Source organism: Pseudomonas danubii, assembly GCF_042980055.1.
Taxonomy (GTDB): domain Bacteria; phylum Pseudomonadota; class Gammaproteobacteria; order Pseudomonadales; family Pseudomonadaceae; genus Aquipseudomonas; species Aquipseudomonas danubii.
The window spans coordinates 546568-603597 of the sequence record NZ_CP116502.1 but is presented as its reverse complement, the minus strand read 5'-3'; the positions used below and the strand labels follow the sequence as shown (position 1 = coordinate 603597).

47 protein-coding genes and 1 tRNA gene (2 of these 48 cut by a window edge) are annotated in these 57030 nt (G+C 60.9%); 19 read left to right on the top strand and 29 right to left on the bottom strand.

What is annotated here, in order from left to right; translation table 11 throughout:
• The 8 genes from PFZ56_RS02890 to PFZ56_RS02855 all read left to right on the top strand — a co-directional run.
• A protein-coding gene (locus tag PFZ56_RS02890) for an alpha/beta fold hydrolase (RefSeq protein ID WP_102881061.1) crosses the window boundary here: on the top strand, positions 1–410 show its 3' portion. 322 nt of this gene lie to the left of the window's left edge; the window shows 410 of its 732 coding nt (coding positions 323–732); its start codon lies beyond the left edge, outside the window; it ends in the stop codon at positions 408–410.
• Positions 403–1215: a malonyl-ACP O-methyltransferase BioC gene (bioC, locus tag PFZ56_RS02885; protein ID WP_110594463.1), complete on the top strand. Its 813-nt coding sequence runs from the start codon at positions 403–405 to the stop codon at positions 1213–1215. The genes PFZ56_RS02890 and bioC overlap by 8 nt, the downstream gene beginning before the upstream one ends.
• Entirely contained in the window at positions 1212–1892 is a 681-nt protein-coding gene (gene bioD, locus PFZ56_RS02880) for a dethiobiotin synthase (RefSeq protein WP_102861952.1), read from the top strand. Before bioC ends, bioD begins: the two co-directional genes overlap by 4 nt.
• A gap of 107 nt (positions 1893–1999) precedes the next feature.
• The gene (locus tag PFZ56_RS02875; protein WP_102861951.1) at positions 2000–2296 is read left to right on the top strand and encodes a pyrroloquinoline quinone biosynthesis protein PqqE; all 297 of its coding nucleotides are present in this window, start codon (positions 2000–2002) and stop codon (positions 2294–2296) included.
• Between the two features lie 299 nt (positions 2297–2595).
• Positions 2596–4401: a phenylacyl-CoA dehydrogenase gene (locus tag PFZ56_RS02870; RefSeq protein WP_102861950.1), complete on the top strand. Its 1806-nt coding sequence runs from the start codon at positions 2596–2598 to the stop codon at positions 4399–4401.
• A gap of 219 nt (positions 4402–4620) precedes the next feature.
• Positions 4621–5913 carry a GGDEF domain-containing protein gene (locus tag PFZ56_RS02865; RefSeq protein ID WP_102881059.1) on the top strand — a complete coding sequence of 431 codons (1293 nt, stop codon included), beginning with the start codon at positions 4621–4623 and terminating at the stop codon, positions 5911–5913.
• Positions 5914–6004: 91 nt separating this feature from the next.
• Positions 6005–7801, top strand: a complete 1797-nt coding sequence (locus PFZ56_RS02860; RefSeq protein ID WP_110653362.1) for an acyl-CoA dehydrogenase C-terminal domain-containing protein — start codon at positions 6005–6007, stop codon at positions 7799–7801.
• A 187-nt stretch (positions 7802–7988) separates the two neighbouring features.
• On the top strand, positions 7989–9767 hold the full coding sequence (locus tag PFZ56_RS02855) for an acyl-CoA dehydrogenase C-terminal domain-containing protein (RefSeq protein WP_110594467.1): 1779 nt from the start codon (positions 7989–7991) through the stop codon (positions 9765–9767).
• A gap of 236 nt (positions 9768–10003) precedes the next feature.
• Here PFZ56_RS02855 and PFZ56_RS02850 read toward each other — a convergent pair whose 3' ends face one another.
• A complete protein-coding gene (locus PFZ56_RS02850) occupies positions 10004–10933 on the bottom strand; it encodes a LysR family transcriptional regulator (protein WP_102881056.1) in 930 nt (309 codons plus the stop codon).
• A 102-nt stretch (positions 10934–11035) separates the two neighbouring features.
• Between PFZ56_RS02850 and PFZ56_RS02845 the strand changes: the two genes are divergently transcribed.
• From PFZ56_RS02845 to PFZ56_RS02835, 3 genes are all read left to right on the top strand, one after another.
• Positions 11036–11734 (top strand): MOSC domain-containing protein, encoded by a 699-nt coding sequence (locus PFZ56_RS02845; protein WP_102881055.1) that lies wholly within the window; start codon positions 11036–11038, stop codon positions 11732–11734.
• Positions 11731–13014 (top strand): aspartate aminotransferase family protein, encoded by a 1284-nt coding sequence (locus tag PFZ56_RS02840; protein ID WP_102881054.1) that lies wholly within the window; start codon positions 11731–11733, stop codon positions 13012–13014. Before PFZ56_RS02845 ends, PFZ56_RS02840 begins: the two co-directional genes overlap by 4 nt.
• A 243-nt stretch (positions 13015–13257) precedes the next feature.
• Positions 13258–13416 (top strand): YqaE/Pmp3 family membrane protein, encoded by a 159-nt coding sequence (locus PFZ56_RS02835; RefSeq protein WP_011063854.1) that lies wholly within the window; start codon positions 13258–13260, stop codon positions 13414–13416.
• Between the two features lie 41 nt (positions 13417–13457).
• On the opposite strand, the gene PFZ56_RS02830 is transcribed toward PFZ56_RS02835, so the two are convergent.
• The 10 genes from PFZ56_RS02830 to PFZ56_RS02785 all read right to left on the bottom strand — a co-directional run bounded on the left by PFZ56_RS02830 (position 13458) and on the right by PFZ56_RS02785 (position 24501).
• Positions 13458–15290 carry a S9 family peptidase gene (locus PFZ56_RS02830; protein WP_170002869.1) on the bottom strand — a complete coding sequence of 611 codons (1833 nt, stop codon included), beginning with the start codon at positions 15288–15290 and terminating at the stop codon, positions 13458–13460.
• Positions 15256–16425 (bottom strand): pyrroloquinoline quinone biosynthesis protein PqqE, encoded by a 1170-nt coding sequence (gene pqqE / locus PFZ56_RS02825; protein WP_102881052.1) that lies wholly within the window; start codon positions 16423–16425, stop codon positions 15256–15258. The genes PFZ56_RS02830 and pqqE overlap by 35 nt, the downstream gene beginning before the upstream one ends.
• Positions 16397–16672 carry a pyrroloquinoline quinone biosynthesis peptide chaperone PqqD gene (pqqD, locus tag PFZ56_RS02820; protein WP_102861941.1) on the bottom strand — a complete coding sequence of 92 codons (276 nt, stop codon included), beginning with the start codon at positions 16670–16672 and terminating at the stop codon, positions 16397–16399. The genes pqqE and pqqD overlap by 29 nt, the downstream gene beginning before the upstream one ends.
• Complete coding sequence (pqqC, locus tag PFZ56_RS02815; RefSeq protein WP_102861940.1) at positions 16669–17421, bottom strand: pyrroloquinoline-quinone synthase PqqC; 753 nt, start codon at positions 17419–17421, stop codon at positions 16669–16671. Before pqqC ends, pqqD begins: the two co-directional genes overlap by 4 nt.
• Before the next feature lie 92 nt (positions 17422–17513).
• Positions 17514–18425 carry a pyrroloquinoline quinone biosynthesis protein PqqB gene (gene pqqB / locus PFZ56_RS02810; protein WP_102881051.1) on the bottom strand — a complete coding sequence of 304 codons (912 nt, stop codon included), beginning with the start codon at positions 18423–18425 and terminating at the stop codon, positions 17514–17516.
• 94 nt (positions 18426–18519) lie between these two features.
• Complete coding sequence (pqqA, locus tag PFZ56_RS02805) at positions 18520–18594, bottom strand: pyrroloquinoline quinone precursor peptide PqqA (RefSeq protein ID WP_003194766.1); 75 nt, start codon at positions 18592–18594, stop codon at positions 18520–18522.
• Positions 18595–18750: 156 nt separating this feature from the next.
• A complete protein-coding gene (gene pqqF / locus PFZ56_RS02800) occupies positions 18751–21213 on the bottom strand; it encodes a pyrroloquinoline quinone biosynthesis protein PqqF (RefSeq protein ID WP_170002867.1) in 2463 nt (820 codons plus the stop codon).
• A gap of 48 nt (positions 21214–21261) precedes the next feature.
• Positions 21262–22056, bottom strand: coding sequence for a carbon-nitrogen hydrolase family protein (locus tag PFZ56_RS02795; RefSeq protein WP_102881049.1), 795 nt, complete (start codon positions 22054–22056; stop codon positions 21262–21264).
• A 124-nt stretch (positions 22057–22180) separates the two neighbouring features.
• Positions 22181–23863 (bottom strand): NAD(P)/FAD-dependent oxidoreductase, encoded by a 1683-nt coding sequence (locus PFZ56_RS02790; RefSeq protein WP_102881048.1) that lies wholly within the window; start codon positions 23861–23863, stop codon positions 22181–22183.
• A gap of 176 nt (positions 23864–24039) precedes the next feature.
• Positions 24040–24501, bottom strand: a complete 462-nt coding sequence (locus tag PFZ56_RS02785; RefSeq protein ID WP_011063845.1) for an Lrp/AsnC family transcriptional regulator — start codon at positions 24499–24501, stop codon at positions 24040–24042.
• Between the two features lie 206 nt (positions 24502–24707).
• Between PFZ56_RS02785 and PFZ56_RS02780 the strand changes: the two genes are divergently transcribed.
• The gene (locus tag PFZ56_RS02780) at positions 24708–27083 is read left to right on the top strand and encodes a glucose/quinate/shikimate family membrane-bound PQQ-dependent dehydrogenase (protein WP_102881047.1); all 2376 of its coding nucleotides are present in this window, start codon (positions 24708–24710) and stop codon (positions 27081–27083) included.
• Positions 27084–27257: 174 nt separating this feature from the next.
• Here the strand turns inward: PFZ56_RS02780 and PFZ56_RS02775 are convergent.
• From PFZ56_RS02775 to rpsU, 5 genes are all read right to left on the bottom strand, one after another.
• Positions 27258–27334: transfer RNA gene (locus tag PFZ56_RS02775), tRNA-Ile, on the bottom strand.
• A gap of 15 nt (positions 27335–27349) precedes the next feature.
• Positions 27350–31093 carry a bifunctional diguanylate cyclase/phosphodiesterase gene (locus PFZ56_RS02770; RefSeq protein WP_170002865.1) on the bottom strand — a complete coding sequence of 1248 codons (3744 nt, stop codon included), beginning with the start codon at positions 31091–31093 and terminating at the stop codon, positions 27350–27352.
• Positions 31094–31203: 110 nt separating this feature from the next.
• Positions 31204–33051 (bottom strand): RNA polymerase sigma factor RpoD, encoded by a 1848-nt coding sequence (gene rpoD / locus PFZ56_RS02765; protein ID WP_102861933.1) that lies wholly within the window; start codon positions 33049–33051, stop codon positions 31204–31206.
• 67 nt (positions 33052–33118) lie between these two features.
• The gene (gene dnaG, locus PFZ56_RS02760) at positions 33119–35092 is read right to left on the bottom strand and encodes a DNA primase (RefSeq protein ID WP_110594482.1); all 1974 of its coding nucleotides are present in this window, start codon (positions 35090–35092) and stop codon (positions 33119–33121) included.
• A gap of 482 nt (positions 35093–35574) precedes the next feature.
• Positions 35575–35790 carry a 30S ribosomal protein S21 gene (gene rpsU / locus PFZ56_RS02755; protein ID WP_002551877.1) on the bottom strand — a complete coding sequence of 72 codons (216 nt, stop codon included), beginning with the start codon at positions 35788–35790 and terminating at the stop codon, positions 35575–35577.
• A gap of 200 nt (positions 35791–35990) precedes the next feature.
• On the opposite strand from rpsU, the gene tsaD reads away from it, so the two are divergent.
• On the top strand, positions 35991–37016 hold the full coding sequence (tsaD, locus tag PFZ56_RS02750; protein WP_102861931.1) for a tRNA (adenosine(37)-N6)-threonylcarbamoyltransferase complex transferase subunit TsaD: 1026 nt from the start codon (positions 35991–35993) through the stop codon (positions 37014–37016).
• Between the two features lie 38 nt (positions 37017–37054).
• Here tsaD and plsY read toward each other — a convergent pair whose 3' ends face one another.
• The gene (gene plsY, locus PFZ56_RS02745; RefSeq protein WP_102861930.1) at positions 37055–37624 is read right to left on the bottom strand and encodes a glycerol-3-phosphate 1-O-acyltransferase PlsY; all 570 of its coding nucleotides are present in this window, start codon (positions 37622–37624) and stop codon (positions 37055–37057) included.
• A gap of 74 nt (positions 37625–37698) precedes the next feature.
• Between plsY and folB the strand changes: the two genes are divergently transcribed.
• Together folB and folK are read left to right on the top strand one after the other, a co-directional pair.
• Positions 37699–38052, top strand: a complete 354-nt coding sequence (gene folB, locus PFZ56_RS02740; protein ID WP_102861929.1) for a dihydroneopterin aldolase — start codon at positions 37699–37701, stop codon at positions 38050–38052.
• On the top strand, positions 38043–38558 hold the full coding sequence (gene folK, locus PFZ56_RS02735) for a 2-amino-4-hydroxy-6-hydroxymethyldihydropteridine diphosphokinase (RefSeq protein WP_102861928.1): 516 nt from the start codon (positions 38043–38045) through the stop codon (positions 38556–38558). Before folB ends, folK begins: the two co-directional genes overlap by 10 nt.
• Before the next feature lie 51 nt (positions 38559–38609).
• Here the strand turns inward: folK and PFZ56_RS02730 are convergent, their stop codons facing one another.
• From PFZ56_RS02730 to PFZ56_RS02680, 11 genes are all read right to left on the bottom strand, one after another.
• Positions 38610–39839 (bottom strand): multifunctional CCA addition/repair protein, encoded by a 1230-nt coding sequence (locus tag PFZ56_RS02730; protein ID WP_170002863.1) that lies wholly within the window; start codon positions 39837–39839, stop codon positions 38610–38612.
• Between the two features lie 65 nt (positions 39840–39904).
• Positions 39905–41467 (bottom strand): SpoVR family protein, encoded by a 1563-nt coding sequence (locus PFZ56_RS02725; protein WP_102861926.1) that lies wholly within the window; start codon positions 41465–41467, stop codon positions 39905–39907.
• Positions 41464–42738 carry a YeaH/YhbH family protein gene (locus PFZ56_RS02720; protein ID WP_102861925.1) on the bottom strand — a complete coding sequence of 425 codons (1275 nt, stop codon included), beginning with the start codon at positions 42736–42738 and terminating at the stop codon, positions 41464–41466. The genes PFZ56_RS02725 and PFZ56_RS02720 overlap by 4 nt, the downstream gene beginning before the upstream one ends.
• Before the next feature lie 118 nt (positions 42739–42856).
• Positions 42857–44779: a PrkA family serine protein kinase gene (locus tag PFZ56_RS02715; RefSeq protein ID WP_016967942.1), complete on the bottom strand. Its 1923-nt coding sequence runs from the start codon at positions 44777–44779 to the stop codon at positions 42857–42859.
• 299 nt (positions 44780–45078) lie between these two features.
• The gene (gene glpE / locus PFZ56_RS02710; RefSeq protein ID WP_102861924.1) at positions 45079–45408 is read right to left on the bottom strand and encodes a thiosulfate sulfurtransferase GlpE; all 330 of its coding nucleotides are present in this window, start codon (positions 45406–45408) and stop codon (positions 45079–45081) included.
• Between the two features lie 33 nt (positions 45409–45441).
• Positions 45442–46311 (bottom strand): symmetrical bis(5'-nucleosyl)-tetraphosphatase, encoded by an 870-nt coding sequence (locus tag PFZ56_RS02705; RefSeq protein WP_170002862.1) that lies wholly within the window; start codon positions 46309–46311, stop codon positions 45442–45444.
• A complete protein-coding gene (gene apaG / locus PFZ56_RS02700) occupies positions 46311–46691 on the bottom strand; it encodes a Co2+/Mg2+ efflux protein ApaG (protein WP_025131262.1) in 381 nt (126 codons plus the stop codon). The genes PFZ56_RS02705 and apaG overlap by 1 nt, the downstream gene beginning before the upstream one ends.
• Before the next feature lie 126 nt (positions 46692–46817).
• Positions 46818–47630, bottom strand: coding sequence for a 16S rRNA (adenine(1518)-N(6)/adenine(1519)-N(6))-dimethyltransferase RsmA (gene rsmA, locus PFZ56_RS02695; RefSeq protein ID WP_102881042.1), 813 nt, complete (start codon positions 47628–47630; stop codon positions 46818–46820).
• Positions 47627–48616, bottom strand: a complete 990-nt coding sequence (pdxA, locus tag PFZ56_RS02690; protein WP_123389776.1) for a 4-hydroxythreonine-4-phosphate dehydrogenase PdxA — start codon at positions 48614–48616, stop codon at positions 47627–47629. The genes rsmA and pdxA overlap by 4 nt, the downstream gene beginning before the upstream one ends.
• Positions 48613–49929, bottom strand: a complete 1317-nt coding sequence (surA, locus tag PFZ56_RS02685; RefSeq protein WP_170002861.1) for a peptidylprolyl isomerase SurA — start codon at positions 49927–49929, stop codon at positions 48613–48615. The genes pdxA and surA overlap by 4 nt, the downstream gene beginning before the upstream one ends.
• A complete protein-coding gene (locus PFZ56_RS02680) occupies positions 49910–52735 on the bottom strand; it encodes an LPS-assembly protein LptD (RefSeq protein ID WP_170002860.1) in 2826 nt (941 codons plus the stop codon). Before PFZ56_RS02680 ends, surA begins: the two co-directional genes overlap by 20 nt.
• Before the next feature lie 130 nt (positions 52736–52865).
• Between PFZ56_RS02680 and PFZ56_RS02675 the strand changes: the two genes are divergently transcribed.
• From PFZ56_RS02675 to PFZ56_RS02665, 3 genes are read left to right on the top strand one after another with little or no spacing between them, the layout of a single operon-like run.
• Positions 52866–53891 carry an aminoglycoside phosphotransferase family protein gene (locus PFZ56_RS02675; RefSeq protein WP_170002859.1) on the top strand — a complete coding sequence of 342 codons (1026 nt, stop codon included), beginning with the start codon at positions 52866–52868 and terminating at the stop codon, positions 53889–53891.
• Positions 53888–54562, top strand: a complete 675-nt coding sequence (gene murU, locus PFZ56_RS02670) for an N-acetylmuramate alpha-1-phosphate uridylyltransferase MurU (protein WP_123389772.1) — start codon at positions 53888–53890, stop codon at positions 54560–54562. Before PFZ56_RS02675 ends, murU begins: the two co-directional genes overlap by 4 nt.
• Before the next feature lies 1 nt (position 54563).
• On the top strand, positions 54564–55331 hold the full coding sequence (locus tag PFZ56_RS02665; RefSeq protein WP_102881037.1) for a TerB family tellurite resistance protein: 768 nt from the start codon (positions 54564–54566) through the stop codon (positions 55329–55331).
• Positions 55332–55380: 49 nt separating this feature from the next.
• Here PFZ56_RS02665 and PFZ56_RS02660 read toward each other — a convergent pair whose 3' ends face one another.
• The gene (locus PFZ56_RS02660; RefSeq protein WP_170002858.1) at positions 55381–56370 is read right to left on the bottom strand and encodes an alpha/beta hydrolase family protein; all 990 of its coding nucleotides are present in this window, start codon (positions 56368–56370) and stop codon (positions 55381–55383) included.
• A gap of 74 nt (positions 56371–56444) precedes the next feature.
• Here PFZ56_RS02660 and PFZ56_RS02655 point away from each other — a divergent pair, with 74 nt between their 5' ends.
• On the top strand, positions 56445–57030 hold the start of the coding sequence (locus PFZ56_RS02655) for a PAS domain S-box protein (RefSeq protein ID WP_170002857.1). 1814 nt of this gene lie beyond the right edge of the window; only the first 586 of its 2400 coding nucleotides appear in the window; the start codon lies at positions 56445–56447; its stop codon lies off the right edge, out of view.

Below are 57030 nucleotides of genomic sequence, written 5' to 3'. Positions count from 1 at the left end.
CCGCTGAGACCTTTGACGGCTTCCTGGCCGGCTGCGCCGCTGATCCGCGTACCACCCTCAAGCGCTTTTCCCTGCTGTGTGCCCAGGGCGCTGCCGATCCCCGCGGCTTGTCGCGGATGCTGCTGGGCGGGGCGCCGACCACGCCGGGTGCGGTGCTGATGGCGGGTCTGGAGTTGTTGGCGCAGTTGGATACGCGCGAAGCCTTGCTGGCTTTTCGCGGCCCGCAGTTGCACCTGTTCGCCGGGCTGGATGCCCTGGTGCCGGCCGAGGCGGCCGCCGAGTTGCTGGTATTGCTGCCGGATATAGAAGTTGGCCTGATCGAGCAGGCCAGCCACGGTTTTCTTCTGGAGGACCCCCACGGAGTGGCGGGGGCGATCCAGGCTTTTTTGCATGAGTCCGGCGATGACTGATTTGTCTGTTCCTGTCTTACCCGCAGGCCTGCCTGACAAGCGTCAGGTGGCGGCTTCGTTTTCCCGCGCCGCAGCCAGTTACGACAGCGTTGCCGAGTTGCAGCGCACGGTCGGCCAGCAATTGCTGAGCCGTTTGCCTGAAGGCTGGACGCCTGCGCGCTGGCTGGACCTGGGCTGTGGTACGGGGCATTTCAGTCGAGTGCTGGGGACACGCTTCGCCGGCAGTCAGGGGCTGGCCCTGGATATTGCCGAGGGCATGCTCAAGCACGCGCGGCCCCTGGGTGGCGCCGAGCACTTTTTCGCTGGAGATGCTGAGCGCCTGCCGTTGCAGGGCAGCAGCTGCGAGCTGATTTTCTCCAGCCTGGCGGTGCAGTGGTGTGCCGACTTTGCTGCCGTGCTCAGTGAAGCCAAGCGGGTGCTCAAGCCGGGCGGTGTGCTGGCTTTTGCCAGTCTGTGCGTCGGCACTTTGCAGGAGCTGCGTGAGAGCTGGGGGCGGGTCGATGGGCAGGTTCACGTCAATCGCTTTCGTGAGTTCGCACGCTATCGCCACTTGTGCGATGCCAGTGGTTTGCACGTACGTAGTCTGGAGAGCGTTCCCCATGTCCTGCATTACCCGGATGTGCGTAGTCTGACCCATGAGTTGAAAGCCTTGGGTGCACACAATCTGAATCCCGGTCGTCCCGGCGGCCTCACCGGACGCGCGCGTATCGCCGGGTTGATCGAGGCTTACGAGGGGTTTCGTCAGCCCCAGGGGCTGCCGGCGACCTATCAGGTGGTGTATGCCGTGTTGGAGAAACCGCTATGAGTGCTGCCTATTTCATTACTGGCACCGACACCGATGTGGGTAAAACCACCATTGCCGCGGGGCTGTTGCATGCGGCGCGGCTGGCCGGGCTGAGTACTGCGGCAGGCAAACCTGTGGCTTCCGGGTGCGAGTTGAGCGCCAAGGGCCTGCGCAATGCCGATGCTCTGGCATTGCTGGCGCAGTCGTCGTTGCCGTTGAGCTATGAAGAGGTCAATCCGGTCGCCTTCGAGCCGCCCATCGCACCGCACCTGGCGGCACGAGAGGCCGGGGTGGCATTGACGGTGCAGTCATTGCTGACGCCCATGCGCCACATTCTGGCCAAGGGGGCGGATTTCACCCTGATCGAAGGTGCGGGTGGCTGGCGAGTGCCCCTGGCGGATCAGGACAACCTGTCGGATCTGGCCATGGCGCTGGGCTTACCGGTGATTCTGGTGGTGGGCGTGCGACTGGGCTGCATCAATCATGCGTTGTTGACTGCCGAGGCCATTGCTCAGGACGGTCTGCAACTGGCGGGCTGGGTAGCCAATATCATCGATCCCAAGACCTCTCGTCTGGAAGAAAACCTCGCGACTTTGGCGGAGCGCCTGCCTGCGCCGTGCCTGGGCCGAGTGCCGCGACTCAAGTCAGCCAGTGCCGAGGCAGTGGCCGAACATCTGCAGCTGGATCTGCTGGACTAGATTTTGCCTATGGCAAGGCATATTGCCATTAGTGTTTTTGACGGGTGTTTTTTTGACAGGTCTGCTTCAATAACACCCGTCATTCATTTTCAAGGTCGAGTTCTCTTATGGAAATTTCCGGGAACAGCGCTTTCTACGCCGGACTGAACGCGATTCAGACTGGGCAGAATCGTGTCGATCAAGGTTCCAGCCAGATCGCCAGCAGCGCCGTTGAACGCTCTGCCGACAGCCAGGCGTCGGCGGATTCGGTCAATCGCCTACGGGGCGTGGACCGCAGCCAGAGTTCGGACCTGGCCAGCAGTATGGTCGAGATGTCCATGGGCAAGGTCCAGGTGGAACTGGGCGTCAAAGTTGCCAAAGCCTCTGATGAGGTACTCGGTACCCTGATCGATACCTACGCTTGATCACTCTGCGCTAAAGCCCGCTTCTCTCACGCGAGGCGGGCGTTTGCTCATGCCTTTCTCTTCTGTGGTTCCTCTTCTTCATTTCTTTGTGTAACTGATCGTCGGCGAGCCGGCTTCTACACTTCACGGCAGCGCTGTGGGTATTTGCCTGCGCGTGCATTTTGTTTCGATGACGAAAGGCATGGGAGCGGCGCTTGACAAGATTTGGGCCTAAACGTATGTTTCAAACACCTGTTTGACCGCTATAAAAAATCAACGCGGTTGTTCATTCCCGGTTACATCAGCAGAGGTTTATCGCTATGCCTGACTACAAGGCCCCCTTGCGTGATATTCGCTTCGTTCGTGACGAACTGCTCGGCTATGAGGCGCACTATCAGAGCCTCCCGGCTTGCCAGGACGCCACTCCGGACATGGTTGACGCCATTCTCGAGGAAGGTGCGAAGTTTTGTGAGCAGGTACTGGCGCCGCTGAACCGTGTGGGCGACCAGGAAGGTTGCACCTGGAGTGAATCCGGCGTTAAGACCCCGACTGGCTTCAAAGAGGCCTACAAGCAATTCGTTGAAGGCGGCTGGCCAAGCCTGGCTCACGACGTCGCGCACGGTGGCCAGGGCCTGCCTGAATCCCTGGGCCTGGCAGTCAGCGAAATGGTCGGCGAAGCCAACTGGTCGTGGGGCATGTACCCAGGCCTGTCTCACGGCGCGATGAATACGATTTCCGAGCACGGTACTCCTGAGCAGCAAGAGGCTTACCTGACCAAGCTGGTGTCCGGCGAGTGGACCGGCACCATGTGCCTGACCGAGCCGCATTGCGGCACCGACCTGGGCATGCTGCGCACCAAGGCCGAACCTCAGGCTGATGGTTCCTACAAAGTCACCGGTACCAAGATCTTCATCTCCGCCGGTGAACACGACATGGCCGACAACATCGTCCATATCGTTCTGGCCCGTCTGCCGGACGCACCGGCCGGCACCAAAGGCATTTCGCTGTTCATCGTGCCCAAGTTCCTGCCTAACGCTGACGGCAGTGTCGGCCAGCGCAACGCGGTCAGCTGCGGTTCGCTGGAACACAAGATGGGCATCCACGGTAACGCCACCTGCGTGATGAACTTCGACGCGGCCACCGGTTTCCTCATCGGCCCGGCGAACAAAGGCCTGAACTGCATGTTCACCTTTATGAACACCGCGCGTCTGGGCACCGCTCTGCAGGGCCTGGCCCACGCCGAGATCGGCTTCCAGGGTGGCCTGAAATACGCTCGCGACCGTCTGCAAATGCGCTCCCTGACTGGCCCGAAAGCGCCGGACAAGGCCGCGGACCCGATCATCGTGCACCCTGACGTACGTCGCATGCTGCTGACCATGAAAGCCTTCGCCGAAGGTAACCGGGCGATGGTGTACTTCACCGCCAAGCAGGTCGACATCGTCAAATACGGTGTAGACGAAGAAGAGAAGAAGAAAGCCGATGCACTGCTGGCTTTCATGACTCCGATCGCCAAGGCGTTCATGACCGAAGTCGGCTTCGAGTCCGCCAACCACGGTGTGCAGATCTACGGTGGCCACGGTTTTATCGCCGAGTGGGGCATGGAGCAGAACGTTCGCGACAGCCGTATCTCGATGTTGTACGAAGGCACCACTGGCATCCAGGCTCTGGACCTGCTGGGCCGCAAAGTGCTCATGACTCAGGGCGAGGCCCTCAAGGGTTTCACCAAGATCGTCCACAAGTTCTGCCAGAACAACGAAGGCAACGAAGCCGTTAAGGAATTCGTCGCTCCGCTGGCGGCACTGAACAAGGAATGGGGCGAGCTGACCATGAAAGTGGGCATGGCCGCGATGAAAGACCGTGAAGAAGTGGGCGCTGCTTCGGTGGACTACCTGATGTATTCCGGTTATGCCTGCCTGGCCTACTTCTGGGCCGACATGGCCCGTCTGGCGGCTGAAAAGCTGGCAGCCGGCACTACCGAAGAGGCTTTCTACACGGCCAAGTTGCAGACTGCGCGCTTCTACTTCCAGCGCATCCTGCCGCGTACCCGCACTCACGTTGCAACCATGCTGTCGGGCGCCAACAACCTGATGGACATGAAGGAAGAGGACTTCGGCCTGGCCTACTAAGCCTTACCGGACCTTTCAGAAAGCCGTTCGCCCTCCGGGTCGAGCGGCTTTTTTGTGCCTGCAGAATCTTCATGAAAATTCCCGACTAAATCGCTAAGCAGAAGCGATTTCCTGCCGTTAAAGAGATGGCAATGTGATGTCTGTCACACCGCGTGTGCTTAACTTCAATAAATGAAGGCACAATGCCATCTATTGATCAGCCGGGTCGGAGTTTTACCCTTGCCGCGTTCTTCCGCTGTACGTTTCAGTCATTTCCTACCGTCTTTGCTGCTTTTGCTTGCGGGGCTGGCGGCCGCTTACGTCAAGGACCTCAACGTCTTCTTCACTTCGCTGTTCAATGTGCTACCAACGCTGGTGCTGTTGCTTGGCGGAGCCTATTGCGCTGTGTACCGGCGCCAGCGTGAACTGTTTTTGATGGTCACGGTGTACATCGCCTACTTTCTGCTGGATACCCAAACCGATTTCTACCGGGATAACGGCAGGGTCCGCGAAGATGCCGCGGTGGTATTCCACCTTTGCTGCCTTTTGCTCCCCTTGTTGTTTGGCCTGTTCGCAGCCTGGCAGGAGCGTACCCACCTGTTTCAGGACATGGTCGCGCGTTTTGCCGTGTTATTGGCGTTTGGCAGCGTCGCTCTGGGCCTGGAACAGAGTTACCCACAAGCGTTGCTGAACTGGCTGGCAGAGATCCGTTGGCCGGCTTTGCATGGCAGTTGGATGAGCCTTATCCAGTTGTCGTATCCGGTATTCTTCGCGGCATTCCTGCTACTGGCGGTCCAGTACTGGCGCAGTCCGCGACCGCTGCACGCAGCGCAGTTGGTGGGCTTGCTGGGTTTGTTCTGGATGCTGCCCAAGACGTTCATCCTGCCATTCACCCTGAACATCATGTGCAGTCAGGTCATGTTGATGATTGCCGCGGCGGTGGCCCATGAGGCTTACCAGATGGCGTTCCGTGACGAGTTGACCGGCTTGCCGGGGCGTCGGGCGCTCAATGAGCGCATGCAGCGTCTGGGTCGCAATTATGTGCTGGCCATGACTGACGTCGATCACTTCAAGAAATTCAACGACACCCACGGTCACGATGTCGGGGATCAGGTGCTGCGCCTGGTGGCCAGCAAGCTGTCAAAGGTCACTGGTGGTGGGCGCGCCTATCGTTACGGTGGGGAAGAGTTTGCCGTGGTATTTGCCGGCAAGACCCTGGACGAGTGCATGCCGCACCTGGAGATGATTCGCGAGATCATCGCTACCTACAACATTCAGTTGCGCAACCAGGACAACCGCCCCCAGGACGACCAGCAAGGCCGCCAACGCCGTGGCGTTGCAGCGGCATCCAGTGTTTCGGTGACCATCAGCATCGGTGTCGCCGAGCGACTGATGGAGCACCGGACTCCCGAAGAAGTGCTCAAGTCCGCCGACCAGGCGCTCTACAGTGCCAAGGGCGCGGGGCGTAACTGTGTCATGGCCTTCGGGCAGAATCGCCGTGGCGCAGTGCGCATGGATACGGCTGCGGGTTGAGTGATGATGGCGCATTCAGCGACTTGAACGTCATTGGCAGGCTGAGGACGGCGGCAGTAGGTTGGAGAAACCTGCTGCCGGAGAAATCATCATGCCCGAGTATCAAGCTCCCCTGCGTGACATGCGCTTCCTGATCGATCATGTCTTCGACTTTCATGGCAGTTACGCCGCACTGGGAGCCAGCGATGCCAGCCCGGACATGGTCAGCGCGATCCTCGAGGAAGGGGCGAAGTTCTGCGAGAACGTCCTGGCTCCGCTGAACCGCTCCGGTGACGAGGAAGGCTGCCATTTCGACAATGGCGTAGTGACCACCCCCAAGGGTTTCAAACAGGCTTTCGCCCAATACGTCGAAGGCGGTTGGCATGGCTTGGCCGCCGATCCTGCCTATGGCGGCCAGGGACTGCCCCATTCCCTGGGGCTGGTGATCAGCGAGATGGTGGGTTCCAGCAACACTTCCTGGGGCATGTACCCGGGGCTGACCCATGGTGCGATGTCGGCGATTCGTGCCCATGGCACCGACGAACAGAAGCTGCTGTACCTGAACAAACTCACCGCCGGGCAGTGGACCGGCACCATGTGCCTGACCGAAGCCCATTGCGGTACCGACCTGGGCCTGATCAAGACCCGAGCGGCGCCCCAGGCCGATGGCAGTTATGCGTTATCGGGGAGCAAGATTTTCATCTCTGCCGGCGAGCACGACCTGAGTGAAAACATCATTCACCTGGTGCTGGCCAAACTGCCGGACGCACCGGCCGGGACCAAAGGCATTTCCCTGTTCATCGTGCCCAAGTTCCTGCCGGACGCAGCAGGTGAGGTCGGTGAGCGCAACGGTGTCAGTTGCGGCTCCATCGAGCACAAGATGGGAATCAAGGCTTCGGCTACCTGTGTACTGAACTTCGACGGCGCCAAGGGCTTCCTGATCGGCGAGGCCAATAAAGGCCTGAACTGCATGTTCACCATGATGAATCACGCGCGCCTGGGTACCGGAATGCAGGGGCTGTGCCTGGGGGAGGCGAGCTTTCAAGGTGCGATCAAGTACGCCAACGATCGTTTGCAGATGCGCGCTCTGACCGGGCCCAAGGCGCCGGACAAGGCGGCTGACCCGATCATCGTCCACCCCGATGTACGGCGCATGCTGCTGACCATGAAGGCGTTCAATGAAGGCAACCGGGCCCTGGCCTATTTCACCGCCCAATTGCTGGATGTGGCTCATCTGAGCGCCGATCCGGCCCAGCGTCAGGACGCCGAGAACCTCCTGGCGTTCCTGACTCCGATCTGCAAGGCCTTCATGACCGAGACGGGCCTTGAGGTGACCAACCATGGCATGCAGGTGTTTGGCGGTCACGGCTACATTCGTGAGTGGGGCATGGAGCAACTGGTGCGCGATTGTCGTATCGCCCTGATCTATGAGGGCACCAACGGCATCCAGGCTCTGGACTTGCTGGGCCGCAAGGTGCTGGGCAGCCAGGGCAAGCTGTTACTGGGGTTTACCAAGATCGTTCACAAGTTCTGTGGGGCACATGCCGAGCATCCTCAGTTCAAGGCCTACATCGCGCAACTGGATGGCTTGAACCGTCAATGGGGCGAGTTGACCACCCGGGTGGGCATGGCCGCCATGAAAAATCCGGATGAAGTGGGGGCCGCAGCCCTGGATTACTTGATGTACAGCGGCTACATCGTTCTAGCCTACCTCTGGCTGCGTATGGCCCTGGTGGCGCAGCAACAACTCGATGCAGGTGAAGGCGACGGCGATTTCGCCACCGCCAAGCTGGCCACTTGTGCGTTCTACTTCAAGCGACTGCTGCCACGTACCGGCGCCCATCTGGCGGCAATCGACGCTGGCAGTGATTGCCTGATGAGCCTGCCGGCGCAGATGTTCGCCTTGTAAGTACGCTGATGTGCTCTGGACAAGGCCCGCTTATGGCGGGCTTTTTCTTGTGGCTATTTGGTTGTGACTAAAATTAACAATAAAGTCATGAGTTGACCCTATGTGTCACAAAAGTTGTTCGGTTACACTCGACTTTTCGTAAATGGGCCCGTTCCGGCCCGCTTGTTTAGATCTTGCGAGGTTTGCCATGGCTGACTACAAAGCGCCCCTGCGCGATATGCGCTTCGTCCTCAATGAAGTCTTCGAGGTCGCCAAACTCTGGGCTCAGCTGCCAGCTCTGGCCGAGACTGTGGATGCCGAGACTGTTGAGGCGATTCTGGAGGAAGCGGGCAAAGTCACCGCCCGCAGCATCGCTCCGCTGAGTCGTGGTGCCGACGAGGAAGGCTGTCATTGGAACGATACCGTCGTAACCACTCCCCAAGGATTCACCCAGGCTTATCAGACCTACGCCGAAGGCGGTTGGGTCGGCGTGGGCGGTGATCCCGAGTTCGGCGGCATGGGCATGCCCAAGGCGGTGTCCGCCCAGGTCGAGGAAATGGTCAACTCCGCGAGCCTGGCCTTTGGCCTGTATCCGATGCTGACGGCGGGAGCTTGCCTGTCGATCAATGCCCACGCCAGCGAAGAGCTGAAAGCCACTTACCTGCCAAACATGTACGCCGGTGTCTGGGCCGGCTCCATGTGCCTGACCGAGCCCCATGCCGGCACCGACCTGGGCATCATCCGTACCAAGGCCGAACCTCAGGCTGACGGTTCCTATGCCATCAGCGGGACCAAGATCTTCATTACCGGTGGTGAGCACGACCTGACTGAAAACATCATTCACCTGGTGCTGGCCAAACTGCCGGATGCGCCGGCCGGGCCCAAGGGAATCTCCCTGTTTCTGGTGCCCAAGTTCATGGTCAACGCCGACGGCAGCCTGGGTGAACGCAATCCGGTGAGTTGCGGTTCGATCGAACACAAGATGGGTATCCAGGCCTCGGCCACTTGTGTGATGAACTTCGATCAAGCGATAGGTTATCTGGTGGGCGAGCCGAACAAGGGCTTGGCAGCGATGTTCACCATGATGAACTACGAGCGCCTGGGTGTCGGTATCCAGGGCCTGGCCACCGGTGAGCGCTCCTATCAGAACGCGGTGGAATATGCCCGTGACCGCCTGCAGAGCCGTTCACCGACCGGGCCGCAAGCCAAGGACAAGGTTGCCGATCCGATCATCGTGCACCCGGACGTGCGGCGCATGCTGCTGACCATGAAGGCGGCCAACGAAGGTGGCCGGGCATTCTCCACCTATGTGGCGATGCAACTGGATACCGCCAAGTTCAGCGAAGATGCCGAGACCCGCACGCGCGCGGAAAGTCTGGTGGCCTTGCTGACTCCCGTGGCCAAGGCGTTCCTTACCGACCTGGGTCTGGAAACCACGGTTCATGGCCAGCAGATTTTTGGCGGCCACGGCTACATTCGCGAATGGGGCCAGGAGCAGTTGGTGCGCGACGTGCGGATCACCCAGATCTACGAAGGCACCAACGGTATCCAGGCCCTGGACCTGGTGGGGCGCAAGATCGTCGGTAGCGGTGGGGCGTTCTACCGTCTGTTCGCTGATGAAATTCGCCATTTCACCGCCACCGCCGATGCGCAACTGGGCGAGTTCACCCTGCCTTTGAACGCGGCTCTGGACAATCTGGACGAGCTGACCGCCTGGCTGTTGGATCGGGCCATCAGTAACCCCAACGAAATCGGCGCGGCTTCGGTGGAGTATCTGCAGGTCTTTGGCTACACCGCCTACGCCTACATGTGGGCCCTGATGGCCAAGGCGGCGCTGGGCAAGGAGCAGGAAGAGGACTTCTACGCCAGTAAACTGGGAACCGCGCGGTTCTATTTCGCCCGTTTGCTGCCGCGTATCCACTCCCTGACTGCCTCGGTGAAAGCGGGTAGTGAATCGCTGTTCCTGTTGCAGGCGGAGCAGTTTTAATCGGGAGAACCTTTGTAAGTCATCTCTTACATAACGTGCTGCTGATCGTCCATATCGGTAGATGACGGCTGAGGCTAATCTACTTCACATGGACGTCGCGCAGGAAGCGCAAAGCAACAACACGGACACGTAGGATTCCGCCAGGATGGTGGAGTGAAAAGGATGTCAGGGAAACAGTCTGCAAAACCCCGCTTCGGCGGGGTTTTCTTTTGTCCGGATTTTTTATTTTGGCGACGTCAACCCAGGATTTCTGGCACCGCAGTGCCGCCCAAGCGCCCGTCTTGGGTATTCATCGAATCCTCCAATAACGTGCGCAGCAGTTCCAGCGTTCCTTGCTGACGCTGCAGATCGCGACACACCAATCCGACTTTCAACGGCACCCTGGGCTCGCTCAGCGGTTTCCACAGCAGTTCCTTATTGCTGTGCTGTTGTTGCGAGCGCCCTGGAAGTACGGTGGCCAGTCGGGTATGAGGCAGGCTGTCGAGAATACCGGCCATATTGTTCAACTCCGCTTGCACCTGGGGGCGCCGTCCCAGGTTGGCCAGCTGCGCTTGCCAGATCTGGCGGATCTGAAACTCCTCACCCAACAGCAACATCGGCAACTCCGCTGCCTGGCTCATGGAGACCTTCTTGAATTCGCGTAGCGGATGCTGTTCGGGGATGACCAGTGTCAGCTCATCTTCGTACAGCGGGACACCATGCAAGCCGGGTTGGCGTGGTGGCAGGTAGCTGATGCCGATGTCCAACGTGCCATTAAGCAACCGTCGTTCAATCTCCAGGCCGGTCAATTCGTAGATCTGCACCACCAGATGGGGCTGGGCCTTGCGCACTCGTTCGAGCATCTGCGGCACCAGGCTGCTATGCACCGTTTGCAGTACGCCGATGGCCAGGGTACGCAGGGCCTGGCCCTTGAAGTTGCGCAGGGCCTCACGGGCTTGTTGCAGGCCATCGAGCAGAGGCAGGGCGTGATTGTAGAGGGTATGGGCGGCCAGGGTCGGCAACAGGCGCTTGCTGCTGCGTTCAAACAGGCTGACGTCGAGGTTCTGCTCCAACTGACGGATCTGCTGGGAGAGTGCCGGTTGCGAGATCGACAGACGCTCGGCAGCACGGCCCACGTGACCTTCTTCATACACCGCGACGAAATAACGCAGTTGCTTGAAATCCATAAGTATTTCTTATCGAAAAAGCTTAAAAAACGAAATGGCCGTAAGCCCGCAAGGCGCCTAGTCTAGCGCCTATTCACAGGGCTTACAGGGCCAAGGCGCGCGATGAATACCGTTTACGTCGATGGTGTTTACATAGGCAAGGCAAAAAATCTCGGCCAGGGTCTGGTCATCGATACCGACAAGTACCCGGTTGCAAACCGTCTCTGGTTATGGCCACAAGGCCTGGGCAGCGATGAACAGGGTGATCCGCGCTTTCATACTGGCCCAGAACGAGCCCTGCACCACTATCCCGCAGAGCATTACGCCCACTGGCGCAAACGTTATCCACAGTTCGATTGGTCGGCTCCGGCCTTTGGTGAAAATCTCTCGACACGTGGCCTGACCGAAGAACAGGTGTGCCTAGGGGACATGTTCCGTTGGGGTGGCGCGCTGTTGCAGATCAGCCAGCCCCGTTCTCCTTGCTATCGCTTGAGCCAGCGTTGGGGCCTGGTGAATCTGCCCCAGCAAGCCCAGGACAATGGACGCTGCGGCTGGTTCTATCGGGTGCTCAAGCCCGGCTTTGTCCAGGCGGACGAACCCTTCGAACTGATCCAGCGCAGTTATCCCGGCCTGACCGTAGCCTGGGCCCTGCGCTGTTTCTTCCAGGAGCCTCTGGAGCATAAAGGCTTGAAAATGCTGATTGATTGTCCGGCACTGTCCTCGCGCTGGCGCGATATCGCCATCAAGCGTATGCGTACCGGCTGCGTCGAGGATTGGTCTTCACGCCTGCTGGGCCTGCCATTGGAGGGGCTGCGGGCATGAATCTGTTCAATCTGCGCCGCACTCCGCCAAGCCTGGAGGATCTGGCTATCGAGCCCTGTGCGACCGCCTCGGACGATGCCAGCGCCAGTGAGTGCCTGATGCCCAGTGTGCAGCGCCCCCAGCCGGTGTTCGTTCGCGGCCAGGGCTCCTGGTTGTGGGACAGCAATGACCGCACCTACCTGGATTTCACCCAGGCCGGGGCGGCCAACAGCCTGGGCCACAGCCCTTCGGTACTGGTCAACGCCATCGCTGCCCAGGCCCAGTCGCTGATCAATCCCGGGTCGGGTTTCTATAACCGCGGCATGCTCAGGCTTGCCGACCGGCTGTGCCGTAGTACCGGTAGCGACCAGGCCTATCTGTTGAGCAGTGGCAGCGAGGCTTGCGAGGCGGCGATCAAGCTGGCACGCAAGTGGGGTCAACTGCATCGCGGCGGCGCGGCGGGCATCATCACTGCCAGCCGCAGTTGCCATGGCCGCGGTTTTGCCGCGTTATCGGCCGCGGGCAATGGCTCCCCAGGCAATCGTTTCGAACCTCAACTGCCAGGCTTCAGCCAGGTGCCATTCAATGATCTGCCTGCTTTGCATGCGGCGGTGGATGCTCAGACCGTGGCCATCATGCTGGAGCCGATCCAGGGGGAAGCTGGGGTCATTCCAGCGACAGAACACTACCTCAAAGGGGTGGAGCGCCTGTGTCGTGAGCTGGGCATTCTGCTGATCCTCGATGAGGTCCAGACCGGCATCGGCCGCTGCGGCACCCTCTTGGCCGAGCAGTTGTACGGCGTGCGCGCCGACATCATCACCTTGGGCAAGGGCCTCGGCGGCGGCGTGCCCCTGGCGGCGTTGCTGGCGCGGGGCAAGGCCTGTTGTTTCGAGCAGGGCGAGCTGGATGGCACCCACCACGGCAATGCATTGATGACCTCCGCCGGCCTGGCCGTGCTGGACAGTCTGCAGGAGCATGGTTTTCTGCAGCAGGTGCGCAGCAACGGTCAGTACTTGGGGCAGCAGTTGACCCAACTGGCGGCCCGTTACGCCCAGGGCGAAGTACGAGGGCATGGGTTGTTCTGGGGCATGAGCCTGGCGGACGACTCAGCGCAGGCGGTGCTCAAGGCGGCGTTGCACGAGGGCCTGTTGCTCAGTGCTGCGCAATCGGATTGTTTGCGCTTCACCCCGGCCCTGAGTGTCAGCAAGGGCAATATCGATGAAATGCTCCTGCGCCTGGCCCGGGCCTTTTCCCGCGTGCGGACCGCGCAATTGCAATGCCGCAAGGGAGTAGCCGTGTGAAATCTGGCTGATCCTGGGGCATTCGCTGACGCTCAGTCCCGAGCACATCCGACTTTACTTTGACTGAATTCCTGAACCGTCTCGCGGTATAACGCGTCGCCCCGTGTCCGATTTTTCGCACGGGGCGTTTTTTTGTCTCCGTGCTGTCCAGGAGGACAATAATTGCGCTGAACCCTGGCACGCGGCCAGTGTCGATTGCAGGTGAGGCTCAGCCGAGCCCGACTTCTTATCAGGAGCTGCCCTATGGACTTGATTCGCATCATCTTCGCCATTCTCTTGCCGCCCTTGGGGGTCTTTCTGCAAGTGGGCTTTGGCGGCGCTTTCTGGCTGAACATCCTGCTGACCTTGTGCGGATACATCCCCGGTATCGTGCACGCGGTGTACATCATCGCCAAACGCTGATTATCCAAGCTGCCCGTTCCAACGGAACGGGCAGCACCCGCTCAGCATTGGGCTTGCAGTACCTTCTGATAAAACCGCCATTCCTGTTCCAGCGCGTGAGCCTGATTGTCCGCCTTGCGAAAGCCGTGGCGTTCATCCGGGTAATAGTGGGCCTCGGCAGCAATGCCCTGATCCTGGAGCGCTTTGAGCATGTCGCGGGTCTGCTGGGGCACCACCACGGCGTCCAACTCACCCTGGAAAAACACCACGGGCACGCTGATGTTGCTGGCGTACAGCAGTGGCGTGCGCGCCAGATAGCGCTCGTTGTCCTGCTCTGGATCGCCAATCAGCCAGTCCAGATAGTCCCCTTCGAATTTGTGCGTGGAGCGGGTCAGCGCAATGGGATCGCTGACCCCGTACAGGCTGGCGCCGGCACAGAAGACCTTGGCGAAGGCCAGGGCGCAGAGGGTGGTGTAGCCTCCGGCGCTGCCGCCACGGATGAACGCCAGTCTTGGGTCGATCAGCCCTTGTTGGTCCAGATAGGAGACCACCGCACAGGCATCTTCCACGTCCACTTCGCCCCAGCGCAGATGCAGGGCCTGGCGATAGGCCCGGCCATAACCGGTGCTGCCCCGGTAGTTCAGGTCGGCCACGGCAAAGCCGCGCTGTGTCCAGAACTGGATGCGCGGGTCCAGGATCGGATAGCAGGCGGAGGTGGGACCGCCGTGAATGAACACCACCAGAGGCGGTCGGTTGACCCCATTCATGGCCGGGTAGAAGAAGCCATGGGCCTGTCCTTCGCCACTGGGATAGCACAGGGTTTGTGGTCGGCTGATGCGCTCCGTCGGTAGCGGCGCGACACCGCCGGCCAACACCTGCACCTGCTGGGTTTCACGTTCGATGGCGAGGATGGCCGAGGGACTGACGGGGGACGCCGCAATGCAATACAGGTAGTGCTGATCCAGCGCCAAGCCGCGAAAGCGGCTGTAGTTGCCGCTGAAGTCCTGTTGCGAACCGTCGGCGTGACGCAGTCCGAGACGGCCAAACCCTTCCTCGGTCCAACTGCCGAACCAGGAGTCCCCACCAAGGGGCATCCAGGTGCGACACCCCAACTGCCAGGGGGCCGGGGCATGATCAGCTGCGGCACAGGGCAGCGGCCGCAAGCCGCTGTCCGACTCGGCCCAGGGTTGCCAGAAACCCTGGCGGTCCGTGAGGCAATAGAGTTGGTTGTGCTGATCGAAGCGCGGTTGCTGCAGGGACTCTTCCTGGCCATCGCCCGCCATGCAACGGGGGGCGCCCCAAGTGCCGTCGGCCAGGCGTTCGGCGAGCATCAGGCGAGTGCTGGTCCAGGGCTGATGGGGGCGATCCCATTCGATCCAGGCCAGGCGTTGGCCATTGGGGCTCAAGGTCGGCGCGGCATAGAAGTCTGCCCCGGCGGCGAGCAGGCGGCGCTGGCCGCTGTGGATGTCGATGGCCACCAGCCGGTGCTCGTTGGCGCACTCTTCCACGGCCAGTACTTGATCGGCGTGCGCGTGCAGGTCCCCGTAGCGGCAGTCGCCCCGGGTCAGTGCCACTGGCGCACCGTCTTTCAGGGCCTGCCGATACAGTTGCTGGTCCGCTTCATTGACGAACAGCAGGACGTCGCTGCTGAGGCAGAAGGCACCTCCGCCGTATTCATAGACGCGGCTGCGGACGCTGAACCCCGGCGGCGTCAGGCAGCGGGCCTGGCCTTGCTGCCAATGCCAGATCCGGCAGCTGGCGTCCGCAGGACGGTATTCATTCCAGAACACCCCATGGGGTGTCAGTTGCAGCTCGGCAAAATCGATCCCGGCGGTGGTGGCCTGGTTGGCGCTGAAGGGCTCAACCCTTGGCGATGAGGCGTGAGTTTCGTTCATTGCGAAAGGCCAGTTGTTCAATGGTTTGGGTGGCCGTTTCGGATTCTTCGCGGGCCTTGAGAATCATCCCGTGGTGTTCCGATTTACTGCACACCGGGTCGGCATTGCTGGCGTCCCCCGTGAGCATGAAGGCTTGGCAGCGGCAGCCGCCGAAGTCCTTTTCTTTCTCGTCGCAGGAGCGGCATGGCTCCGGCATCCAATCGTAACCGCGAAAGCGGTTGAAGCCGAAGGAGTCGTACCAGATGTGCTGCATGCTGTGGTCGCGCACATTGGGGAACTGCACCGGCATTTGCCGCGCGCCGTGACAGGGCAGGGCGGTGCCGTCCGGGGTGACGGTGAGGAAGATACTGCCCCAGCCGTTCATACAGGCCTTGGGGCGTTCTTCGTAGTAGTCCGGAGTGACGAAAATCAGCTTGCAGGGATGCCCTTGGGCTTCCAGCTTGGCGCGATATTGGTTGGTGATGCGTTCCGCGCGCACCAGTTGCTCCCGGGTGGGCAGCAGGCCGACGCGGTTGAGCTGGGCCCAGCCGTAGAACTGACAGGTGGCGAGTTCGACGAAGTCGGCTTCCAGGGCGATGCACAGCTCGATGATGCGGTCGATCTTGTCGATGTTGTGCCGGTGGGTGACGAAGTTCAGCACCATCGGATAGCCGTGAGCCTTGACCGCGCGGGCCATCTCCAGCTTCTGGGCGAAGGCTTTCTTGGAGCCGGCCAGCAGGTTGTTCACTTGCTCGTCGCTGGCCTGGAAGCTGATCTGGATATGGTCCAGGCCGGCTTTCTTGAAGTCGCTGATCTTCTGCTCGGTCAGGCCGATGCCGGAGGTGATCAAGTTGGTATAGAAGCCCAGCTTGCGCGCCTCGCCGATCAACTCGGCAAGGTCCTGGCGCACCAGCGGTTCGCCGCCGGAGAAGCCCAACTGCGCCGCGCCCATCTCCCGCGCTTCACGGAATACCTTGATCCATTGTTCGGTGCTCAGTTCCTTGCCCTGCTCGGCAAAGTCCAGGGGATTGGAGCAGTAGGGGCATTGCAGCGGGCAGCGATAAGTCAGCTCGGCCAGCAGCCACAGTGGCAGGCCGACGTCCGGTTTGTCGGGCAGCGACACCGACTCAGCCGAGTTCGATCCAGTGCTGGGCACGGGCGACCTCCATGAACTGCTCGATATCGTCACCGAGCTCGGCCACTCCGGGGAACTGTACTTCCAATGCCTGGATGATCGCCGCCACGTCACGCTCGCCGTCGATCAGGCCGCCAATCAGAGCGGCGCTGTCATTGAGCTTGATCATGCCTTCCGGGTAGAGCAATACATGGCCTTTTTGTGCCGGCTCGTACTGGAAGCGGTAGCCGGGACGCCAGCGTGGGGTTTTGCTGCGGTCGAAACTCATAGGGTGATCCCCTTATGCCAGACCCGCTGATCGGTGACGCTGTGATAGGGCGGGCGGTTCAATTCATAGGCCATGCTCATGGCGTCGAGCATGCTCCAAAGGATGTCCAGTTTGAACTGGAGAATTTCCAGCATGCGTTCCTGACCGGCACGGGTGGTGTAGTGCTGCAGGGTGATGGCCAGACCGTGTTCCACATCGCGCCGGGCCTGGCCCAGGCGGGTGCGGAAGTACTCGTAGCCGGTCGGGTCGATCCAGGGATAGTGCTGGGGCCAGCTGTCCAGACGCGATTGGTGGATCTGCGGGGCGAACAGTTCGGTCAGCGAGCTGCTGGCGGCCTCTTGCCAGCTGGCGCGGCGGGCGAAGTTGACGTAGGCGTCCACGGCAAAACGTACGCCGGGCAGCACCAGCTCTTGGGAGCGCAGTTGGTCCGGGTCCAGGCCCACGGCCTGGCCCAGGCGCAGCCAGGCTTCGATACCACCGTCTTCACCCGGGGCACCGTCATGGTCCAGCAGGCGCTGGATCCACTCGCGGCGAATGTCCCGGTCCGGGCAGTTGGCGAGGATCGCCGCATCCTTCATGGGGATGTTCACCTGGTAGTAGAAGCGGTTGGCGACCCAGCCCTGGATCTGTTCGCGGCTTGCCCGGCCTTCATACATCGCCACGTGATAGGGGTGATGGATGTGGTAGTAGGCGCCCTTGGCGCGCAGCGCCTGCTCGAATTCGGCGGGGGACAGCGGGGTGTCGGTCATGTGTGTTCTCCGGGGGGCTGCCCTTTCGCGGGCAAGCCCGCCCCTAGGCAAAGGGGCCAAGGCTCTTGGGTCGAGCTTGTGGGCGATACGGCCTACAGCTCAATACTCATTCCGTCGTAAGCCACTTCCACCTTTCGGCGTACCAGTTCGGCACGTTCGGCGGAGTCTTCGTCGAGGATCGGGTTGGTGTTGTTGATGTGGATCAGCACCTTGCGCTGGCGGGGCAGCTGTTCCAGCACTTCGAGCATGCCTCCCGGGCCGTTCTGGGCCAGGTGGCCCATTTCCCGGCCGGTGCGGGTACCGACGCCACGGCGCTGCATTTCATCGTCTTCCCACAGGGTGCCGTCCAGCAGCAGGCAGTCGCTGGCGGACATGATCTCCAGCAGCGGCGCGTCCACCTTGCCCAGGCCCGGCGCGTAGAAGAGCTTACCGCCGCTGCGCAGGTCTTCGACGATCAGGCCGATGTTGTCGCCTGGGTGCGGATCGAAACGATGGGGCGAATAGGGCGGTGCAGCACTGCGCAAAGGCAGTGGGGTGAAGCGCAGGTTGGGGCAGGCCGGAACCGTGAAGCTCTGGTCGAGCTCGATGCGGTTCCAGTTCAGGCCGCCGTTCCAGTGGCTGAGCATCTTGAACAGGGGGAAACCGGTGCTCAGGTCTTCGTGGACCATGTCGGTGCACCAGACCTGATGCGGGCAGCCTTCGCGCAGGCTGAGCAGGCCGGTGGTGTGATCGATCTGGCTGTCCATGAGGATGATGGCGCTGATCCCGCTGTCGCGCAGTGCACGGCCCGGTTGCATGGGGGCAAAACCCTGCAGTTGGGCGCGGATGTCCGGGGAGGCATTGCACAGTACCCAGTTCACCCCGTCATCGGAAATCGCGATGGACGACTGGGTGCGAGCCTGGGCCCGCAGGCTGCCGTCGCGAAACCCTGCGCAGTTCACGCAGTTGCAGTTCCACTGCGGAAAACCACCGCCGGCGGCGGAACCTAGAATCTGGACAAACATGGACGCTCCCAGGGAAAAAAGACGTAGAACTGAAAATAAAAACGCCCCGGACGGACCGAGGCGTTGCGCTGCGTTTTCTGGCCAGAGGCAGAAATCAGCGGCTGGCGAAGTACATGGTGACTTCGAAGCCGATACGCAGGTCGGTGTAAGCAGGTTTGGACCAGGTCATAAAAATGCTCCTTTGAGGTGGGTGGGACGGGTATTGCCTATACATATAGTCCACCTCCGGCGGGAGATGTTCAGATGCTTAGGGGGCTATCTTACTAAATTCCCACAAAAGGTTGCCCGCAATTCTGAAGAAAGCTCGTTGCAGCACCGGTAATGATCATTCTGCCGCTTGCCAGGGCGCTCCTGGGCAAGGCCCGTTGGCCAGTACTGTCCAGCCGCCTGTCGCCGAATGCAGGGCCATGGCGGCCTGGGTCACGGCTGAGGGCGTGAGGGCCAGGATGCTGTCGTGCAGCCGCTCCAGGTAATCCGACGGATGGCCGGCCAGTTTCGCCTGCCACAGCAGTTCAGCGGCTTGCTCCAGGGGCAGGAGCGAGGCTTGGAACTGTTGAGCCAGAGCCTGTCGCTGTTCGTTCCAGAGAGGCTCGTCGAGCGCCTGGAGCTGTTCCGGCAACTGCTGGAGGAATTGTTCCAGGTGCTGAAGTATTTCCGTGAGCGTCGCCTTGGGCGATTGCACGCCGAACAGCAGGCCGGTCTGGCCATTGCGTTGGCGTATGGCGCTGAACACCGCGTAACCCAACTGCAACTCCACCCGCAGGCGCTGATAGAACGGCGTTTGGCAGAGTTGGCCCAGCAGGCGCCAGGCCGCTTCATCGGCAAGGCGGGTGCCGGGCGTTGGGCAGAACAGCAGCAGGGCCTGTTCGCTGGATGCCCCGGGGTACGTCTGCCAACGATGGGCGGTGTCTGGCGGTGAGGGTTGGCACAGGGCCGTATCTGCTGTTCCCGGCATCTTTTGCAGCGCTTGGCCAAGGGCTTCCTGAGTGCCGGCTGACAGCGCCAAGGCCAGGCCGTCCCATCGAGCACCAGCCCACAGGGCTTGCAGGGATTGAGGCTGTGCAACTGTCGGCTCGCCGGGTTGTGGTTGCTCGCTGAAGGCCTTGAGCAACTGACGGATCGGCATCAAGGGGGCATCGTCTGTCGTAGCTGCGCTCTGCAGCCAGAACGATTCGGCGGGCTGGTTCAGTTGCTTCAGCGCCTGCTGCAGCACTGCGGGCATGGGTTGCTGCAGGCCACTGAGTTTCAGCAACCAATCGGCGCCACTGGTGGTGAAGCTCAGTGCTACTCCAGCCTCACCCGCATCGCTGCGCAAGGGCGCCAGGCTATGCAGGAGGCGCTCGTGCACACCAGCTGGGGCGGGTGAAGCCAGGCGCCAGCGCAGAATCAAGGTCCCTTCGCGGCTATCCGCAGGCAGGGCCTGGCTGATGTTCAACGCCGAGCTCTCTCGCCGGCTTCGCGAGCGATCCTGGGCGAAGGTGCGTAGTCCTCGGTGCGCGCTGGTCTGCCCGCGAATCAGTCCTGCCCGCGGTGCTTCAGCGGTGCTGCGCAGAAAAGGGTTACCCGGTGGCAGGCACCACTCATGGCTGAAGTTATCCACAGCCTGCGGTTGCAACTGTGCGAGCAGCACCCTGAGGGCCTCGAGTCCTTGCGCATCCAGCTCGCCGACGGTCTGCCGGCTGTCCCGCTGGGCCAACTCCAGGGCGCTGCCGACCTGCAGCTGGCGTTGTTGCAGCAAGGCATATTCTGTTCGCAGCGCTGGCCAATCGTCCTGGGCGCTGAAGAAACCCAGCCAATCCGCCAGCAGTTCGCGGACCTGGGCCGGGGCCGTCGCCTCTGTTGTGCTCAGGTTCAATTGCAGATGCAACAAGGCCTGACCGGCAAACTCGTACAGCGTCTGTGCCTTCAGGCTCTGGGCCAATTGGCGTTGCTGGAGTCCGGCAAGCAGCCCGCCCGGCTTGGCCGATTGCAGCCAGGTGCAGAGAAAGTCCAGTGCAGGCGCTGCACCCTCGGGCAGTTGTTCCAAGGTGAACAGCAGGTCCAGACGGTGAGCATCGAGCTGTTGATAAGTGCCGATGCCGGTAGTCGACAGCGCAGGAGGCACGCTCTGCTCAAGGCGCTGGCCTTTCGGTAGATCTGCGCCATAGCGTCTGGCCAGGGCGCGGAGTTCTTCCAGAGACTGTGGCCCGGCGAGGCTCAGGGTCATTTGCCCGGCTTGGTAAAAGTCTTGGTGAAATTGCTGCAGCGCTTGCTGAAAAGCCTGGCTGGGCAGGTTGAGGCTGTAGCGGTTGCCAGCATGGAAGGCACGCAGCGGGTGAGCAGCGGACAGGCCATCGAACAGCGCGAACTGGCGTTGCGCCGCCCCATCCCGGGACCAGGCGATAAACTCCGCATGCAGCACTTCTCGCTCCCGACGCTGGTCTTCAAGACTCATCCTCGGTCGGGCGAGCATGTCGCACAGACGCTCCAGGCCACCGGCCAGGGCGCTGACCGGCAGCTCGAAAAAGAACTCGGTCGCGCGCTCACAGGTCTTGGCGTTCAGTTGTCCTCCCTGGCCCCGCACATAGGCCATCAATCCCTGTTCGGCGGGAAAACGCTCGGTGCCGAGAAACAGCAGGTGCTCCAGGAAGTGCGCCAGCCCCGGCCAGGCCAGTGGTACATCGTGGCTGCCGGCCGATACCCGCAGTGCGGCGGCGCAACGTTTCAAGTGAGGGGCATGACGCAAGGACACCCGCAGGCCGTTGGCCAGGGTTTCCACGTGAGGCAGAGGGTGGTTCAGCGCGGGCATGAGCACTTCCAGAACAGAGAAGCGCCCATGCTAGCGGATATCCCCGGATCAGCGCTTGCTCAGGTCGTCGTAAAGCTCGGGACGGCGATCGGCAAGATAGTGGTTCAGTGCCTGGGACTCGTGCATCAGCTGACGATCCAGGGTGCCGATGATCAGGGCCTCGTCCAGTCCGGCCAGGGCGATCCGGCTGCCATCGGGGGCGGCGATGCTGCTCTGGCCGCAGTAGCGGATCTGATCTTCCCGGCCGCAGTAGTTGGCGTAGGCCACGTAACACTGGTTCTCGAAGGCCCTGGCGCGAATGGTCACATCGGCGACGAAGTCGTAGGGAATCATGTTCGCCGTCGGCACCAGGATCAGTTCGGCACCGGCCAGGGCCAGGCGCCGGGCGTTCTCCGGAAACTCGATGTCGTAGCAGATCAGGAAACCGAGCTTCCAGCCGTTGAGCTCCACCAGGGGGAAGTCATCCGCGCCGGCGCTGAACATCGAGTGATCAAGGTCACCGAACAGATGGGTCTTGCGGTAGTTGCACAGGCGCTGGCCGTGGGCGTCGATCAGTTGCACGGCGTTGTAGATCTGCCCGTCGGCGCTGCGTTCCGGGTAGCCGTAGAGAATCGCCGTACCCGCCGCTTGAGCGATAGCGGCGATGTGCTGGGCCGAGGGGCCATCCTGGGCCTCGGCCAGAGCGCCGACGGCTTCCACACCGATGTTGTAGCCGCTGAGGAACATTTCCGGCAGCACCAGCAGATCGGCATCGGTGGCCTCCATGGCCACCTGATGCAGGCGTTGCAGATTGGCCGTCACGTCCAACGGCAATGGCGGGCACTGATACAGGGCGACACGCATGGTCCTCACTCCTCTGACTGGCTGACCGGGCACTGTAGCCGATGTCTCGTGTTCGGCGTACGGTCCGGCGCCGAGCCCCCAAGGAGCTCTCGCCGGTATTCGCTGCAGCCGCGCTCAGTATTGTTCAATCCGCCAGGGCGATAGGCCCGATCTCATGGAACACATCCCCTGGCCCCGGGTTCTCGGCATGGGTAGCGCCGCCGAAGTGTTTCATGATCCCCCACACGGCATTGAGCGACGTTTGCACCGCGCCCTCGACCCAGGCCGGGGTCCAGGACACATCGTCACCTGCGATGAAAATGCCGCGCTGTTCGGCAGGCATGTCTTCCTGCATGAAGTGCGCGTACATCCGCTGGTTGTAGCGGTAGTGGCCCGGCAGCGCGCCCTTGAAGGCGCCGAGGAAGTGCGGATCGGCTTCCCAGGACACGGTGATCGGATCGCCGATGATGCGGCTGGCGATGTCTACTTTGGGGTAGATCTTTTTCAGTGCGTCCAGGGCCAGTTTCACGCGCTTTTCCACGGGCTGCGGGAGCATCTTCAGGGCATCGCTCATCCACGAGTAGGACAGGCAGATCACCCCCGGCTTGTCGTCGCCGTTATCGAACAGGTAGGTGCCGCGGGTCAGGCGGTCGGTGAGGGTCATGCTCATCAGATCGCGGCCGGTTTCCGGGTCCTTGTCCTTCCAGAATGGCCGGTCGACCATGACGAAGGTCTTCGACGATTGCATGTAGCGGGTGCGGTCCAGGGCCATCCACATCTTCTGCGAGAACAGCGACTCCTCGCATTCGATCTGGGTGGTCAGCAGCCAGCTCTGGCAGGTGGTCAGCACGGCCGCGTATTCCCGGGTATCGCCCCAATTGTCGGTGACACTGAAGCGGCCGTCGGCGGCCCGGGCAATGCGCTTGACCCCGGTGCGTGGTGCACCGTTGTGCAGCGAGCTGAGGCTGGTGCCGGTCGGCCAGTGGGCGCAACGCTCGGGTACGTGGCGCCAGATGCCCAGGGGCACCTGCTCGACGCCGCCGACCACCAGATGCTGGTGGTCGTCGCAGTTGGTCATCACCACGCGGAAGATTTCCAGCATCGAGTTGGGGAAGTCCGAGTCCCAGCCGCCGGTGCCGAAGCCCACCTGGCCGAACACTTCACGGTGGTGGAACGACAGCTTGGCGAAGGCCTTGGAGGTGGCGACGAAGTCGTAGAACGTGCGGTCGTCCCACAGTGGCACCAGGGTGTTCCACAACTCCTTGAGGCGCGGCACATCGCGGTCGCGAATGGCTTGCTGGATCTCGCTGAAGCGCGAGCCGTCCTCCAGGGCGTCGGCCCAGGCGTCGGCGACTTCTTGGAACAAGGCCGGCAGGTCAGCCAGTTTCTGTGCGTAGTGGGTCTGGCCTTCGAGATCGATGACCGTGCTGCCCGACGCCGGGGTCAGCGGGTTGGGGAAGGGCTTGGTTTCAAGGCCGAGCTTGTCGACGTAGTGATAGAAGGCCGTGGACGACACCGGAAAGCGCATGCCGCCCAGCTCGGCGATGATCCCTTCGGCACCTTCGAAGGCCTGGGAGCGCAGGCGGCCGCCCATCTTCGACGCTTCATAGACCACCGGCTTGAGGCCCAGCTTCATCAGTTCGTAGGCGGCCACCAGCCCGGCGATACCGGCGCCGACAATGGCCACTTCGGTGCCGTGCTGGGCTTGGGGAATGCTGCCCAGGCCGGCGGGATGCTCAATCCAGTCGTCGAAGGCGAAAGGGAAATCTGGGCCGAAAATGGTGATCGGCTTCTTACCGTCTGCAGGATGGCGATTGTTCTTGTTCATGGCTGACCTTGGCGGGCGGCTCAGCAGAGTGCTGAGTATAGGAAAAGATGGCAGCCATTCTAGAGAGGGTGAAACACGTAAATAAGACGCAAACTGTCGTCGTTATGCATTGTTATTTATCAATATGACGAACAGATGATTCAGATTGACGGCGGAGTGCTATCGGCTGCGGCGCGTCAGAGCGCATGCCCGCGATCGATCTTGCTGCTGAGGATGATCGAGGTGGTGGTCTTTTCCACGCCGTCGACGCTGCCGATCTGGTCCAGCAACTGGTCCAGCTGTTCCGGCGAGTCGGTGCGCAGCCAGGCCACGTAATCGAACTCACCGCTCACCGCGCACAGTTGCTGGACCTGAGCCATGCCACTCAGGCGGCGCAGCACTTCCTTGCCGGAGCGCGGCTGGACCTTGATCCCCACATACGCCTGCAAGCCGCCGTCGACCACCCTCTGACCCAGGCGCACGCCATAGCCGGTGATGACCCGGGTCTTTTCCAGGCGCGCCAGGCGCGAGGTCACGGTGGTGCGGGCGATACCCAACTGCCGGGCCAGCATGGCCACGCTCTCGCGGGCGTTGATCTGCAGGGCGGCGATCAACTGACGGTCGACTTCATCAAGAACGGGAGGGCGGCTATCGGACAAGATGGGCTCCAGCACGGCTATCGAGGGAGCGAGCATGTTACAGCCTCGGGCAAACCCTGGCTGCTGCTGCCGATTGTCTGTTCGGATCGGGGGCTGATCTTTGGCGATCGGGACTTTTTTTGAAACAAATAGCCTGCGACAAGTTGTCATAAGTAACCAGTTAGTACATTCTCGCGACCTGGTTTTACAGATGGCAGAGGTTTGACATGAAAAACACGGGGGCTGCCACCGGCAGCCGATGGCTCCTGATGGGGCTGGGCGTTCTGATTGCCCTGATCGGGCTCGGCCTGGCGGGGGGCGGTGGCTATCTCCTGAGCCTGGGAGGCAGCGCCTACTTCTTGTTGATGGGCCTGGCGATGCTGGTGTCCGGCGTGCTGATCGCCCGGGCGAATCCCCGTGGTGCAAGGCTGTACGGCGTGGCCTTGGTGCTGACGGCGATCTGGGCGGTCTGGGATGCGGGCCTGGAATACTGGCCGCTGGTTTCGCGGGTGCTGACCTTTGCCGTGATCGGCCTGGTGGTGGCGCTGATCTACCCGACCCTGGTGCGTGCCTCCGGTGCTCGTCCCGGGCGTGGGGCCTATGGCTTGGCGGGGCTGCTGGGCGTTGGCGTAGTGGCGACCCTGGCCTACATGTTCGTGCCGACCCATGTGGTCAAGGCGGACAAGGTGCCGGCGATCCAGCCAGTGGCACCGGGCACTGAACAGAAAGACTGGGCCCATTGGGGCAACACCACAGCGGGTAACCGTTTTGCCGCCCTGGACCAGATCAACAAGGGCAATATCGGCCAACTGCAAGTGGCCTGGACCTTTCGCACCGGTGACTTGCCTGAAAGCAACGGTGCCGGTGCCGAAGACCAGAACACCCCGCTGCAGATCGGCGATACCGTCTACACCTGCACCGCCTACGGCAAGGTGTTCGCCCTGGACGCCGACACCGGCGCCGAGCGCTGGAAGTTCGACCCCAAAGGTTACGCGCCCAACTGGCAGCGTTGCCGTGGCTTGGGCTATTTCGACGCCTCGGCGGTCCCGGTAAGCCAGTCCTCGGTGCCTGCCGCTGCTCCTGCGGCTTGCACCAGGCGCCTGTTCCTGCCGACCGGTGATGCGCGGCTGATTGCACTCGATGCTGAAACCGGCAAGCCCTGTGAAGACTTCGGCCTCCAGGGCACGGTCGATCTGAAAACCGACATGGGCGAGATCAAGCCGGGCTACTACCAGCAAACCTCGACTCCCCTGGTGGCCGGTACCGTGGTCATCGTCGGCGGCCGGGTGGCGGATAACTTCTCCACGGGCGAACCGCCGGGCGTGGTACGTGCCTTCGATGTGCGCAGTGGTGAACTGATGTGGGCCTGGGACCCGGGCAACCCGGCCACCACCAAGCGTCCGCCAGCGGGTGAAACCTATACCCGTGGCACCCCGAACGTCTGGTCGGCGATGTCCTATGACGCCAAGCTGGGCCTGGTGTACCTGCCCACCGGCAACGCCACGCCGGATTTCTTCGGCGGTCAGCGCAGCGAGTTCGATGACCAGTGGAGCTCCTCGGTTGTCGCCCTTGATGTGAAGACCGGCCAGGTGCGCTGGCACTTCCAGACCACCCACCACGACCTCTGGGATTTCGACCTGCCGGCGCAGCCGCTGCTGTACGACATCCCGGACGACAAGGGCGGTGTGCAGCCGGCGCTGGCGCAAGTCACCAAGCAGGGCGAGATCTTCGTGCTCAACCGCGAGACCGGCAAACCCATTGCTCGGGTGGAAGAGCGGCCGGTGCCCCAGGGCAATGTGCCGGGTGAGCGTTACTCGCCGACCCAGCCGTTCTCGGTGGAGATGCCATCCATTGGCAACCAGACCCTGACCGAATCCGATATGTGGGGCGCAACGCCCTTCGACCAACTGATGTGCCGCATTCAGTTCAAGGGCATGCGCCATGAAGGTGTGTACACCCCGCCCGGGTTGGATCACGCACTGCAGTTCCCAGGCTCCCTGGGAGGCATGAACTGGGGCAGCGTGTCGGTGGACCCCACCAGCCACTACATGTTCGTCAACGACATGCGTCTGGGCCTGGCCAACTACATGATCCCTCGGGATCAGATCGCTGCCGGTGCCAGTGGTATCGAAATGGGCGTAGTGCCCCAGGAAGGCACGCCGTTCGGTGCCATGCGCCAGCGTTTCCTCTCGGCTGTTGGCATTCCTTGTCAGAAGCCGCCGTTCGGCACCATGTCGGCCATTGATCTGAAGACCAGGAAGTTGGTGTGGCAGGTGCCAGTGGGCACTGTGCAGGACACAGGTCCGCTGGGGATTCGCATGCACTTGCCGATTCCTATCGGCATGCCGACCCTGGGCGCTTCCCTGGCGACCCAATCCGGCCTGTTGTTCTTCGCCGGCACCCAGGACTTCTACCTGCGGGCCTTCGATACCGGCAATGGCAACGAAATCTGGAAGGCGCGCTTGCCGGTCGGTAGTCAGTCGGGGCCGATGACATACGTTTCGCCCAAGACCGGGCGCCAGTACATCCTGCTTACGGCAGGCGGTGCTCGTCAGTCGACGGACCGTGGCGATTATGTGATTGCCTACGCGCTGCCTAAATAGCCACCGCGTCACGGCACTCTAAAAAAGCCGCGCACTGCGCGGCTTTTTCATCAGCGCACGCCAGGTACTTCGGTCCTGGGTGATGCTGGAAAAGACTGCGCGAAGCGCGCCATGTCCTGATGCCAGGCAAAACCTGCGGGCACAAAAAAGCCGCGTATCACGCGGCTTTCAATTTGGTGGGCCCACACGGACTTGAACCGTGGACCAAAGGATTATGAGTCCTCTGCTCTAACCAACTGAGCTATAGGCCCTCAGTAGGCGGCGGATTATAACGATGGTTTCTCGGCTGTGCTATCCGAAAAGTCGGAAACCCGGATCTGCAGGAAGGTTGCGCAGAACTCATCGGCTTCCAGGGGCAGGCTGACGATGTAGCCCTGGATCTGCTCGCAGCCTTCGAGAGTGAGGAAGGTCTGCTGGGCCTGGTTTTCAACACCTTCGGCAATGACCGTGAATTGCATGCTGCGGCCCAGGGCGATGATGGCGCGGACTATCGCCACATCGTGGGGGTCGTCCGGCAAGCCGCGGACGAATGATTGGTCGATCTTGAGAAAGTCCAGAGGCAGGCGCTTGAGATAGCTCAAGGACGAGTAGCCGGTGCCGAAGTCGTCGATGGCCAGTTGCATTCCCAGATGTTTGAGCTGATGCAGTACCTCCAGGGCTTCTTCAGCCTGGCTCATGATGAAGTTCTCGGTGATTTCCAACTGCAGCAACCCAGGCGGCAGGTCATAGTCGCGCAGCAGTTGTTCGATGCGGCCCAGCAGGTTGGGTTGGCGCAACTGGGCACCTGCCAGATTCACTGACAGTGGCCCGAAATTCTCATAGCGCTGACTCCAGGTATGGAGTTGCTGGCAGGCCCGCTCCAGTACCCAGTCCCCGATCAGCAGGATCATGCCGTTCTCTTCCGCCAATGGAATGAAATGCTCGGGGGGGACGTCGCCGAAGTTGGGGTGGTGCCAGCGAATCAGCGCTTCGGCCCCCACCAGTTCGTGGCTGCTGAGGCTGATCTTGGGTTGGAAATAAAGAGACAGCTCTCCACGTTCGATGGCCCGCCGCAGTTCGTGCTCCAGGGCGACACGTTCGCTGGCCTGGGCGGTCAGGTCGCGGGTGTAGCGCTCGACCCGGTTGCGCCCCTTGGCCTTGGAGCGATACATGGCGGCGTCGGCGTTCTTGATCAGCGTGGCAACGTCGCAGCCGTCCTTGGGGTACAGGCTGGTGCCGATGCTGGCGCTGATGAAGAACTCGTGCTCGCCGGCCTGGAAGGGGGCGGTGAAGCAGTTCAGCAGCTTGGTGGCGATATGGTCGGCGTCGCTGGCCTGATGCAGGCCCGGGAGCAAGATGATGAATTCGTCTCCGCCCAGGCGGGCGACAGTGTCGATGTCTCGCAACTGTTCCTTGAGACGTACCGCGATGCCTTTGAGCAGCAGGTCGCCCACCGGGTGCCCAAGGCTGTCGTTGATGTGCTTGAAGCGATCCAGGTCGAGAAACAGCACGGCGCCCTGGCTGCCGTTTTCCTCTTGGCTGTTGAGCGCGGTCAGTAAGCGGCTTTCGAACAAGGTGCGGTTCGGCAGTCCGGTAAGGGGATCGTGGTGGGCCTGGTAGTCGAGGCGTGCCTGGGCATGCTTGAGGCTGGAGATGTCGGCGAACACCGCAACGAAATGGGTGATCTGCCGATCCTTGTTGCGCACTGCGTTGATCGTCAGCCAGTTGGGGTAGAGCTCGCCGTTCTTGCGACGGTTGGAGATCTCGCCCTGCCAGTGGCCTTCCAGGGTCAGTTGGTGCCACATCGCCGCATAGAAGGCGCTGTCATGCAGGCCGGACGCCAACAGGCGCGGTGTGTGTCCCAGGGTTTCACTTTCGCTGTAACCGGTGATCTCGCTGAAGGCACGATTGACGGCGCTGATGCGCTGCTGGGTATCGGTGATCATTACGCCTTCGGCGGTGCTCTCAAACACCGTGGCGGCCTGCTGCAGTTTTTCCTGCATCAACTGGCGGTCGGTGATATCCCGGGCAATGGTCAGCATGCAGTCGTCGTCGCCAATGGGCAGCGGTCGGCTCGACAGTTCACAGAGACGGATCTGGCCATCGTTGCGTCGGATGTGGCAGCTGAAGTCACGGACAAAACCGTCCCGCTGCAGCAGGTCGAGCAGTTGCTTGCGCTCGTTGAGGTTGACCCAGATTCCCAGGTCCAGAGTCGAACGATCCAGGGACATGGCACTGTTGAAGCCGGTGATGCGGCTAAAGCCCTCGTTGACCTCGATCAGCAGTCCATCCCGTTGCCGGGTCAGCAACAGCCCATCTGGCGAAGCATGGAAGGCTTTGGCGAACTTCTCCTCTGAGATCTGCAACTGTTGCTGGGTTTCCTTGAGCTGGCTGATGTCGCGCACTACCACCACCAGCGCCGGGGTGGTGTCGAGGTCGAAGGGTTCGGCGGAGATCAGGCCGGTGAAGACTTGGCCATTGTGGCGGCGGAAGGGCATTTCCAGGTTGCGGATGCTACCGGCCTGCAAGCGCTGCAAGAGGCTCGGGCCGACCCCCGGGATGCCCCAGATATTCAGTTCGGTGGCGGTCTGGCCAATCACGGTTTCGGCGCTCAGGCCGATCTGCTCCTCGAAGGCCTTGTTGACCTCCAGCAGGCAGCCGTCGGACAGGCGCGCGATGACCAGGATGTCCGGGCACTGCTGGAACACCGAGGCGAACTTCTGCTCGGAAAGGCGCAGGGCCTCTTCAGTGTGCTTGGTCTCGCTGATGTCGATCATCAGGCCGCGCATCACCGGCTCATGGCCGTGTTCGATCAGGCTGACGATATCGCGCACCCAGAGGCATCGGCCGTCGGCGGTGATCACTCGATAGTCGAGGCTGTGGTCGCGTCCGGCCTGTACTTCGTGGTCGCAGAAGGCCTGGGCGCGAGTCAGGTCGGCGGGGTGGATGATGTTGCGCCAGAACCCCGGGATCAGCCAGTGGGATAGGGGGTAGCCCAGCAGGGCTTCGGCATGGGGGGAGACATAGCTGTAAGTGAAGTCGCTGACACGCGCCTCCCAGGCGATGGCCGAGAGGCTTTCCACCAGGCTGCGGTAATGGTATTCACTGCGGCGCAACTCCTGTTCCAGAGCCACCCTGCGGGAGATCTCCGAGCTCAGGCGACGGTTGATGCGGATCACCACCGCCAGCACTGTGACCAACAGCAGGAGGCCGGGCAGACCGTACATCAGGACGTCCGACCAGAACGTCCGATGGTCGAGGACGCTGCCGACCCAATGCTGTTGAATCGCGCTGATTTCCTCGGCACTGAGGTCCGCCAGGACCTTGTCGAGTATGCCCGCCAGGATCTTGCTGTCCCGTGGGACGCCCATGGCCAACTGGTAGCGATAAGGGGTTTCGCCGCTGACGTACAGGCCCTCGAGCTTTAGCTGGCGCAGGCTCCAGACACTGGAGGCCAGATCGCCCACTACGGCGTCCACCTCGTCGGTGGCCAGGGCCTGCAGGGCCGAGCTGATATTGGGCAGGGCCACCAGGTTCAGGTCCGGGTGTTGGGTGCGCAGCAACTCGTGGGGGGCGTAGTTCTCCACCACCGCGACCTTGATGCCGTAGAGATCCTTGAGGTTGCGCGGTTGTGCGCCACCTGCATGGGCCAGGATAACAATGGGGAAGTCGAGATAGGGGCGGGTGAAGGCCATGTAACTCTGGCGTTCCGGGGTCGACATGATGCCGGGCAGCAGGTCCAGCTTGCCTTGCTTGGCATCTTCGAGCACGGCGGTCCAACTGGCCGGTTCGACGGGCGTCAGGGTGATTGACAGGCGTTCCTGGATCAGATGGATGTAGTCCGCTGCCAGGCCCTGGTAGCGGCCCTCTTCATCCCGATACTCAAAGGGCGGCCAGGAGGCATCTATACCCAGGCGCAGTTGCGGGTGGGCCTTGAGCCAGCCACGTTCTTCATCGGTGAGAGTCAGCGCGCCAGCCGTTGCGGTCCAGGTAAGTAGCGCCAGCAGAAGCATGGCCGACAGTCTGGGCATAACCGTCTCGTTATGGCACGGGGAATGTTTCGAGTGTAGACGGGCTATGGGGGTGGGGGAGGGAGGATCTGCAAAAAGCAAAACCCCCAGCTGGGCTGGGGGTTTTGGGCTTACTCGTCGAGGAAGGAGCGCAGATGCTCGCTTCGCGTCGGGTGGCGCAGCTTGCGCAGCGCCTTGGCTTCGATCTGACGAATCCGTTCACGGGTCACGTCGAACTGTTTACCAACCTCCTCAAGGGTGTGGTCGGTATTCATGTCGATGCCGAAGCGCATGCGCAGGACCTTGGCTTCACGGGCAGTGAGGCCGGAGAGTACTTCGCGAGTCGCTTCTTTCAGGCTCTCAACGGTGGCTACATCGATTGGCGACTGCATGGTCGAGTCTTCGATGAAGTCGCCCAGATGGGAGTCTTCGTCATCACCGATCGGGGTTTCCATGGAGATCGGCTCTTTAGCGATCTTCAATACCTTGCGGATCTTGTCCTCAGGCATTTCCATGCGTTCGCCCAGCTCTTCCGGGGTCGGTTCACGACCCATTTCCTGCAGCATCTGCCGGGAAATGCGGTTGAGCTTGTTGATCGTCTCGATCATGTGCACCGGAATACGAATGGTGCGGGCCTGGTCGGCAATCGAGCGAGTGATCGCCTGACGGATCCACCAGGTGGCATAGGTCGAGAACTTGTAGCCGCGACGGTATTCGAACTTGTCTACCGCTTTCATCAAGCCGATGTTGCCTTCCTGGATCAGGTCGAGGAACTGCAGGCCACGGTTGGTGTACTTCTTGGCGATGGAGATCACCAGACGCAAGTTGGCTTCAACCATCTCTTTCTTCGCGCGGCGGGCCTTGGCCTCACCGATCGACATGCGACGGTTGATGTCCTTGATCTCGGCAATCTTCAAGCCGGTTTCAACTTCAAGCGCGGTCAGCTTCTGCTGGCAACGGATGATATCCGGCTGCAGACGGGCAATGGCTTCGGCGTACTTGCTCTTGCCTTTGGCCAGGGCGTCGGTCCAGCTTTCATCCACTTCGTTGCCCGGGAACTGGCGCAGGAAGTCGGCACGCGGCATACGGGCATCACGCACGCAGAGTTGCATGATGGCGCGTTCTTGCTGACGCAGACGATCCAGGGCGCTGCGTACACGTTCAACCAGGCCTTCGAATTGCTTCGGAACCAGCTTGATCGGCATGAACAGTTCGGCCAGGGCCAACATCTCGGCGATGGCTTGCTTGTTCTCGCGGCCGTGCTTCTTCAGCGCCTTGCGGGTGATCTCCATCTGATCGGCGACGGCGCCAAAGCGCTGTGCAGCGACGACCGGATCCGGACCGCTTTCGGCTTCTTCTTCGTCTTCGGTTGCTTCAGCTTCTTCGTCATCGCTGTCGTCATCCGCTTTCGCGGTTTTGGTGTCGACAGGAGGCGGTACTTCGGCGGCAGGCGGCGTAATACCGTCATCCGGGTCGATGTACCCGCTGAGAACGTCAGACAGGCGGCCACCTTCGGTGGTGACGCGAGTGTATTCGGAGAGGATGTGATCAACCGTGCCAGGGAAGTGCGCGATTGCGCCCATCACTTCACGGATGCCCTCTTCGATACGTTTGGCGATTTCGATTTCGCCTTCACGTGTGAGCAGCTCTACCGTACCCATTTCGCGCATGTACATGCGCACTGGGTCGGTAGTGCGACCAATGTCGGTTTCCACAGCCGCCAACGCTGCGGCGGCTTCTTCAGCTGCTGCTTCGTCGGTGTCGGCTTCGGCCAACAAAAGGGCATCCGCATCCGGAGCACTCTCGAATACGTTGATCCCCATGTCGTTGATCATGCGGATGATGTCTTCCACCTGTTCCGGATCTGAAATATCCTCCGGCAGGTGGTCGTTGACCTCCGCGTAAGTCAGGTAACCCTGCTCACGTCCACGGCTGATCAACTCTTTGAGGCGAGACTGCTGTTGCGCTTTTCCGGACATAACACCCTATCCACTGAAGGTCTTGGCGGGCAAAAAACAAGCCGAGGATTATACCCGAGCTATGACCTCACGCGCCAGTTGAGGTCGGGTTTGATGCGGGAACATTGCGTTTTAGAAGCTCAACCAGCTGTATTTTCTCTTCGCTGCTGAGCTCGCTTTGGCGCGATTTCCTGAGAAGTTGTTCTAAAACACGCTCGCGTTGGCGGGCGGACAAGCTATTAATGGTGTCGAAAAACTGTTGTTCAAGGTTATCTCCGTCGATCAACCACTCTTTTTCTGCCAGTGCGGTAAGCAGGTGCCCCTGTTGAGTGCCGTGCCAGCGCGCCATCAGCTGATGAATAGAGCGTAGCTTAGGATTTTTCTGTACGGCTTCGATCAGGGCCACCAGCAACTGAGTGTTGGTGTTGTCGTCATCGGCAAAATGTCCGGCATCTTCAACTTTTTCTGCCAGTTGCGGGTGATGCAGCAGGGTGCGCAAGGCTGCAAGCGTAGGAGGCTCCACCGCCGCCGGGATGCGAGGGCCGCGAGGCTGGTCGCGATCGCCCTGGCGCTTGCCTTTGCCGTTCTTGTCCCAGGGCTTGTTTTCCCATTTCTTGCCACCGCCGCTTTTCTTCGGCGTCCACTCTTGTTGAGGGGCGTACGCTTCCTGATGGGGCTCGTGGTAGTCGGCATAATCCGGCATGGCGTCGTAGTCGATGCCGGCGTCATAGATTGGGGGGGCTTCCGCTGGGGCGCTGTGGGCTAGTTGATTCACCGTTTCATTGGTCAGGCCGGTGATTTCGGTCAGGCGCTGGCGCATCAGGGTGCGCAGGTTGGCCCCTGGGATTTTCTCGATCAGCGGTGCTGCCAGGGTCGCCAGATGAGCCTTGCCTTCCAGTGAGCGTGGGTCGGCCTCGTCGATCAGTTGCTGAAAGAAATAGTCCGCTAACGGCTGGGCGTGCTGGTTGATGCGGGCGCGGAAGGCGTCTGTGCCTTCGGAGCGGACCAGGGTATCCGGGTCTTCCCCTTCCGGCAGGAACAGGAAGCGCGCACGGCGCCCGTCCTGCAGGCAGGGCAGGGTGGCCTCGAGGGCGCGCCAGGCAGCTTTGCGTCCGGCTTGGTCGCCGTCAAAGCAGAACAATACGTTGGGCACAATGCGGAACAGGCGCTTGAGGTGTTCCTCGCTGGTGGCGGTGCCCAGAGTCGCGACGGCATTGCGCAGGCCCTGCTGGGCCAGGGCGATCACGTCCATATAGCCTTCAACGACGATGATCTCGTCGAGGTTGCGGTTGTTCTTGCGAGCTTCGAACAGACCGTAAAGCTCTTGGCCCTTGTGGAATACCGGAGTTTCCGGAGAGTTCAGGTATTTGGGTTTGTCGTCCCCCAGAACCCGGCCGCCGAAGGCAATGATCCGGCCGCGGGTATCGCGGATCGGGAACATCACGCGATCGCGAAAGCGGTCATAGCGTTTGCCGGTCTCGGCGTTCTCAATCAGCAGCCCGGCATCGATCATGGCCTTCTGCTGCAGAGTGTCGCTGCTCAGGTGCTTGAACAGGTTGTCCCAGCCGGGCGGCGCAAAGCCCAGGCCGAAGTCCCGGGCAATTTCGCCGGTGAGGCCGCGCCCCTTGAGGTAGTCGACTGCTGCCTTGCGTGCCGGGTGGCTTTTCAGTGCCTGGCGATAGTAGTCGGCAGCGGCGCTGAGCAGCGGGTACAGCGGTGAGTCTGTGGGTTGTCGGGGTTTGCGCTGGCCACGATTGCTTTCCTCGCGGGGGATCTCCATGCCGGCAGCTTTCGCCAGTTCCTCGACGGCCTGGGGAAAGTCCAGATTGTCGTGGTCCATGATGAAGCCGAGGGCATTGCCGCCTGCGCCGCAACCGAAGCAGTAATAGAACTGCTTGTCGGGGCTGACGCTGAAGGAGGGGGTCTTTTCCTTGTGGAATGGGCAACAGGCTGTGTAGTTCTTGCCGGCTTTCTTGATCTGCAGGCGCGAGCTGACTACATCGACGATGTCGGTGCGGTTCAGAAGGTCGTCAATAAAGCTCTGGGGAATAAGCCCGGCCATTGCGTTCTCGTCATCACTGCGGGGAAAAATAGCCCTGGCGACGCTGTCGAAAGATCAGGTGAGGCGGTGCCTGAAGGGGGGGCGCGGCTCGACCTGGTTTTCGGCTTGATCGCAGTCGGGAAGTGTATCTGCCGAACGTCCACTGACGTTAATTGCAATCAGTATTCGACTATTTGAGGCAGTGCGCTGAGTCCGACAGTGGCCGTTGGAGGGCCTCGGATAGCTCATCAAGCGGGCGCTGGAGAAGGGCGCCTTGGGCTGATCGTCTGCAGGAATCAGTAAGGGTGTGCTCGTCAGTAGCCTTGGAAGGCTCGTCAGAAAAGACGTGCACCGCTGGCAAGAAGCCAGGTCTGACGTGGTGAAGCAGATTCGTCTGGGTCGCATGGGCGGCTTTGACGGTGAAGCATCAAGCGTATTCCGCAAATGCCATTAGCCCGGCTGAGGGCCGGGCTTGGCAGAAGCTTGCAGCGAACGTCTGTGTATTAGTACAGACGTACGGCGCGGCGCTGTTCGCGCTGAACTTTCTTGGCGTGACGCTTAACAGCAGCAGCTGCTTTGCGCTTACGCTCGGAAGTCGGCTTCTCGTAAAATTCGCGGCTACGAACTTCAGCCAGAACACCGGCTTTTTCGCAGGAGCGCTTGAAACGACGCAGAGCTACGTCGAAGGGTTCGTTCTCTTTAACTTTGACGGCTGGCATCCAGAGCTACCTTCATTCATTACCGGGGTCAACGTTCTCGTCGCAAAAATCGCGGCTGAGGTCGTCGGTTTTTAAGGGTTGCGGATGTTAACCCCTCAACGCTCGGAATGCAAAGCCTCTGATCGAAAACCGCTGGCCGGGCGCGGGAGTGGCGACTATTATGCGCGCCTTCGAATTCAGCCTCTACAAGGCGCAAACCCATGCTAGTACTGGGATTAGAAACCTCCTGCGACGAAACCGGCGTCGCGCTTTACGACAGTGAGCGTGGCCTGCTGGCCGACGCGCTGTTCAGTCAGATCGACCTGCATCGCGTCTACGGTGGCGTGGTGCCGGAACTGGCCTCTCGTGACCACGTCAAGCGTATGCTGCCCCTGATTCGCCAGGTCCTGGCGCAAGCTGACTGTGTCTCCACCGAGATCGATGCCATTGCCTACACTGCGGGTCCCGGTCTGGTGGGTGCCTTGTTGGTAGGTGCCTCCTGCGCCCAGGCGCTGGCATTTGCCTGGGGGATTCCGGCCCTGGGCGTGCATCACATGGAAGGTCACCTGCTGGCGCCGATGCTCGAGGAGCATCCGCCGGAATTTCCGTTCGTCGCTTTGTTGGTGTCGGGCGGCCACACCCAGTTGGTCCGGGTTGATGGCATCGGCCAATACCAGCTGTTGGGCGAGACCCTGGACGATGCGGCAGGCGAAGCGTTCGACAAGACCGCGAAAATGATTGGCCTGAATTATCCAGGCGGCCCCGAGATCGCCCGCCTGGCAACACAGGGCGTCCCAGGGCGTTTTGTCTTCCCGCGGCCAATGACCGATCGTCCGGGCCTGGACTTCAGCTTCAGCGGCTTGAAGACCTTCGCCCTGAACACCTGGCAGCAGTGCGTCAGTGCTGGAGACGACGGTGAGCAAACCCGTTGCGACATCTCTCTCGCCTTCCAGCAAGCGGTGGTGGAAACTTTGACCATCAAGTGCAAGCGCGCCTTGAAGCAGACAGGCCTCAAGCGTGTGGTCATTGCCGGGGGTGTGAGTGCCAACAAGGCCCTGCGAGCCTCCCTGGAAAACATGCTCGCCGAGATGAACGGCAATGTGTTCTACGCTCGTCCCGAGTTCTGCACCGACAACGGCGCGATGATCGCCTATGCCGGCTGTCAGCGTTTGCAGGCCGGACAGCAGGAAAGCCTGGCGATCAGTGTGCAGGCACGCTGGCCGATGGAGCAGCTGTCAGCACTCTGAGAGAGGCGCGCAAGCTGAAGTCTTTTCATCTGTCGGATTCAAAAATGCCGTTCGCGCCCGGCAAACAGGTCGCGTAGATTGCCGCGATGGCGCCAAACGATCAGTAGCGTGAGTACGCTCATCGGTAGTAGTGCCTCAGGTTCCTGCCAGGCCAGTAGCGGCAGGGTCAGGGGTGTGGCGATCAAGGCGGCCAGTGAGCTGGTGCGGGTCAGGTAGAAGGTCAGCGCCCAGGCGGCGATGGCCAGGAGCGCCGCCGGGGGATAGAGCCCCAGCAACATGCCGGCAGCAGTGGCGACGCCTTTGCCGCCGCGAAAGCGGAAGTACAGTGGGAACAGGTGGCCGATTACGGCGTAGAGTCCGATCCACGCCTGTTGCTGCAACGAAAGCCCCGCAAGGTGGGCGATCAGCACAGGCACCAGGCCTTTGCACAGATCCCCCAGCAGGGTTAGGACAGCGAGTTTTTTGCCGGCCAGGCGCAGCATGTTGGTGGCACCGGCATTGCCCGAACCACTCATTCGCGGGTCGGGGTTGCCCGTGAGGCGGCTGAGCAAAATGGCGAAGGACAGAGAGCCAAGCAGGTAGGCGAGAATCGCCAGTAACCAAAACATGCTAACTATTCCGGGCGAGGATGCCCTGATTCTAACGGCGCATTGCGCCCTTGTCGTGCTGCGGAGAAGAGTGCTTGGACAGAGTGTTTATCGAAGGACTGGAAGTGGACACCGTGATTGGAGCCTACGACTGGGAGCGTGGCATCCGACAGTGTCTGCGTCTTGATCTGAGCTTTGCTTGGGATAATCGCCCGGCTGCTGCTGGGGACGATCTGACGCTGGCGTTGGATTATGCCAGTGTTTCCGCGCGGATCCAGGCGTTTGCCGAGCAGGCCCAGTACCAGTTGGTGGAAACCTTTGCCGAGCGTCTTGCCGAAGTGTTGATGAGCGAGTTTCACATTCCTTGGCTGCATTTGAAGCTGACCAAGCCAGGCGCTGTTCCGGCCGCCACTGGCGTGGGTGTGGAGATCGAGCGCGGATGTCTCTGACTCAGGTGTTTCTGGGGCTTGGTAGCAATATCGAGCGTGAAGCTCATCTGCGGGCCGGGCTCGATGCCTTGGCCGGTTTCCTGGTGGATATGCGTTGCTCGGCAGTGTTTGAAAGCCAGCCGGTGGGAATCAAGAGCGGTCCGTTCTTCAATCTGGTGGTGTCGGGTTACACCGACTTGCCGTTGACTGAACTGGACCGGCGTTTGAAGTTCATCGAGGCGGACAACGGTCGTTATGCCCCGGACCGCAAAGGTTTGCCACTGGATATCGATGTGCTGCTGTACGGCGACCTGACTGGCAATTTCGATGGCTTGATCCTGCCCCGTGCGGAAATCCTGAAGAATGCCTTTGTGCTTTGGCCGTTGTCGCTGATGGCGCCGGAGCGGCTACACCCATTGGCCGGCAAGAGCCTGGGGATGCTTTGGGATGAGGCGCAGATCGATCAGGTTCTAGCGCCTGTGGCCTTCGAATGGCAGGGCAGGCAACTGACGCCTCCGGGCCTGTAACTCCTCGGGCTCTCCTTGTGCTGACAAGGCTGGAGCCTTGTCAGCAGTTTCTCAGGATGCGTGCTGTTCCTTGTAGGTCTTGATTGCCTTCAGTCGCTCCAGCCTCAGCGCCTCACCCAGTTCCGGGCCTTTGAAGCCCTGCTCCAGTAAAGGTTGAACCGCCACTGAGCGCGCCGCGTTGGCGGCGCCGTGCAGGTAATCTGCTTGGGGGTAAGGTCGTGACTCCAGCCCCAGGCGACCACGGGCGTCCATTTCGCAAGCAGCAATGAACTCTTCAAAGCGCTGCGGACGGCGGAAGACGTCGAAGCTTTGCAGCAGCTCAAGCAGTGTCGAAGCCTTCAGTTCCTGGGCCTTGTGGGCGTGGGTGTGATACTGCCCCACCAACAGCGCCAGCTCCTGGCATTCCCGTGGGGCCTTGAAGCGCTCATTGACGGCCTTGATCAGTTCAAGTCCCTTGTGCTCGTGACCAATGTGGCGTGGCCACTCCTCCTCGGGTGTCACGCCTTTGCCCAGGTCGTGGAGCAGGCAGGCCCAACGTACCGAGAGGGGCTGCTGGTGCAGCGCTGCTTGCTGCAACACGCTCAGGGTATGCAGGCCGGTGTCTATTTCCGGATGATGGGTCGGTGGCTGGGGAACGCCGAATAGTGCGTCGACCTCAGGTATCAATACGGCCAGGGCGCCGCAGTCACGCAATACCTGGATAAAGACCTGAGGCTGATCCTCCATCAGGGCGCGAGACATCTCCTTCCAGCTGCGTTCCGCCGTCAGGGCTTGAAGCTCGCCTGACTCGCTGAGTTGGCGCATCAATTCAAGTGTCTCAGGGGCCACGCTGAAGCCCAGGTCGGCGTAGCGCGCGGCAAAGCGTGCCACTCGCAGAACTCGCAGGGGATCTTCGGCGAATGCCGGTGAAACATGGCGCAACAGCCGGTTTTCCAGATCCTTTTGACCGTTGTAAGGATCAGTCACAAGACCCTGATCATCTTCGGCCATGGCGTTGATCGTCAGGTCGCGGCGAATCAGGTCCTCTTCCAGGGTGACTTCCGGGCTGGCATGGAAAGTAAAACCGCCGTAACCCCGTCCACTCTTGCGCTCGGTTCGAGCGAGGGCATATTCCTCGCCGCTCTTGGGGTGCAAAAACACTGGAAAATCGGCGCCCACCGGGCGAAAGCCCCTGGTGATCATGTCTTGCGCATTGGCGCCCACCACGACCCAGTCGACGTCGGTGACTGGTCTGCCCAGCAGGCGATCGCGTACAGCACCGCCGACTTTATAAATCCGCATAAAAAACCTCCGTTAGCGCGACAGGATAACCCTTGTGCCGCGCTAACGGAGGCTCGTTCTTGGGCTCAGAGGTGTATGACTGCCAGGTCCAGTCGTCCGTAGTCGTTTTCGTTGTGATCGCTTCTCGGCGGTACGTGAAGGGTTTTTATCACCTGATCGCCCTGCAGGGTTTCCAAGTGAATATCGAAGCCCCAGAGGCGGTGCAGGTGCTTGAGCACCTCCTCGGTGGAATCCCCCAAGGGTTTGCGATCGTGTTGCTGATGGCGCAGGGTCAGTGAGCGGTCGCCACGACGGTCGATGCTCCAGATCTGCACGTTGGGTTCTCGGTTGCCCAGGTTGTATTGCGCGGCCAGGGTTTCCCGAATGATTCGATAGCCGCTTTCATCATGGATTGCTGGTACCAGCAGGTCATCCTTCTGGTCGTCATCCATGATGCTGAACAGCTTGAGGTCGCGGATCACCTTGGGCGACAGATACTGCAGGATGAAGCTCTCATCCTTGAAGCTGCTCATGGCGAACTTGATGCTCGACAGCCAGTCGGTGCCGGCCAGTTCCGGGAACCAGCGGCGATCTTCTTCGGTGGGGTCTTCGCACATGCGGCGGATGTCCCGGTACATGGCAAAACCCAGAGCGTAGGGGTTGATGCCGTTGTAATAAGGGCTGTCGAATCCCGGCTGATAAACCACGCTGGTGTGGGAGGCGAGGAATTCCATCATGAAGCCGTCGGTGACCAGGCCTTCGTCATACAGGTCATTCATCAGGGTGTAATGCCAGAAGGTGGCCCAGCCTTCGTTCATCACCTGGGTCTGGCGCTGCGGGTAGAAGTACTGGGCGATCTTGCGCACGATGCGGACAATTTCTCGCTGCCAGGGCTCCAGCAACGGCGCATGTTTTTCGATGAAATACAGGATGTTTTCCTGAGGCTCGGCGGGGAATCGCGCGTTGTCCTTGTCGCTGTATTTGTCCGCGCCTTTGGGAATCGTGCGCCACAGGTCGTTGATCTGTTTCTGCAGGTGCTCTTCCCGATCCTTCTGCCGACGCCGTTCTTCCTCGGCGGAGATCGGGTAAGGCCGCTTGTAGCGATCGACGCCGTAGTTCATCAGGGCATGGCAGGAATCCAGCAGATCCTCCACGGCATCGATGCCATGGCGTTCCTCGCATTGCATGATGTACTGCTTGGCGAACACCAGATAATCGATGATCGAGCTGGCATCGGTCCAGGTGCGGAACAGGTAGTTGCCCTTGAAGAAGCTGTTGTGGCCGTAGCAGGCGTGGGCCACCACCAGGGCCTGCATGCAGATGGTGTTCTCCTCCATCAGATAGGCGATGCAAGGGTCTGAATTGATCACGATCTCGTAGGCCAGTCCCATCTGACCACGGCTGTAGGACTTTTCGGTACTGAGAAAGTGCTTGCCGTATGACCAATGGTGATAACCCAAAGGCATGCCCACCGAGGCGTAGGCATCCATCATCTGCTCGGCGGTGATCACCTCGATCTGGTTGGGATAGGTATCCAGAGCATAGCGAGCCGCAATACGGCTGATTTCGCGGTCGTAGGCCTGGATCAGCTCGAAGGTCCATTCCGAGCCCGTTGAGATGGGTTGGCGCTTCTGCTCTCTGGCGGTCATGTCACTAACCTGCGCTGGAAGAGTTCACGGAAGACCGGATAGATATCGCCGGCCGAAACCAATTGTTGCTGGGCGAACGTGTCGGAGAAGGCCTCGGCGATACGTTCGTACTCGAACCACAGGGCCTGGTGCTCACGTGGAGTGATCTCCACGTAGGTGTAGTACTGCACGAAAGGCATGATCTGGTTGATCAGGATATCGCGGCAGATGGGCGAGTCATCGTTCCAGTTGTCGCCGTCGGAGGCTTGTGCGGCATAGATGTTCCATTCGTTGCTCGGGTAGCGCTCGGCCATGATTTCCTGCATCAGCTTCAGCGCGCTGGAGACAATGGTCCCGCCGGTTTCCCTGGAATAGAAGAACTCTTCCTCATCCACTTCCCGGGCGCTGGTGTGGTGGCGGATGAAGACGACGTCGATCTTGTCGTAGTTGCGCTTGAGGAACAGGTACAAAAGGATGAAGAAGCGTTTGGCGATGTCCTTGGTCGCCTGGGTCATGGAGCCGGATACGTCCATCAGGCAGAACATCACCGCCTTGGAGCTGGGGTTGGGCTGTTTCACCAGCAGGTTGTATTTGAGGTCGAAGGTGTCGAGAAAGGGCACGCGGTGAATCCGCGCACTCAGGCGTTCGATTTCAGCTTCCAGTTCCTGGATATCGCCGAAGTTGTCCGGTTCTTCCCGCTTCAGTCGCTCAAGATCCTCCTTGGCCTCCCGCAGCTTGGCCCGGCTGCTGCCGGACAAGGCAATGCGTCGGGCGTGGGCCGAGCGCAAGGTGCGGATGATGTTGATCCGCGATGGGTTGCCTTCGTTGCTGATCCCGGCACGCACGGTCTTGAAGGTGTCTGTCCCGGTCAGGTTGCGTTTGACCAGGTTGGGCAGCTCCAAATCCTCGAACATGAACTCGAGGAACTCTTCCTGGGTAATCTGGAAGACAAACTCATCCATGCCTTCGCCGGAATTGCCTGCCTTGCCGCGGCCAGCACCGCCTCCACCGCCGCCTTGAGGCCTGGCGATATGTTCGCCTGCTGTGAATTCCTTGTTGCCGGGATGGACCACGGTCTGTTTGCCGCCACGGCCGTGGTGCAGCACCGGTTCGTCGATGTCCCGTCCGGGAATACTGATTTGTTCGCCATGCTCCATATCGGTGATGGAGCGGCGGCTGACGGCCTCTTCGACGGCCTTTTTGATGTGGTCACGGTAGCGCCGCAGAAACCGCTGGCGGTTCACCGTGCTCTTGTTCTTGCCATTGAGACGTCGGTCGATCACATAGCTCATGGGCCCCTCCGGGGAGCTTCAAGACATAAGCCTCAAGCCGTAAGTCACGCTGCAGCAGAGCCTGTGAGGGCTCTACGGCACCGCGCTTGCAGCTTGTGGCTAGAAGCTTGCAGCTGCTTTACTGCGATTTTCTGACCCGCAGATACCATTCGGACAGCAGCCGTACCTGTTTGTCGGTGTAGCCGCGCTCGACCATTCGTGTGACGAAGTCGTTGTGTTTCTGCTGATCCTCCTTGCTGGCCTTGGCGTTGAAGCTGATGACCGGCAGCAGATCCTCGGTGTTGGAGAACATTTTCTTCTCGATGACCACCCGCAGCTTCTCGTAGCTGAGCCAGGTGGGGTTCTTGCCATTGTTGTTGGCTCGTGCCCGCAGGACGAAGTTGACGATTTCGTTGCGGAAGTCTTTCGGGTTGCTGATGCCCGCAGGCTTTTCGATCTTCTCCAGCTCTTCGTTGAGGGCAACGCGATTGAGGATTTCGCCGGTTTCCGGGTCGCGGTATTCCTGATCCTGAATCCAGAAGTCCGCGTAGAGCACGTAACGGTCGAAGATATTCTGGCCGTACTCGCTGTAGGACTCGAGGTAGGCAGTCTGGATCTCCTTACCGATGAACTCGATGTAGCGCGGTGCCAGGTACTCCTTGAGGAAGCGCAGGTAGCGCTCGCGGGTTTCTGCCTGGAACTGCTCCTGCTCGATCTGCTGCTCCAGCACATACAGCAGGTGCACCGGGTTGGCCGCCACTTCATGGGGATCGAAGTTGAAGACTTTTGACAGGATCTTGAAGGCAAAGCGGGTCGATAGGCCATTCATGCCTTCATCGACGCCGGCACTGTCGCGGTACTCCTGGATCGACTTGGCCTTGGGATCGGTGTCTTTCAGGTTCTCGCCGTCATAGACGCGCATCTTCGAGTAGATATTGGAGTTTTCCGGCTCCTTGAGGCGCGACAGCACAGTGAACTGTGCCAGCATCTTCAGGGTGTCGGGGGCGCAATGGGCCTTGGCCAGCGAGCTGTTGAACAGCAGCTTGTCGTAGATCTTCACCTCATCGCTGACACGCAGGCAGTAAGGCACCTTGACGATGTAGATACGGTCAATGAAGGCTTCGTTGTTCTTGTTGTTGCGGAAGGTGTGCCACTCCGATTCGTTGGAGTGGGCCAGCAGGATGCCGGTGAAGGGGATCGCCCCCAGCCCTTCGGTGCTGTTGTAGTTGCCTTCCTGGGTGGCGGTGAGCAATGGGTGCAGCACCTTGATCGGTGCCTTGAACATTTCGACGAACTCCATCAGGCCCTGGTTGGCCCGGCACAGTGCCCCGGAGTAGCTGTAGGCGTCGGCGTCGTTCTGCGGGAATTCTTCCAGTTTGCGGATATCCACCTTGCCCACCAGGGCCGAGATGTCCTGGTTGTTCTCGTCCCCGGGCTCGGTCTTGGCCACGGCGATCTGGTTGAGAATCGACGGGTACAGTTTCACCACCCGGAACTGGCTGATGTCACCGCCGAACTCCGCCAGGCGCTTGGTGGCCCATGGCGACATGATGGTGTTGAGGTAGCGCCGCGGGATGCCGAAGTCTTCTTCGAGAATGGCGCCATCTTCCGTGGCATTGAACAGGCCCAGCGGCGATTCGAAGACCGGGGAGCCCTTGATGGCGTAGAAGGGCACTTTTTCGATCAGTTGCTTGAGCTTCTCGGCCAGGGACGATTTACCACCGCCCACCGGACCCAGGAGATAGAGGATCTGTTTCTTCTCTTCCAGGCCCTGAGCAGCGTGGCGGAAATAGGAGACGATCTGGTCGATGCATTCTTCCATGCCATGGAAGTCTTCAAAGGCCGGATAGCGCCGGATTACCTTGTTGGAGAAGATTCGCGACAGCCTCGAGTTGGTCGAGGTGTCCAGCAGCTCGGGCTCGCCGATGGCCAATAGCAAGCGCTCGGCAGCGGATGCATAGGCGCTTCGGTCCTTTTTGCACAGTTCCAGGTATTCCTGCAGCGAAAACTCTTCCTGGCGTGTGGATTCGAAGCGTTGTTGGAAGTGGCTAAAAATACTCATGACGTCACCTCGCTCGATACGTGGAGCCGGCGTCGGATCAGTCAGTCAAGTGCTGGCATGCAACTGAAAGCCCAGTTGCTGTTTACCCCCCAGAACACTTTCAAAGCTATCGACCTTGAAAGCTAGTACCGATGACCCGCTCGCCGGTGTACCGGCTCTCCCCTGATTTGGATGGCCTGAGGCTAAGGATAGTTCGGAATCCGGGAGGTCAAGGCGAGATGGGGAATTAGTTGCGCACTACCGTTCGTCCGGTGGCGCGCAAGCCCGCGTAGTACGCGGGCTAGAGCTACTGAAAAAAATTATTCGGCGGTGCCCTGAGCGATTTCCGTCGGGTAGGTGCTGCGCCAAAGTTCGAAGCCGCCATCGAGGCTGTAAACGTCGGAAAAGCCCTGGCTCACCAGATACGCGGCAGCGCTCTGGCTGGAGTTGCCGTGATAGCAGACCACCACCAATGGGGCATCGAGGTCGGCACCGCGAATGAAGTCGGAAATGGAGTGGTTATCCAAGTGTTGCGCGCCGCTGATATGGCTCAGTGCATAGGTTTGCGGATCGCGGATATCCACGACCACTGCACCTTGTTCGCGCAGTGCCTGGGCCTGTTCTGGAGGGATGCGTTTGAATTCGCTCATGGCGGGCTCCTGGAGCTTGGTAATCAGCGCCGACTAGCGCTTTGCCGGGATGGGCAAGGGTTCGGGGGAAAGGGGCGCGGTATGCCCCTGGGCGTCGCAATCGCAGGTCAGGCGCACGCCGGTATCAACATTCAGCAAGGTCATGGCCCCGCCCCAGACGCAGCCGCTGTCCAGGGCAAAGATGCCGGGTTCGTTGCTATGGCCTTCCAGGGCTGCCCAGTGGCCGAAGATGATCTTCAGGTCCCGGGTCTTGCGCTCCTTGTGACTGAACCAGGGGGCGTAGCCCGGTGGTGCGGTGTTCAGCCCTTCCTTGCTCTTGAGGTCGAGCTTGCCTTCGCTGGTGCAGAAACGCATGCGGGTGAAGTAGTTGGTGATGACGCGCAGGCGGGTCACGCCCTTGAGGTCGCTGTCCCATTTGGCTGGGTCGTTGCCGTACATGCCATCGAGGAAGGGCTCGAAGAGGTTGTCGTCGCGTAGCGCTTCCTCGACTTCGGCGGCGCACTTGAGGGCCTTCTTCAGGGACCACTGCGGGGCGATGCCGGCATGGACCAGGGCCACGTTGCGGGCTTCGTCGTAGTGCATCAGCTTTTGCTGGCGCAACCACTGCAACAGTTCTTCGCAATCTGGGGCTTCAAGGATTTCCCGCAGCGTGTCGGACTTCTTCAGCCGTTCGATATTGCGCCAGGCTGCCAGCAGGTGCAGGTCGTGATTGCCCAGCACGCAAACCAGCGAATCGCGGATGGAATAAAGGTAGCGCAGGGTTTCCAGTGACTGTGGGCCGCGATTGACCAAGTCTCCCACCAGCCACAGGCGGTCCCGGGCAGGGTCGAACGCGACTTGTTCAAGCAGGCACTGCAGTGGTTCCAGGCAGCCTTGCAGATCGCCGACGGCGTAGGTTGCCATCAGTGCAGGGCCCCGGGGACCGCCAGGCGGAAGGGGGCAATGATGGCGTCGAACTGTTTGCCATCCTCGGCCAGCATCTGGTAACTGCCCTGCATGTTACCGACCCGGGTGGTCATCACCGTGCCGCTGCTATAGGTGTGGCTCTTGCCAGCGGCAATCAATGGCTGCTGGCCAACCACGCCAGCGCCACGAACCTCTTCTACATGGCCATCACCGTCGGTGATTACCCAGTGCCGGGACAGCAGCTTGGCTGGGAGTGATCCGTTGTTCTGAACGGTAATGGTGTAGGCGAAAGCGAAACGGTTCTGCTCGGGTTGCGATTGGTCTGCCAGAAAGCGGGTGACGACGCTGACGTCGACCTGATAACGAGGATCGGACATGCAAAAGGCCTTTAAAGCAAAGCGGGGCGCGGGACAAAGCTGATGGAGGTCAGTCTAGGTCAAGTATCGGGTAGTAAACCAGACATCCTGTCCGGCGTCCTACTCGATCTCGGGCAAGGGCGTTTCTCAGTCGTTGGCAGGCTTGGGCTGGTCGGCCAATTGATCGGCTAGGCGTACAAAGGCGGCCAGATCCAGCTGCTCGGGGCGCAGGCTGCCATCGACACCGGCGGCTTCGATCTCGGCGCTGCTGAGGAGGGCCTTGAGGGTATTGCGCAGTGTCTTGCGACGCTGGTTGAAGGCTTCGCGGACGATGCGCTCCAGCAGGCGATGATCCTTGGCTGGATGTGGCAGCACCGCGTGAGGTACCAGGCGCACGATGGCCGAATCAACCTTCGGTGGAGGATTGAAGGCGCCGGGGCCTACGTTGAACAGATGTTCCACTCGGCAGTGATACTGAACCATGATCGACAGGCGACCCCAGTCACCTCCACCAGGGCCAGCGGCCAGGCGCTCGACCACTTCCTTTTGCAGCATGAAGTGCATGTCGCGGATCAGCCCGGCGTTCTGCAGCAGGTGGAAGATCAGCGGGGTGGAGATGTTGTAGGGCAGGTTGCCGACCACCCGCAGGCTGCTTGGTGCGGCGCCCAGCGTATTGAAGTCGAACTTCAGGGCATCGCCCTGGTGCAGGTTGAAGTTGCTCTTGCCGGCGAACTGCTGGTTGAGGATCGGGATCAGATCCTTGTCCAGCTCCACCACGTCCAACTGGGCTCCGCTGCTCAGCAGGCCTTCGGTCAGGGCGCCTTGGCCCGGGCCGATTTCCAGCATGCGGTCTTCGGGTTTGGCGTGGATGGCCCGCAGGATACGGTCGATAACGCCGGCGTCATGCAGGAAGTTCTGGCCGAAGCGCTTGCGCGCCCGGTGTTGGTATTGCTCGCTCATAAACGGTTCTCGGCCATCTGGTAGGCGGTTTCCAGGGCGACCTGCAGGCTGCCGGTGTCGATCTTGCCGCTGCCTGCCAGATCCAGGGCGGTGCCGTGGTCGACGGAGGTGCGGATGATCGGCAGGCCGAGCGTCACATTGACGGCCGCGCCGAAGCCTTTGTATTTCAGCACGGGCAAGCCTTGGTCGTGGTACATCGCCAGCACTGCGTCGCAGTGCTCCAGATATTTGGGGGTAAACAGAGTGTCGGCAGGCAGTGGGCCGCGCAGGTCCATGCCTTCGGTGCGCAGACGCTCTAGGGTAGGTTCGATGATGTCGATTTCTTCGCGGCCCAGATGCCCGCCTTCACCGGCATGAGGGTTGAGTCCGCAAACCAGGATCCGTGGTTGGGCAATACCGAACTTGTGTTGCAGGTCGGCATGCAGGATTCGAGTGACTCGCTCCAGGCGTTCTGCGGTGATGGCATCGGCAATCTCCCGCAAGGGCAGGTGGGTGGTCACCAGTGCCACGCGCAGGCCGCGGGTGGCCAGCATCATCACCACCTGTTCGGTGTGGGTCAGGTCCGCAAGAAATTCGGTATGCCCGGAAAAGACGATCCCGGAATCGTTGATCACGCCCTTGTGCACAGGAGCAGTGATCATGCCGGCGAAGTGCCCATCCAGGCAGCCCTGGCCGGCGCGGGTCAGGGTTTCCAGGACGAAGGCTGCATTGGCCTGGTCCAGCTGGCCGCTGACCACCGGCTTGGCCAGAGGCGTGTCCCAGACATACAGGCTGTCTGCGGGTGCGGGTTCAGTCGGCAGTTGTTCCAGAGTCACCGGCAGCAGATTGACTGCCACACCCAACTGCGCGGCCCGCTCAAGGAGCAGGTCGCGGCTGGTGATGGCAATCAGGGGGTATGGCTGGGGTTGCGAGGCGAGCAGCAGGCACAGGTCAGGACCTATACCCGCCGGTTCGCCGGGTGTCAGAGCGAAACGTCTGGGTTTCACTGGGCCGCCTGTTCAGCGCCAGGCAGTTTGATCTCGACGTAGGCCTCATCACGGATCTGCCGCAACCAGGTCTGCAGCTCTTCGTCGTACTTGCGGTTACGCAGGACGGTCATGGCTTGTTGCTCGCGGGCCTGGCTGGTGCTGTCGGTGGCGCGACGGCCAAGGACTTCCAGTACGTGCCAGCCATAAGGGCTCTTGAACGGCTTGGACAGTTGACCTTGTGGGGTCTTGGCCATCACTTCGCGGAACTCAGGCACCAGGGCGTTCGGGTCGATCCAGTTGAGGTCGCCGCCGTTGAGCGCCGAACCCGGGTCTTCCGAGTAGCTTTTCGCCAGTTCGGAAAAGTCTTCGCCGGCTTCGATGCGGTCGTAGAGTTTTTGCGCCAGGCGCTTGGTCTCTTCTTCGCTGCGAATCTCGCTTGGCTTGATCAGGATGTGGCGCACATGCACTTCATCGCGCACCTGATTGCCGCCACCGCGCTTGTCCAGCAGCTTGAGAATGATAAAGCCGCCTGGGGTGCGCGCTGGTTGGGTGATATCGCCCACGGCCATTGCACTCAGTTCACGGTCGAACGGAGGAGGCAATTGAGCAGCTTTACGCCAGCCCATGTCGCCGCCTTCCAGGGCGTTGTCGCTGCCGGAGCGGGCAATCGCCAATTGCGCGAAGTCCGCACCTTGCTTGAGTTGCTGGTACACGTCCATGGCCTGGCGGGCGGCACTCTGAATCGCTTCGGAGTTGGCGCTTTCCGGGGTCGGGATCAGGATATTGGCCAGGTGCAGTTCTTCGGAGAGCTGCATCTTGCCCAGGTCCGAGGCCAGGAAGTTCTTCACTTCCTGTTCCGACACCTGAATACGCTCGGCCACCCGGCGCTGACGCACGCGGCTGATGATCATTTCACGGCGCACCTGGTCACGAGCGTCTTCATAAGACAGGCCGTCGCGGGCCAGAGCGGCACGGAACTGCTCGATGCTCATGCTGTTGCGCTGGGCAATGGTGCCGATGGCCTGGTTCAGTTCTTCATCGGTGATGCGGATGCCGGAACGTTCGCCAATCTGCAGTTGCAGGTTTTCAACGATCAGACGCTCCAGAACCTGCTGTTCCAGGACGCTGGTAGGCGGCACACCACCGCCACGCTTGGCGATGGTTTGCTGAACTTCGTTAACCCGCTGGTCCAACTGGCTCTGCATGACCACGTCGTTGTCGACGATGGCCACAACCTTGTCGATGGACTGCACTGCGGCGCTGGCCGCAGTGCTCAGGAACAGCGCGCCCAACATCAGCGGGCGCAGACAATCAGAAAGCTTGGTCTTCACGTTCACGATAACCTTGGATGCCTTTGTCGAGGAAGCTCTCTACTTTGGTGCCCATGACGCCACCGAGACCCTTCAGAACAATTTGGAGGAAGATGCCACGGTCGCCTTTCTCGTTCTCCGGAGCGTTCTGACTGAACTCGTCATACTTGACCCAGTAACGGCTGATCAGGCGCAGTTTCCAGCAGCAGTTGTCGTATTCGAAACCACCGAAGGCCTCGAGCGTGCGGTTACGGTTGTAGTCGTACTGCCAGCGGCTGATGGCGTTCCATTGCGGCACGATCGGCCAGATCACCGAGAAGTCATGCTGCTGGATCTTGTAGTAGTCCTTCACGTAGCCAGGCGTGCCTGGAGTGCCGTAGTCGCCGCCCATTTTCCAGGTACCGCTGTTCTGGTCGTAGCGGATCTGGTCGTTGCGATAGCGATAGCCGGCGTTGACCACCTTGTTCGGGTTGTCTTCAGGCTGGTAGTGGAACATCGCACTGCCGGAGCGTGCGGTGTGGCTATCCGGGTCCCAGTTGTACTCTGCGTTGGCGCGCCAGTCGCGGTTGAAACGGTATTCGTATTCAAGGGCGTAAGGCGAGACGTTGGACGTTGCATCGTCGCGAGTGCGGTAGTCGATACCCGGCAACTGGACGGTGCGATCCTTGAAGTACAGGGCCTGGCCAACGCTGACGCGCTGACGCTGGAAGCCGTTGTCTTCGATCCAGCGGCTGGTCACGCCCAGAGACAGCTTGTTCTCGTCGCCGACACGGTCTGAACCAGAGAAGCGGTTTTCACGAAACAGCGACGAGTAGTTGAAGGTGGATTCGCCGGTATCGAATACCGGGATGTCCTTCTGGTCTTCCTCGGGTACATAGAGGTAGAACGCACGCGGCTCCAGGGTCTGGCGGTAGTTCTTGCCGAACCATTGAGTGTCACGGTCGAAGTACAGGCCGCCGTCGACGCTGGCGATTGGGACGCCGCGGTTTTGTGAGCTCTTGTACGACTCACCCAAGGCAGCAGCTCTATTCCTGTTGGTGACCAAGTCGTCTTTGCCTTGGCCATCCAGATCAAGATTGTACTGGGTGTACATATACTTCAGGGATGGAGTCAGATAGCCATAGCTCCAGTTCAACGGCAGGCTGACACCGGGCTTGAGGTTCAAGCGATCACCATTGGCGCGGGCCAGGCCCGCTACGTTGGTGTCCAGGCGCGGATTGCCTACCAGCCCGGTGATAGGATCAATCGGTCCGCCATCTTTATCTGTGTAGTTGCCCTTCAGTAGATCCCGCTCAAACCGAACCAGCTCGGTTTCATAGGTGAAATCCAGACCTTGCGGATGGTACGGCAGGGCACCGTTGAAGGTGATCTGCGGCAGCTTGTTGTACGGAGTGATGTTGGAGACGCTTGCCAGCTCAAACGCTTGTACGTTGAGGCGTGCGGTGTAGTCATCGCCGCGGTAGGTCACTACGCCTTGCTGGTTGACGTAATCGTTAGTTTTCACGCCGATCTGATCGGTTTCCAGGTCCTGGAAGTAATACGGATCGCTGATCTTGGTGTAGTCGACCTCGGTCATCACCCGCGAATCAAGCCCGCCCTTGTGCTGCCAGTTGAGCATGTAACGGGTTTTTTCGTAGTCGGTCTGCTTCTTGCGATCGGTGTCGTCGTCGTTGAGGTAGGCGGCGCCGAACTGACCTTCGCTGCTCTTGGTCAGGTAGCGGAACTCGCCTTCCATCAACAGGCCGCGCTTGGACATGTAGCGCGGGTACAACGTGGCATCGTAGTTCGGTGCCAGGTTGAAGTAGTAGGGCGTGACCAGCATGAAGCCGGTATCGCCGCCTGTGCCGATGCTCGGCGGCAGGAAGCCGGACTGACGACGGTCGTCGATCGGGAAATAGATATACGGGGTGTAGAGCACCGGAATGTCTTTGACCCGCAAGGTCACGTTGGTCGCGGTACCGAAGCCGGTGGCCGGGTTCAAGGTGATGTTGTTGCCCTTGAGCTGCCAGGCGTTGCTGTTCGGTTCGCACGTGGTGTACGTACCATCCTTGAGGCGGATGATGGCGTTTTCCGCACGCTTGGCATACAGCGCACTGCCGCGAACCCGCGACTTGTGCATCACGTATTCGGCGTTATCGACCTTGGCTTCGCCAGTGTCGAGTTGCACGTCGGCGTGGTCGCCGACCATCAGCGTGCCGTTATCGCGGATGCGTACGTTGCCGCTGAGCTCGCCACGGTTCTCGGCCTGATACAGGTTGGCCTCGTCGGCTTCGACCTGCATGCTGCCCTGGCGCATGACCACGTCACCGGCCAGGGTCGCCACCTGTTCTTCCTGCTGATAACGCGAGGCCTTGGCACCGATAAAGGTGGGGGCGTCACTTTTATTCGTCTTGTCATTCATGCCAGGACGAATTGGTTCGATATAGGAACCAGAGCAGTAAGGACCGGTTTCGGCCAATTGAGCGGCGGTGAGCTTCTCGCGCGGTACCCAGTCGAGGTGGCTGTAGTCCGCGCTGCGGGACTTCAGACCCCGGCCTTTGGCCTCGGTGACCAGCACTGGCTTGTCGCCGGTAGCTTGTTCTGCGGTACCACTGTCGGTTGCGGTGGCGCCGTTGGAACTGACCGAGCTGGCATCGTGAATCGGCCGTGGAGGCAGTGGGGCTGCACTGGCTTTCGGCGCACAGGCCCAGCCACCCGAAGCAGAGACTGAGCAGTCATACTGTTCCGCGGCGACCACGAAGGAAGTGGCTAGAGGTTGCAGGGCCAGCAAACCGCCGGTAACCAGCAACGGAAATTTTTTACGAAACGCGGGGGATTTCAATGCCATCTTATTAGTCCGGGCTTCCTGCGTGCCATCTGCCCGCGGTGTGGGCCGCACGCCTCTCGATGGTCTGAAAAAGATGCTGGATAATAAAGCATGACCCGCTTGACGGCTAGCGCCGTCGGAGACCCTTGTAATGCCTGACCAAGATGTACGCTTGCAACACCTGAAAGTTTGGCTCGATGAGCAGTTGGCGATTGTTTATGCAGCACAAGGCTGGGGTGAAGTACCCCCGGCGACATTGACCGCGGCCAGCAGCGACGCGAGTTTCCGCCGTTATTTCCGTTGGCAGGGTGCAGGCCGCAGCTTTGTGGTCATGGATGCTCCGCCCCCCCAGGAAAACTGCAAACCCTTCGTGGATATCGCCCAGTTGCTGGCGACTTCCGGCATCAATGTGCCGAAAATTTATGCCCAAGACTTGGTTCGGGGCTTTTTATTGCTCAACGACCTGGGCAACAAGACCTACCTCGACGTGATCGACGAAAGCAATGCCGATGCACTTTTCGAGGATGCACTGCAGGCCCTGCTGGCGTTTCAACAGTTGCCTATGGATGCGCCACTGCCCAGCTACGATGTCGCTCTGCTGCGCCGTGAACTGGAGCTGTTTCCTGAGTGGTACGTCGGACGTGAACTGGGTGTCACGCTCAGCGCGCAGCAGCGCGAACAGTGGCAGCGGGTCAGTGACCTGCTGATCGACAGCGCCCTGGCGCAGCCCAAGGTGCTGGTGCATCGCGACTATATGCCACGCAACCTGATGCTCAGCGAGCCGAATCCTGGGGTGCTGGACTTTCAGGATGCGGTCTACGGCCCAGTGACCTACGACGTGACCTGCCTGTTCAAGGATGCCTTCCTCAGTTGGCCGCAGCCCCGTGTGCGTGGCTGGCTGGAGGGCTATTGGCACCAGGCCCGAGCGCTGGGGATCCCGGTCCAGGAAGACTTCGAGGAGTTCCTCCGGGCCAGTGACCTGATGGGCGTACAGCGTCACCTCAAGGTGATCGGTATCTTCTCGCGGATATGCCACCGCGACGGCAAGCCTCGTTACCTGGCCGACGTGCCACGATTCTTTGCCTATATAGAAGCAGTGCTGGCCCGTCGTCCCGAATTGGCCGAGCTTTCGCAACTGCTGCTCAGCCTGCGCCAGCCAGCGGGAGCCGATGCATGAAGGCAATGATTCTGGCCGCCGGCAAGGGCGAGCGCATGCGCCCCCTGACCCTGGCCACCCCCAAGCCGCTGTTGCCTGTAGCCGGCAGGCCCCTGATCGAATACCACCTGCTGGCGCTGGCCAAGGCGGGCTTTTGCGACATCGTCATCAACCATGCCTGGCTTGGCCAGCAGATCGAGGACGCCCTTGGCGACGGTCAACGCTGGGGCCTGAACATTCAGTACTCGGCGGAAAGCGAGCCTCTGGAAACCGCCGGCGGTATTTTCAAAGCCTTGCCCTTGTTGGGGGATGAGCCGTTTCTGGTGGTCAATGGTGATATCTGGACCGACTACGACTTCGCCTCCTTGCGTCGGCCCCTGGCTGGACTGGCTCACTTGGTGATGGTGGATAACCCGGCGCACCATCCCAGTGGTGGCGATTTCTGCCTGCAGGACGGGATGTTGCACGATGCCCGACCCGGAGCTGCAGCCCTGACCTTTAGTGGGATTTCGGTTCTGCATCCCAATTTGTTCCAGCACTGTGTCCCGGGCCCCTGCAAACTGGCGCCGCTGTTGCGCGAGGCCATGGCCCGTGGACAGGTCAGCGGCGAGCATATGCAGGGACAATGGATCGACGTGGGTACGGTCGAGCGTCTGGCGCAGGTCGAAGCCCTGCTGCAAGCGAGGCGCTGATATGTGGTGGCCAGGGACTCTGATCGGAGCCGGAGCGGGTTTTGCAATTGCCAGCATTCCGGGGGCCATGCTTGGTGCGTTGTTGGGGCAGGCTCTGGACCGGCGCCTGCAACTGCACAGCTGGGCGCATGTGCGTGAGCGCCTGGGCGGTCGCCCAGCGTTGCGCAATGATGAATTGCTGTTCGTGTTGCTGGGACGCTTGGCTAAAAGTGATGGCCGGGTGGTGGATGGGCATATCCAGCAGGCGCGTCAGGAGATGCGTTCGCTGGACATGAACGATTCAGCCCAGCGCCGTGCTATTGCAGCCTTCAACCGAGGCAAGTCGGGCAATGACCGTCTGCGCGGTTATCTGCGGCGCCTGAGTGCCCAGCCCCATGCCGCGGAGGGTGTGTTGCGTGCCTGCTGGCGGATGGTTTGGGCCGATGGCCGGGTGGGGCCGGCGGAGCGTGAACTGATCCAGCTCTGGGGCAAATGGCTGGGCTGGACCACGGAACAGATCCAGGCGCTGGCGCAGGAGTATGGCCCGGCGCGCAGGTCGTTGGCCGAGGGAGCCCTGACCTATCAGGAGGCGTTGCGCCTGTTGGGGGTTGCCGCCACTGCTGAACCGGCGCAGATCAAGCGTGCCTATCGCCGCCTGCTTAGTCGTCATCACCCGGACAAGATCGCCGGTAGCGGCGCCAGCGCAGCCCAGGTGCGGGAGGCGACGGAAACGACCCGAGAATTGCACAGCGCCTATGCCCTGATACGCGAGCGCCGGGATTTCCGCTGAGGCGTGGCCGGGCCGCCATTGCCAGTCAGGCAGTGGCGGCTCGAGCTCTTCAACTGTCGGTGTTCTGCGGGTTCAACCAGCCACGTACCCGGCGGAACAGCTGCTCTTGCTGGGCGGCATGATTGCCGGGCAGGGCTTTGAGGGCGATCTGGCTGAAGTTTGAATGCTTCAGGCGCTTGCTGGCTTGCAGTCGTTCCAGTGCCGCTTTCTGCGCAGCGCTTTTGTCGACATAGTAGAAATCTGCGGTTGCCAGCTTCAGGGTCGGTGTCAACTCTGCCAGTTGTGGCTTGCCATTGGCGGGTGTCTGGGCAGCTACCATCACCAGCTTCTGTACCTGGGAGGGCTGTTTTTCGCTCAGGTAGCGTGCGGTCCAGTAGGCGCCAGTGCCGTGGCCCAGGAGCACGATGCTGCGGGCATTCTGCTGTTCGGCGAAGGCCAGGGCTGCATCGATCCGGGTGAAGATGCGCTCGGCATCGGCCTTGACCTGTTCTTCGGTGCTTTCTGCGACGGCGCGGTCCGCCACGTCGGCTTCGCCACCGGCGGCTTGTTCGATGGGCTTGGCCTCGGCGCTGGCGTCCTTGGCGGTGTTGCTGGTGTCCGCTGGCGGCGGCGCGGCCTCGACGATCCGCGGTTGTGCCGCTTCGCTGAGCATGTCCGGCAGGGTCAGGCTCAGGCTGCCCCAGTCAGTGTCCGGCAGTTTATTGCGCAGAGGGGCCACGGCTTGGGGCCAGTCGGCGCTTTCGCCGGCTCCCGGGAGGATAATCACCACGCCCTTGGGTTCGCTGGTGTTGGCCGGTTTCCACAGGGCCAGGAAGGTGTCGCCACCGGCTTGCAACTGCTGTTGCTCCTGGGCAGGCAACTGACGCTCCAGGGCGCTGGCCTCTTCCTGGCTGCGTTCAGGCAGGGTTTGGCGTTGCGCCGGTTGTTCCTCGGGGCTCTTGGTTTCCGGGGCCGGGTCGGCGGCTTCCACAGAAAAGGTCCAAGGCAGGATCAGCGACAGGCACAATGCAGGCAGTGCCGAGCGGTGGACAAGGGGCATCGGATATTCCAGGCCAGAAGTAATTCCGGCAGCCTAATGGGTTGGTCAGTATTTGTCAGGGTGTGAGACTTCAGATGATGCGTTTTCGCTGCCTTCTGCTTATCGGCTGTCTGTGCCTTCCCTTGATAGGCGGGGCGGCACCGACGCCCCATGTGCCCACAGCACCCTTGAGCCACGAGCAGCGTCAATGGCTTGAACAACACCCGGAGTTGCGGGTGGGGCTGGTACTGCAGGCACCGTTCGCCCAATACGACCGGCGTCTGCAGCGCCTGTCCGGGGCTAACGTCGAACTGATGCAGACCTTGGCCCAGGCGCTGAAGATTGAACTCAGCTGGCGCAACTTTCCCGATCAGGCACAGCTGGAAAGAGCCCTGCGCGACGGCGAAGTGGACATGGCCCCCGGCCTGACCCAGACCCCCGCGGGCCTGAGGCTGTGGCTGTTCAGCGACCCTTATATGCGTGTGCCACAGCTGGTGGTGGGTGAGCGCAAGGGCGCGGGGGCCGTGGAACTGGAGAAGCTCGACAGCCAGGCCCGAGTCGCGGTGCGCATGCCCAGCGCGGTGGCCGACTACCTGCGCCTGACCTACCCCAACCTGAATCTGCAAGGGGTTCCCCTGGAGCGCCAGGCCCTGCAACTGCTGCTGAGCCAGCAAGCCCGTT

Excerpts from the sequence above, each read along its gene's own strand:
- bioC (WP_110594463.1), top strand. The coding sequence starts at position 403 with ATGACTGATTTGTCTGTTCCTGTCTTACCCGCAGGCCTGCCTGACAAG.
- bioD (WP_102861952.1), top strand. The coding sequence starts at position 1,212 with ATGAGTGCTGCCTATTTCATTACTGGCACCGACACCGATGTGGGTAAA.
- PFZ56_RS02875 (WP_102861951.1), top strand. The coding sequence starts at position 2,000 with ATGGAAATTTCCGGGAACAGCGCTTTCTACGCCGGACTGAACGCGATT.
- PFZ56_RS02870 (WP_102861950.1), top strand. The coding sequence starts at position 2,596 with ATGCCTGACTACAAGGCCCCCTTGCGTGATATTCGCTTCGTTCGTGAC.
- PFZ56_RS02860 (WP_110653362.1), top strand. The coding sequence starts at position 6,005 with ATGCCCGAGTATCAAGCTCCCCTGCGTGACATGCGCTTCCTGATCGAT.
- PFZ56_RS02855 (WP_110594467.1), top strand. The coding sequence starts at position 7,989 with ATGGCTGACTACAAAGCGCCCCTGCGCGATATGCGCTTCGTCCTCAAT.
- PFZ56_RS02850 (WP_102881056.1), bottom strand. The coding sequence starts at position 10,933 with ATGGATTTCAAGCAACTGCGTTATTTCGTCGCGGTGTATGAAGAAGGT.
- PFZ56_RS02845 (WP_102881055.1), top strand. The coding sequence starts at position 11,036 with ATGAATACCGTTTACGTCGATGGTGTTTACATAGGCAAGGCAAAAAAT.
- PFZ56_RS02840 (WP_102881054.1), top strand. The coding sequence starts at position 11,731 with ATGAATCTGTTCAATCTGCGCCGCACTCCGCCAAGCCTGGAGGATCTG.
- PFZ56_RS02835 (WP_011063854.1), top strand. The coding sequence starts at position 13,258 with ATGGACTTGATTCGCATCATCTTCGCCATTCTCTTGCCGCCCTTGGGG.
- PFZ56_RS02830 (WP_170002869.1), bottom strand. The coding sequence starts at position 15,290 with ATGAACGAAACTCACGCCTCATCGCCAAGGGTTGAGCCCTTCAGCGCC.
- pqqD (WP_102861941.1), bottom strand. The coding sequence starts at position 16,672 with ATGAGTTTCGACCGCAGCAAAACCCCACGCTGGCGTCCCGGCTACCGC.
- pqqC (WP_102861940.1), bottom strand. The coding sequence starts at position 17,421 with ATGACCGACACCCCGCTGTCCCCCGCCGAATTCGAGCAGGCGCTGCGC.
- pqqB (WP_102881051.1), bottom strand. The coding sequence starts at position 18,425 with ATGTTTGTCCAGATTCTAGGTTCCGCCGCCGGCGGTGGTTTTCCGCAG.
- pqqF (WP_170002867.1), bottom strand. The coding sequence starts at position 21,213 with ATGCCCGCGCTGAACCACCCTCTGCCTCACGTGGAAACCCTGGCCAAC.
- PFZ56_RS02795 (WP_102881049.1), bottom strand. The coding sequence starts at position 22,056 with ATGCGTGTCGCCCTGTATCAGTGCCCGCCATTGCCGTTGGACGTGACG.
- PFZ56_RS02790 (WP_102881048.1), bottom strand. The coding sequence starts at position 23,863 with ATGAACAAGAACAATCGCCATCCTGCAGACGGTAAGAAGCCGATCACC.
- PFZ56_RS02780 (WP_102881047.1), top strand. The coding sequence starts at position 24,708 with ATGAAAAACACGGGGGCTGCCACCGGCAGCCGATGGCTCCTGATGGGG.
- PFZ56_RS02770 (WP_170002865.1), bottom strand. The coding sequence starts at position 31,093 with ATGCCCAGACTGTCGGCCATGCTTCTGCTGGCGCTACTTACCTGGACC.
- rpoD (WP_102861933.1), bottom strand. The coding sequence starts at position 33,051 with ATGTCCGGAAAAGCGCAACAGCAGTCTCGCCTCAAAGAGTTGATCAGC.
- dnaG (WP_110594482.1), bottom strand. The coding sequence starts at position 35,092 with ATGGCCGGGCTTATTCCCCAGAGCTTTATTGACGACCTTCTGAACCGC.
- rpsU (WP_002551877.1), bottom strand. The coding sequence starts at position 35,790 with ATGCCAGCCGTCAAAGTTAAAGAGAACGAACCCTTCGACGTAGCTCTG.
- tsaD (WP_102861931.1), top strand. The coding sequence starts at position 35,991 with ATGCTAGTACTGGGATTAGAAACCTCCTGCGACGAAACCGGCGTCGCG.
- plsY (WP_102861930.1), bottom strand. The coding sequence starts at position 37,624 with ATGTTTTGGTTACTGGCGATTCTCGCCTACCTGCTTGGCTCTCTGTCC.
- folK (WP_102861928.1), top strand. The coding sequence starts at position 38,043 with ATGTCTCTGACTCAGGTGTTTCTGGGGCTTGGTAGCAATATCGAGCGT.
- PFZ56_RS02730 (WP_170002863.1), bottom strand. The coding sequence starts at position 39,839 with ATGCGGATTTATAAAGTCGGCGGTGCTGTACGCGATCGCCTGCTGGGC.
- PFZ56_RS02725 (WP_102861926.1), bottom strand. The coding sequence starts at position 41,467 with ATGACCGCCAGAGAGCAGAAGCGCCAACCCATCTCAACGGGCTCGGAA.
- PFZ56_RS02720 (WP_102861925.1), bottom strand. The coding sequence starts at position 42,738 with ATGAGCTATGTGATCGACCGACGTCTCAATGGCAAGAACAAGAGCACG.
- PFZ56_RS02715 (WP_016967942.1), bottom strand. The coding sequence starts at position 44,779 with ATGAGTATTTTTAGCCACTTCCAACAACGCTTCGAATCCACACGCCAG.
- glpE (WP_102861924.1), bottom strand. The coding sequence starts at position 45,408 with ATGAGCGAATTCAAACGCATCCCTCCAGAACAGGCCCAGGCACTGCGC.
- PFZ56_RS02705 (WP_170002862.1), bottom strand. The coding sequence starts at position 46,311 with ATGGCAACCTACGCCGTCGGCGATCTGCAAGGCTGCCTGGAACCACTG.
- apaG (WP_025131262.1), bottom strand. The coding sequence starts at position 46,691 with ATGTCCGATCCTCGTTATCAGGTCGACGTCAGCGTCGTCACCCGCTTT.
- rsmA (WP_102881042.1), bottom strand. The coding sequence starts at position 47,630 with ATGAGCGAGCAATACCAACACCGGGCGCGCAAGCGCTTCGGCCAGAAC.
- PFZ56_RS02680 (WP_170002860.1), bottom strand. The coding sequence starts at position 52,735 with ATGGCATTGAAATCCCCCGCGTTTCGTAAAAAATTTCCGTTGCTGGTT.
- PFZ56_RS02675 (WP_170002859.1), top strand. The coding sequence starts at position 52,866 with ATGCCTGACCAAGATGTACGCTTGCAACACCTGAAAGTTTGGCTCGAT.
- murU (WP_123389772.1), top strand. The coding sequence starts at position 53,888 with ATGAAGGCAATGATTCTGGCCGCCGGCAAGGGCGAGCGCATGCGCCCC.
- PFZ56_RS02665 (WP_102881037.1), top strand. The coding sequence starts at position 54,564 with ATGTGGTGGCCAGGGACTCTGATCGGAGCCGGAGCGGGTTTTGCAATT.
- PFZ56_RS02660 (WP_170002858.1), bottom strand. The coding sequence starts at position 56,370 with ATGCCCCTTGTCCACCGCTCGGCACTGCCTGCATTGTGCCTGTCGCTG.